The 56,846-nt window shown below is 62.7% G+C and carries 56 protein-coding genes and 1 other RNA gene (2 of these 57 cut by a window edge); 17 read left to right on the plus strand and 40 right to left on the minus strand.

Annotated features, from left to right (window positions below; translation table 11 throughout):
* Positions 1–1,166, plus strand: the end of a protein-coding gene (locus M511_RS00535; RefSeq protein ID WP_085501167.1) for an error-prone DNA polymerase. Its footprint begins 2,071 nt before the window's first position; the window shows 1,166 of its 3,237 coding nt (coding positions 2,072–3,237); the start codon falls outside the window, past its left edge; the stop codon is at positions 1,164–1,166.
* Positions 1,167–1,256: 90 nt separating this feature from the next.
* Here M511_RS00535 and rpmG read toward each other — a convergent pair whose 3' ends face one another.
* The 3 genes from rpmG to M511_RS00550 form a co-directional block, all read right to left on the minus strand.
* A complete protein-coding gene (gene rpmG, locus M511_RS00540; protein ID WP_010392460.1) occupies positions 1,257–1,424 on the minus strand; it encodes a 50S ribosomal protein L33 in 168 nt (55 codons plus the stop codon).
* Between the two features lie 143 nt (positions 1,425–1,567).
* An RNA gene (gene rnpB, locus M511_RS00545) (RNase P RNA component class A) lies at positions 1,568–1,935 on the minus strand.
* A 33-nt stretch (positions 1,936–1,968) separates the two neighbouring features.
* Positions 1,969–2,298: a winged helix-turn-helix transcriptional regulator gene (locus M511_RS00550; RefSeq protein WP_083825807.1), complete on the minus strand. Its 330-nt coding sequence runs from the start codon at positions 2,296–2,298 to the stop codon at positions 1,969–1,971.
* A 117-nt stretch (positions 2,299–2,415) separates the two neighbouring features.
* Here M511_RS00550 and M511_RS00555 point away from each other — a divergent pair, with 117 nt between their 5' ends.
* Positions 2,416–3,258: an SDR family oxidoreductase gene (locus M511_RS00555; protein ID WP_085501091.1), complete on the plus strand. Its 843-nt coding sequence runs from the start codon at positions 2,416–2,418 to the stop codon at positions 3,256–3,258.
* On the opposite strand, the gene M511_RS00560 is transcribed toward M511_RS00555, so the two are convergent.
* From M511_RS00560 to M511_RS00585, 6 genes are all read right to left on the minus strand, one after another.
* Positions 3,255–5,654 carry an ATP-dependent helicase gene (locus M511_RS00560; protein ID WP_085501168.1) on the minus strand — a complete coding sequence of 800 codons (2,400 nt, stop codon included), beginning with the start codon at positions 5,652–5,654 and terminating at the stop codon, positions 3,255–3,257. The genes M511_RS00555 and M511_RS00560 overlap by 4 nt on opposite strands.
* Before the next feature lie 55 nt (positions 5,655–5,709).
* Positions 5,710–5,991 (minus strand): hypothetical protein, encoded by a 282-nt coding sequence (locus M511_RS00565; RefSeq protein ID WP_010392468.1) that lies wholly within the window; start codon positions 5,989–5,991, stop codon positions 5,710–5,712.
* A gap of 20 nt (positions 5,992–6,011) precedes the next feature.
* Entirely contained in the window at positions 6,012–6,977 is a 966-nt protein-coding gene (gene folE2 / locus M511_RS00570) for a GTP cyclohydrolase FolE2 (RefSeq protein ID WP_010392470.1), read from the minus strand.
* Positions 6,978–7,069: 92 nt separating this feature from the next.
* Positions 7,070–8,251, minus strand: coding sequence for an O-succinylhomoserine sulfhydrylase (gene metZ / locus M511_RS00575; RefSeq protein ID WP_085501093.1), 1,182 nt, complete (start codon positions 8,249–8,251; stop codon positions 7,070–7,072).
* Between the two features lie 69 nt (positions 8,252–8,320).
* Positions 8,321–8,926 (minus strand): inner membrane-spanning protein YciB, encoded by a 606-nt coding sequence (locus tag M511_RS00580; protein WP_085501094.1) that lies wholly within the window; start codon positions 8,924–8,926, stop codon positions 8,321–8,323.
* A gap of 67 nt (positions 8,927–8,993) precedes the next feature.
* The gene (locus M511_RS00585) at positions 8,994–10,109 is read right to left on the minus strand and encodes a DUF1223 domain-containing protein (RefSeq protein WP_085501095.1); all 1,116 of its coding nucleotides are present in this window, start codon (positions 10,107–10,109) and stop codon (positions 8,994–8,996) included.
* 258 nt (positions 10,110–10,367) lie between these two features.
* Here M511_RS00585 and acnA point away from each other — a divergent pair, with 258 nt between their 5' ends.
* Positions 10,368–13,124, plus strand: coding sequence for an aconitate hydratase AcnA (gene acnA, locus M511_RS00590; RefSeq protein WP_085501096.1), 2,757 nt, complete (start codon positions 10,368–10,370; stop codon positions 13,122–13,124).
* A gap of 78 nt (positions 13,125–13,202) precedes the next feature.
* Here acnA and M511_RS00595 read toward each other — a convergent pair whose 3' ends face one another.
* A complete protein-coding gene (locus M511_RS00595) occupies positions 13,203–13,817 on the minus strand; it encodes a hypothetical protein (protein WP_085501097.1) in 615 nt (204 codons plus the stop codon).
* 180 nt (positions 13,818–13,997) lie between these two features.
* Positions 13,998–14,618, minus strand: a complete 621-nt coding sequence (gene rpsD / locus M511_RS00600) for a 30S ribosomal protein S4 (RefSeq protein WP_010392481.1) — start codon at positions 14,616–14,618, stop codon at positions 13,998–14,000.
* 212 nt (positions 14,619–14,830) lie between these two features.
* Here rpsD and M511_RS00605 point away from each other — a divergent pair, with 212 nt between their 5' ends.
* The 5 genes from M511_RS00605 to M511_RS00625 all read left to right on the plus strand — a co-directional run bounded on the left by M511_RS00605 (position 14,831) and on the right by M511_RS00625 (position 18,689).
* Positions 14,831–15,202, plus strand: a complete 372-nt coding sequence (locus tag M511_RS00605; RefSeq protein WP_010392483.1) for a HesB/IscA family protein — start codon at positions 14,831–14,833, stop codon at positions 15,200–15,202.
* Between the two features lie 101 nt (positions 15,203–15,303).
* Entirely contained in the window at positions 15,304–16,047 is a 744-nt protein-coding gene (tpiA, locus tag M511_RS00610) for a triose-phosphate isomerase (protein WP_085501098.1), read from the plus strand.
* Positions 16,048–16,179: 132 nt separating this feature from the next.
* A complete protein-coding gene (locus M511_RS00615; protein WP_010392488.1) occupies positions 16,180–17,226 on the plus strand; it encodes a methionine ABC transporter ATP-binding protein in 1,047 nt (348 codons plus the stop codon).
* On the plus strand, positions 17,216–17,890 hold the full coding sequence (locus M511_RS00620) for a methionine ABC transporter permease (protein ID WP_010392490.1): 675 nt from the start codon (positions 17,216–17,218) through the stop codon (positions 17,888–17,890). The genes M511_RS00615 and M511_RS00620 overlap by 11 nt, the downstream gene beginning before the upstream one ends.
* Before the next feature lie 16 nt (positions 17,891–17,906).
* A complete protein-coding gene (locus M511_RS00625) occupies positions 17,907–18,689 on the plus strand; it encodes a MetQ/NlpA family ABC transporter substrate-binding protein (protein WP_010392492.1) in 783 nt (260 codons plus the stop codon).
* A gap of 75 nt (positions 18,690–18,764) precedes the next feature.
* Here the strand turns inward: M511_RS00625 and M511_RS00630 are convergent, their stop codons facing one another.
* Entirely contained in the window at positions 18,765–20,267 is a 1,503-nt protein-coding gene (locus tag M511_RS00630; protein WP_085501169.1) for an acetyl-CoA hydrolase/transferase family protein, read from the minus strand.
* Between the two features lie 126 nt (positions 20,268–20,393).
* Positions 20,394–20,819, minus strand: coding sequence for a DoxX family protein (locus M511_RS00635; RefSeq protein WP_085501099.1), 426 nt, complete (start codon positions 20,817–20,819; stop codon positions 20,394–20,396).
* A 105-nt stretch (positions 20,820–20,924) separates the two neighbouring features.
* Here M511_RS00635 and M511_RS00640 point away from each other — a divergent pair, with 105 nt between their 5' ends.
* Positions 20,925–21,836: a LysR family transcriptional regulator gene (locus M511_RS00640; protein ID WP_085501100.1), complete on the plus strand. Its 912-nt coding sequence runs from the start codon at positions 20,925–20,927 to the stop codon at positions 21,834–21,836.
* Here the strand turns inward: M511_RS00640 and M511_RS00645 are convergent.
* The 10 genes from M511_RS00645 to coxB all read right to left on the minus strand — a co-directional run bounded on the left by M511_RS00645 (position 21,799) and on the right by coxB (position 30,693).
* Positions 21,799–23,199 (minus strand): FAD-binding oxidoreductase, encoded by a 1,401-nt coding sequence (locus tag M511_RS00645; protein ID WP_085501101.1) that lies wholly within the window; start codon positions 23,197–23,199, stop codon positions 21,799–21,801. The genes M511_RS00640 and M511_RS00645 overlap by 38 nt on opposite strands.
* Positions 23,199–23,780, minus strand: coding sequence for a GNAT family N-acetyltransferase (locus M511_RS00650; protein ID WP_010392499.1), 582 nt, complete (start codon positions 23,778–23,780; stop codon positions 23,199–23,201). The genes M511_RS00645 and M511_RS00650 overlap by 1 nt, the downstream gene beginning before the upstream one ends.
* A complete protein-coding gene (locus tag M511_RS00655; protein WP_085501102.1) occupies positions 23,780–25,045 on the minus strand; it encodes a M16 family metallopeptidase in 1,266 nt (421 codons plus the stop codon). Before M511_RS00655 ends, M511_RS00650 begins: the two co-directional genes overlap by 1 nt.
* Entirely contained in the window at positions 25,042–26,430 is a 1,389-nt protein-coding gene (gene thrC, locus M511_RS00660) for a threonine synthase (protein ID WP_085501103.1), read from the minus strand. The genes M511_RS00655 and thrC overlap by 4 nt, the downstream gene beginning before the upstream one ends.
* A gap of 9 nt (positions 26,431–26,439) precedes the next feature.
* The gene (locus M511_RS00665) at positions 26,440–27,111 is read right to left on the minus strand and encodes an SURF1 family protein (RefSeq protein ID WP_010392503.1); all 672 of its coding nucleotides are present in this window, start codon (positions 27,109–27,111) and stop codon (positions 26,440–26,442) included.
* A 64-nt stretch (positions 27,112–27,175) separates the two neighbouring features.
* On the minus strand, positions 27,176–27,976 hold the full coding sequence (locus M511_RS00670) for a cytochrome c oxidase subunit 3 (RefSeq protein WP_010392504.1): 801 nt from the start codon (positions 27,974–27,976) through the stop codon (positions 27,176–27,178).
* Between the two features lie 34 nt (positions 27,977–28,010).
* A complete protein-coding gene (locus M511_RS00675; RefSeq protein WP_085501104.1) occupies positions 28,011–28,598 on the minus strand; it encodes a cytochrome c oxidase assembly protein in 588 nt (195 codons plus the stop codon).
* Complete coding sequence (locus M511_RS00680) at positions 28,595–28,870, minus strand: hypothetical protein (protein WP_010392506.1); 276 nt, start codon at positions 28,868–28,870, stop codon at positions 28,595–28,597. Before M511_RS00680 ends, M511_RS00675 begins: the two co-directional genes overlap by 4 nt.
* On the minus strand, positions 28,870–29,787 hold the full coding sequence (cyoE, locus tag M511_RS00685; protein WP_010392507.1) for a heme o synthase: 918 nt from the start codon (positions 29,785–29,787) through the stop codon (positions 28,870–28,872). Before cyoE ends, M511_RS00680 begins: the two co-directional genes overlap by 1 nt.
* Before the next feature lie 9 nt (positions 29,788–29,796).
* Positions 29,797–30,693, minus strand: a complete 897-nt coding sequence (gene coxB, locus M511_RS00690; RefSeq protein WP_010392508.1) for a cytochrome c oxidase subunit II — start codon at positions 30,691–30,693, stop codon at positions 29,797–29,799.
* A 162-nt stretch (positions 30,694–30,855) separates the two neighbouring features.
* Here coxB and tldD point away from each other — a divergent pair, with 162 nt between their 5' ends.
* The 3 genes from tldD to M511_RS19525 all read left to right on the plus strand — a co-directional run bounded on the left by tldD (position 30,856) and on the right by M511_RS19525 (position 35,860).
* Positions 30,856–32,277 carry a metalloprotease TldD gene (gene tldD, locus M511_RS00695; protein WP_010392509.1) on the plus strand — a complete coding sequence of 474 codons (1,422 nt, stop codon included), beginning with the start codon at positions 30,856–30,858 and terminating at the stop codon, positions 32,275–32,277.
* Between the two features lie 99 nt (positions 32,278–32,376).
* Positions 32,377–33,642: a DNA-processing protein DprA gene (gene dprA, locus M511_RS00700; protein ID WP_029371315.1), complete on the plus strand. Its 1,266-nt coding sequence runs from the start codon at positions 32,377–32,379 to the stop codon at positions 33,640–33,642.
* A 115-nt stretch (positions 33,643–33,757) separates the two neighbouring features.
* Positions 33,758–35,860 carry an OmpA family protein gene (locus M511_RS19525; RefSeq protein ID WP_085501105.1) on the plus strand — a complete coding sequence of 701 codons (2,103 nt, stop codon included), beginning with the start codon at positions 33,758–33,760 and terminating at the stop codon, positions 35,858–35,860.
* Between the two features lie 111 nt (positions 35,861–35,971).
* On the opposite strand, the gene phoB is transcribed toward M511_RS19525, so the two are convergent.
* From phoB to M511_RS00780, 15 genes are all read right to left on the minus strand, one after another.
* On the minus strand, positions 35,972–36,661 hold the full coding sequence (gene phoB, locus M511_RS00710) for a phosphate regulon transcriptional regulator PhoB (RefSeq protein WP_010392512.1): 690 nt from the start codon (positions 36,659–36,661) through the stop codon (positions 35,972–35,974).
* 3 nt (positions 36,662–36,664) lie between these two features.
* Positions 36,665–37,375 (minus strand): phosphate signaling complex protein PhoU, encoded by a 711-nt coding sequence (phoU, locus tag M511_RS00715; RefSeq protein ID WP_010392513.1) that lies wholly within the window; start codon positions 37,373–37,375, stop codon positions 36,665–36,667.
* A 17-nt stretch (positions 37,376–37,392) separates the two neighbouring features.
* A complete protein-coding gene (gene pstB, locus M511_RS00720; RefSeq protein ID WP_010392514.1) occupies positions 37,393–38,190 on the minus strand; it encodes a phosphate ABC transporter ATP-binding protein PstB in 798 nt (265 codons plus the stop codon).
* A gap of 20 nt (positions 38,191–38,210) precedes the next feature.
* Positions 38,211–39,566: a phosphate ABC transporter permease PstA gene (gene pstA, locus M511_RS00725; protein WP_085501106.1), complete on the minus strand. Its 1,356-nt coding sequence runs from the start codon at positions 39,564–39,566 to the stop codon at positions 38,211–38,213.
* Positions 39,563–40,753 carry a phosphate ABC transporter permease subunit PstC gene (pstC, locus tag M511_RS00730; RefSeq protein ID WP_010392517.1) on the minus strand — a complete coding sequence of 397 codons (1,191 nt, stop codon included), beginning with the start codon at positions 40,751–40,753 and terminating at the stop codon, positions 39,563–39,565. Before pstC ends, pstA begins: the two co-directional genes overlap by 4 nt.
* Positions 40,754–40,816: 63 nt before the next feature.
* Positions 40,817–41,845 carry a substrate-binding domain-containing protein gene (locus M511_RS00735; RefSeq protein ID WP_010392518.1) on the minus strand — a complete coding sequence of 343 codons (1,029 nt, stop codon included), beginning with the start codon at positions 41,843–41,845 and terminating at the stop codon, positions 40,817–40,819.
* Positions 41,846–41,984: 139 nt separating this feature from the next.
* Positions 41,985–43,085: a chorismate synthase gene (aroC, locus tag M511_RS00740; RefSeq protein WP_085501107.1), complete on the minus strand. Its 1,101-nt coding sequence runs from the start codon at positions 43,083–43,085 to the stop codon at positions 41,985–41,987.
* A gap of 51 nt (positions 43,086–43,136) precedes the next feature.
* The gene (carB, locus tag M511_RS00745; RefSeq protein WP_010392520.1) at positions 43,137–46,469 is read right to left on the minus strand and encodes a carbamoyl-phosphate synthase large subunit; all 3,333 of its coding nucleotides are present in this window, start codon (positions 46,467–46,469) and stop codon (positions 43,137–43,139) included.
* 154 nt (positions 46,470–46,623) lie between these two features.
* On the minus strand, positions 46,624–47,193 hold the full coding sequence (locus M511_RS00750) for a hypothetical protein (protein WP_085501108.1): 570 nt from the start codon (positions 47,191–47,193) through the stop codon (positions 46,624–46,626).
* Between the two features lie 60 nt (positions 47,194–47,253).
* Positions 47,254–47,973 (minus strand): sulfate/molybdate ABC transporter ATP-binding protein, encoded by a 720-nt coding sequence (locus M511_RS00755; protein WP_010392522.1) that lies wholly within the window; start codon positions 47,971–47,973, stop codon positions 47,254–47,256.
* An 8-nt stretch (positions 47,974–47,981) separates the two neighbouring features.
* A complete protein-coding gene (gene cysW / locus M511_RS00760) occupies positions 47,982–48,878 on the minus strand; it encodes a sulfate ABC transporter permease subunit CysW (RefSeq protein WP_010392523.1) in 897 nt (298 codons plus the stop codon).
* Positions 48,871–49,710, minus strand: coding sequence for a sulfate ABC transporter permease subunit CysT (gene cysT / locus M511_RS00765; RefSeq protein ID WP_085501109.1), 840 nt, complete (start codon positions 49,708–49,710; stop codon positions 48,871–48,873). Before cysT ends, cysW begins: the two co-directional genes overlap by 8 nt.
* A gap of 3 nt (positions 49,711–49,713) precedes the next feature.
* Positions 49,714–50,700, minus strand: coding sequence for a sulfate ABC transporter substrate-binding protein (locus M511_RS00770; protein WP_029371318.1), 987 nt, complete (start codon positions 50,698–50,700; stop codon positions 49,714–49,716).
* Positions 50,701–51,159: 459 nt separating this feature from the next.
* Complete coding sequence (locus M511_RS00775; RefSeq protein ID WP_010392526.1) at positions 51,160–51,522, minus strand: cell division protein ZapA; 363 nt, start codon at positions 51,520–51,522, stop codon at positions 51,160–51,162.
* A 3-nt stretch (positions 51,523–51,525) separates the two neighbouring features.
* Positions 51,526–52,080, minus strand: a complete 555-nt coding sequence (locus M511_RS00780; RefSeq protein WP_085501110.1) for a DNA repair protein RecN — start codon at positions 52,078–52,080, stop codon at positions 51,526–51,528.
* Between the two features lie 179 nt (positions 52,081–52,259).
* Here M511_RS00780 and hisB point away from each other — a divergent pair, with 179 nt between their 5' ends.
* Both hisB and hisH read left to right on the plus strand, forming a co-directional pair.
* On the plus strand, positions 52,260–52,847 hold the full coding sequence (gene hisB, locus M511_RS00785; RefSeq protein WP_010392528.1) for an imidazoleglycerol-phosphate dehydratase HisB: 588 nt from the start codon (positions 52,260–52,262) through the stop codon (positions 52,845–52,847).
* Positions 52,847–53,476, plus strand: a complete 630-nt coding sequence (gene hisH / locus M511_RS00790; protein ID WP_085501111.1) for an imidazole glycerol phosphate synthase subunit HisH — start codon at positions 52,847–52,849, stop codon at positions 53,474–53,476. The genes hisB and hisH overlap by 1 nt, the downstream gene beginning before the upstream one ends.
* 97 nt (positions 53,477–53,573) lie before the next feature.
* Here the strand turns inward: hisH and M511_RS00795 are convergent, their stop codons facing one another.
* Positions 53,574–53,960 (minus strand): DUF2147 domain-containing protein, encoded by a 387-nt coding sequence (locus tag M511_RS00795; protein ID WP_010392531.1) that lies wholly within the window; start codon positions 53,958–53,960, stop codon positions 53,574–53,576.
* A gap of 168 nt (positions 53,961–54,128) precedes the next feature.
* Between M511_RS00795 and hisA the strand changes: the two genes are divergently transcribed.
* From hisA to M511_RS00810, 3 genes are read left to right on the plus strand one after another with little or no spacing between them, the layout of a single operon-like run.
* Positions 54,129–54,845, plus strand: coding sequence for a 1-(5-phosphoribosyl)-5-[(5-phosphoribosylamino)methylideneamino]imidazole-4-carboxamide isomerase (gene hisA / locus M511_RS00800; protein WP_085501112.1), 717 nt, complete (start codon positions 54,129–54,131; stop codon positions 54,843–54,845).
* Between the two features lie 27 nt (positions 54,846–54,872).
* Entirely contained in the window at positions 54,873–55,634 is a 762-nt protein-coding gene (gene hisF / locus M511_RS00805) for an imidazole glycerol phosphate synthase subunit HisF (RefSeq protein WP_085501113.1), read from the plus strand.
* Positions 55,631–55,957, plus strand: a complete 327-nt coding sequence (locus M511_RS00810) for a phosphoribosyl-ATP diphosphatase (protein ID WP_010392536.1) — start codon at positions 55,631–55,633, stop codon at positions 55,955–55,957. Before hisF ends, M511_RS00810 begins: the two co-directional genes overlap by 4 nt.
* 54 nt (positions 55,958–56,011) lie before the next feature.
* Here the strand turns inward: M511_RS00810 and rnd are convergent, their stop codons facing one another.
* A protein-coding gene (rnd, locus tag M511_RS00815) for a ribonuclease D (protein ID WP_029371322.1) crosses the window boundary here: on the minus strand, positions 56,012–56,846 show its 3' portion. The gene runs 344 nt beyond the window's last position; only the last 835 of its 1,179 coding nucleotides appear in the window; its start codon lies off the right edge, out of view; the stop codon is at positions 56,012–56,014.

Raw genomic sequence — 56,846 nt, forward strand, 5'->3', positions numbered from 1 at the left:
CCGAGGTTGATAAGCTGCGCAAGGCCATGGCGACATTCCGTTCGCGCGGGACGATCGGGCAGCTACAGGACCGCATGGTCGAAAAGATGGTCGCGCGCGGCTATGACCGCGAATTCGCCGAACGGTGCTTTAACCAGATCAGGGGATTCGGCGATTACGGCTTTCCGGAAAGCCATGCGGCAGCCTTTGCCCATCTGGCCTATGTCTCGGCCTGGCTGAAATGCCATCACCCGGAGGCCTTTGCTGCCGCACTGCTCAACAGCCAGCCCATGGGGTTTTATGGCCCGGCGCAGATTGTGCGCGACGCACGCGAACATGGTGTGACGGTGCTGCCGGTCGATGTGAATATCAGTGAATGGGACAATACGCTGGAGCCCTGCGATAGTGCCTTTGCCCTGCGCCTTGGCCTGCGCCAGATCGACGGACTGGCCAGAGCCCCGGCCGAGCGTATCGTGCAGGCGCGCCGCGGCGGCCCCTATACTGATCTGGCCGATCTGAAACGCCGCGCCGACCTTGATACCCGGACGATCCGTCAGGTCGCGACCGCCGATGCGCTACGCTCTTTGAACCTCGACCGCAGGGCGGGGCTGTGGCAGGCGCGGGCGTTGCGCGATGCGCCAGAGCTGCCGCTTTTTGGCCGCCGGGACGAAGGGGCCGAACCTGCAATCTCTCTGCCTGCCATGCCGCTGTGTGAACAGGTCACCGCCGATTACCAGACGCTGCGCCTGTCGTTGAAAGCCCATCCCATGGCCTTTCTGCGCCGCAGCCTGACCGATCAGGGTTATACGCCCGCCGCCGCTCTGGCACGGCTGCCGAACCGGGCATGGCTGCGCATGGCCGGAATCGTGCTGGTCCGCCAGCGCCCGGGCAGCGCCAATGGCACCTGTTTCATCACGCTGGAAGATGAAACCGGCGTCGCCAATCTGGTGATCTGGGCAAAGACCTTTGGCCAGTTCCGCAAAGTAGCGATGAGCGCCCGCCTATTGGAAATCCGCGGCCAGCTTCAGCGCGCCGATGGCGTGACCCATGTCATCGCCCATTGGCTGGGGGACCGTTCGGACGCGCTGTTGCGCCTGGCCGGAGAGGCCCCCGCCACGCTGCCCCAGCCCCGGCCCAGCCATCCGCGCAAGGTGCGCATCCTGCCGAAATCGCGCGACTTTCATTAAGCCGCGCCCAAGGGCGGGAAATCACGGCCATAAAAGGAAACCGCGCCCCCGAAGGGACGCGGTTTCAGAAAAGTTCCGTAAAGGAAGATCTTACTTGATCTTGCCTTCTTTGTACTCGACATGCTTGCGCACGACCGGGTCGTATTTGGTGACCGACATCTTTTCGGTCATCGTGCGGGCGTTTTTCTTGGTGACATAGAAATGCCCGGTCCCGGCCGTCGAGTTCAGACGGATCTTGATCGTCGTCGGCTTCGCCATCTGTTTCGCTCCTGCTGCGGGGCAAGACGCATGGCGCGAACCCCGTGGAATTCTCTTGGAGCCCGCCTTTTAGCGGCACAGCAGGCGAAGTCAACCGGGAATCACCTGATTTCAGGCCGATCTGCAAGGCAAAAGGGTCAGATATGCGCGGATGGCCTGTAAGCCGGATTTTGTTCCGGGGTTACCCCCTTTGATGACCATTCATCTGGTCCCGCCATTACTGACGGGATCTAGCTGCCAACCCGGACCTGCTGGGGCGAAGGCAGCCCTGTCTTGCGACGCGCGGTCCCTATTCGGCATTGCTCCCGGTGGGGCTTGCCATGCCAGGACTGTTGCCAGCCCCGCGGTGGGCTCTTACCCCACCGTTTCACCCTTACCCATGCGTGCATGGGCGGTCTCTTCTCTGTGGCGCTTTCCCTGGGGTTGCCCCCGCCGGGCGTTACCCGGCACCGCACCTTCATGGAGTCCGGACTTTCCTCGACGTTGCCGCCGCGGTCATCCGGCCATCCGCGCAAGGTCCAGATAGGCCCGCGCAAAGGCCGGGTCAAGCCTGTGCCCAACCCTGCGCAATCTGGGGCAATGTGTCCTCGATCCAGCCAAGCAGCGTATCGACGCGCGTCGCTGCCTCATGCCCCAAAGGCGTCAGCGCATATTCCACATGTGGCGGCACAGTCTGGAAATCGCGGCGCAGCACCATGCCGTCGGCCTCCAGCCCCTGCAAAGTCTGGGCCAACATCCGCTCGCTGATACCGCCAATCTGCCGCCGCAGGCCGGAAAACCGCTGCGGCCCGTCAGAGAGCACGCGCAGGACCAGCATCCCCCAGCGCCCGGTCAGCCGCCGCAAGACATCGCGCGACGGGCATTCCGCGGCCATCAGATTCCCCCGGCAACCGGTTTCAGAATTTTTCACACTAACATCTCCGTCAGTACTTACTTTTTAATAGTAATGCTTTTACCTCTCGCTGCACAAGCATTTGCGAAAGGAAATGACATGACCATCGCCGTTACCGGAGCCACCGGCCAGCTTGGCCGCCTGATCACCGCCCGTCTGAAAGAACTGCTGCCCGCAAATGAAGTCGTCGCGCTGGCCCGCAACCCCGGAAAGGCCGTCGATCTGGGCGTCGAGACCCGCGCCTTTGATTATGACCGCCCCGAGACGCTGACCACCGCGCTGGCTGGCGTGGATCGACTGGTGTTTATCTCGGCAAGCGAGGTCGGCAAACGCGCTGTCCAGCACCGCGCCGTGATCGAGGCTGCCCAGGCCGCCGGCATCAGCCAGATCGTCTATACCAGCCTGCTGCACGCCGACCGCACGCCCCTGTCCCTTGCCGATGAACATGTCGTGACTGAAAAGCTGCTCTCCGAATCGGGCCTTCCCCATACGATCCTGCGCAATGGCTGGTATGCCGAGAACTACACCGGCGCATTCCCGGCTGCGCTGGAACATGGCGCGTTGATCGGTGCTGCCGGCGAGGGCCGGATCTCGGCCGCCGCGCGCGCAGATTATGCCGAGGCCGCCGCCAAAGTGGTCACGGGTGAAGGCCATCTTGGTAAGGTCTATGAACTTGCCGGTGACAATGGCTGGACGCTGGCGGAACTCGCAGCCGAGCTTTCTGCCCAAACCGGTCGGACCATTCCCTATAAAAACCTGTCGCAGAACGATTATGCCGCCGCGCTAACGGGTGCCGGCCTGCCGGAAGGGTTGGCCGCCGCCATCGCCGACTGGGACGCCAAAGCTGCGGAGGGTGCGCTTTTTGACGACAGCCGCACCCTGACCGGCCTGATAGGCCGACCGACCGCGACACTGGCCGAGGTGGTGCGCGCCGCGCTTTAAAACGGCACGTCGTCCATCGCACCACCCGAACCGGCCTGCGAGGCGGGCTGCACATAGCCCGCCTTGATCGTCTTGAAACCGGTGGCGAATTCGACGGTCAGCGTATCCTCGGCAATGCCCATGATCGTGCCATTGCCGAACTTCTGATGGAACACCCGATCCCCGACCGAAAACCGCGCCGCAGGTTCGGCATCAATCACGACCGGGGTGCGATGAACAGGCTGCGCGCGTTCGGCGCTGCGCTGCTGCATGCGCTTCCAGCCCGGAGAGTTGTAGACATCGCTCTGCGCCGCACGCTCATGGATAGCCGAGGGCGCAAAGGGCTGCGCCGCCGCGCCATAACCACCACCGTAAAGGCCGGGCGGCGTCAGCACCTCAACGTGATCCTCGGGCAGTTCGTCGATAAAGCGCGACGGCAGGCTGGATTGCCATTGCCCATACATGCGACGGTTGCCGGCAAAGCTGATCGTCACCAGCTCACGCCCACGAGTGATCCCGACATAGGCAAGCCGCCGCTCTTCCTCGAGCCCCTTCAGCCCGCTTTCATCCATGCTGCGCTGACTGGGAAACAGGCCGTCCTCCCACCCCGGCAAAAAGACGATGGGATATTCCAGACCCTTGGCCGCATGCAGGGTCATGATACTGACCTCATCGGTCTGCTCGCCAGAGTCGTTGTCCATGACCAGCGCGACATGCTCAAGGAAACCCTGAAGATTTTCAAACTCTTCCAGAGCCTTGACCAGTTCCTTGAGGTTGTCGAGACGACCCGGAGCATCGGGCGACTTGTCGTTCTGCCACATGGCGGTATAGCCGGATTCGTCCAGAATCCGCTCGGCCAGTTCGACATGACTGACGCGACTGTCCAGCGCATCGGCATGCCAGCGGCCCATCGCCTCGGTGAACTGACGCAACGCCGCCGCACCCTTGCCGCCAAGAGCGCCGGTCGCAACCGTCGAAACCGCACCCTCCAGCAGCGACAAATTCCGCTCGCGCGCCTCGCGCTGAATGGTCTGAACGGCTTTCTCGCCCAGACCACGTTTGGGAACGTTCACAATCCGCTCAAACGCCAAATCATCGGCAGGGCTGACCGCGAGCCGGAAGTAGGCCATGGCATCGCGAATCTCGGCCCGCTCATAAAAGCGCGGACCACCGATCACCCGATAGGGCAAACCGATGGTCATGAAACGGTCCTCGAACGCCCGCATCTGATGGCTGGCCCGTACGAGGATGGCAATGTCGTTCAGATTGCGCCGACCGAGTGCCGCACGATGCCCGCCGTGGAAAGCCTCAATCTCTTCCCCGATCCAGCGTGCCTCGGCCTCGCTGTCCCAATGACCGATCAGGCGGACCTTTTCGCCCCCCTCGACCTCGGTCCACAGCGTCTTGCCAAGCCGGCCACGGTTCGCCGCAATCAGCCCCGAAGCCGCGGCAAGAATATGCGGGGTCGAGCGATAGTTCTGCTCAAGCCGGATCACCTGCGCACCGGGAAAATCACTCTCAAAGCGCAGAATGTTACCAACCTCGGCCCCGCGCCAGCCATAGATCGACTGGTCATCATCGCCAACGCAGCAGATATTGCGATGAGCAGACGCCAAAAGCCGCAGCCACATATACTGGGCGACGTTGGTATCCTGATATTCGTCAACGAGGATATAACGGAACCGATCCTGCCAGGATCTCAGCACATCAGGATGGGCCTGGAACAGATGTACGCAATGCATCAGCAGGTCGCCGAAATCGGTGGCGTTCAACTCCAGCAAACGGCGCTGATAGGCCGCGTAAAGCCGGCCACCCCAGCCGTCAAAGGCGCGTTCCTCGCCCTTGGGCAGTTGCGACGGGGACAGGCAGCGGTTTTTCCAGCTGTCGATCAAATGGGCAAGCTGACGCGCTGGCCAGCGTTTTTCATCAATATTCCCGGCCAGAATAAGCTGCCTGAGCAGTCGTATCTGATCGTCGGTATCAAGGATGGTAAAGCTGGGCTTCAGATGCAGCTCACCATCGCCGATCAGCTCGGCATGGCGGCGCAGGATCTTGACGCTGATCGAGTGAAAGGTGCCAAGCCACGGCATGCCCTCGACCGCCTCGCCCAAAAGGCGGGCGACGCGCTCTTTCATCTCGCGCGCGGCCTTGTTGGTAAAGGTCACGGCAAGGATCTGCCCCGGCCGGGCCCGGCCAAGGTTCAGCAGATGCGCGATACGCGTGGTCAGCGCCCGGGTCTTGCCGGTGCCCGCACCGGCAAGCAGCAGGACCGGACCATCCAGCGCCTCGACCGCTGCACGTTGCGCGGGGTTAAGCCCGTCAAGATAGGGCACAAGCCGCGCACCGATTGCCCGCTGGGACAGCGGCACCGGCGCGGCTGCGGCCTCGAAAGCGTCCGAGTCGTCGAAATCACTCATGCCCGCACCATAGCCCCGCATCCGCGCTCGGGAAAGCCTGTCGTTCCCATTTCGTTCACATGCCGCCTACCGCGGCGGCAAGTCCCCAGAAAACCAGAAGAGCCAGAGCGAGAAAAACCGCACCCACCGCGTAAAGCCGGATGCGTTCGCGGCGGTTGCGCGGGTGGTGCCAATCCAGAAACCCCTGGCCGTCGAACAGCGGATTGGCGTGCAGCATCCCGAACGCGAGGGGACCGGACGACCGCCCCTCGGCCAGCCGCCGCAGGCGCCATTCAGGATAGCGATGGCTCAGGCAAAGCCAGATTGCCGCCAGCCGGGCCGCCAGGAGACAGGCCATTCCGCTGGACAACCACAGCATTACGCCCTGAGGCCGGCGAAGATCGCGGGGTCCAGACTGGCATGGGCGAAGGTCTCGCCCTGAGTCAGCACCGAAACCGCATCATGCGAATGCAGCGATTCCTGATGGCTGGCCACGACGCGGAAATCGCCGATACGCGGCTCGGCCATCAGCTCGGCGGCAAAGGCGCGCACCGCATCCTCGACAAAGATCGGGTTGGCGGCGTTCAGCTCGGCAAAGGCCTGTTCGTCCTCGCGCTTGACCATGACCTGGGTCTCGGTCGCGACGGCACGACGGCACAGGGTCACCATATCTTCGAACCACAGGGTATCGCCCTGCATGACGACCGAGACCCGGGCCACCGAACGCTGCGAATGCGGCGTCGCAAGCTGGCCGCGCATACGCCGGGCATGTTCGCTGAGCTCAAGCGAACAGGGGCAGGTCGAGGAATAGACATAGTCGAAATGCATGATCCGCAGCCGCTGGCCAGCCTTTTCGACCAGTTCCAGCGCAATGTCGTAATACTGCCAGCCCGACAGGCCCGAGCGCAGCGACTCGACCCGCATCGGATAGCTGAGCCGCATCATGATACGCGCGTCCAGACTGTCGAGGTCGGATTTGTAATCGTCCAGCGCCGCCTCAAGCACCCCCATTGAGAACTGCTTGTCAGCATGGGCATAGAACGAGCGCATGATGCGGCTCATGTTGATGCCCTTGCGATCAGCCTCAAGGCTGACGGTGCCGGTAACGCTGGTTTCAAGCGTGATCTCGCCGCCCTCGCGGGTCATATAGCGGATCGGCAGACGGAAGTTAGAGATGCCGACGTGCTGGATCGGCGCGCGCGCCCCGACGATCAGGCTGGCCGGTCCGTTCTGCAGGTCCGGCAGGCTGGCCTTATAGGCGTCATCGACCCGGAAATCGGCCGGGTATTCGCGCTTAAGCGCAGGATAGGCGCGTTCGGTGGCGATTGGGCGGGCCTCGGTCATGGTCGTCCTCGCTTAAAGGTCGGCAATAATCTGGGGGCTCGCGACCCGAAAGGAAAGGGGGCGCCCGGCAAGTTCCGGACGCCAGAGCGCCCTCAGGCCAGGGATTGGCGGATGTCCGCGATCAGATCATCCGCGTCCTCAAGCCCGATCGACAGGCGCAAAAGGCCGGGGGTGATGCCCAGCTCGGCCCGCATCTCTTCGGACAGGCGCTGATGCGTCGTCGTCGAGGGATGGGTGACGATCGACTTGGCATCGCCAAGGTTGTTCGAAATCTGGAAAACCTGCATCCGGTTCATCGCCGCAAAGGCAGCTTCTTTGCTGCCCAGGTCGATGGCGACCATGGTGCCGCCCGCCCCCATCTGGCGCATGACCAGATCATATTGCGGATGGTCGGCAAGGCCGGGATAGATCACACGCGACAGACGGCCATCATCCTTAAGCGCAGAGGCAAGGCGCAAGGCGCTGTCGGTCTGGGCACGAACACGCAGGTCCATCGTCGTCAGCCCGTTCAGCATCATCCATGCGTTAAAGGGGCTGATCGCGCCGCCGGTATGTTTAAGATAGGGTTCGGCCACGTCGCGCACGAACTCGCGGGTTCCACAGATCACGCCACCCAGACAGCGACCCGAGCCGTCGATATGTTTGGTCGCCGAATAGACCACGACATCGGCACCGTTCTGCACGGCACGCGAATAAACCGGGGTGGCAAAGACGTTATCGACCACGACCAGCGCGCCGACCGCATGGGCAAGCCCGGCCACGCCGGCAATATCCACCACCTCCAGCGTCGGATTCGAGACCGATTCAAAGAATACCGCCCGCGTCGTCGGCCGGATCGCCGCGCGCCACTGTTCCAGATCGGTGCCATCGACATAGGTCACCTCGACCCCGAAACGCACCAGCACATCAAGCACATAAAGGCATGAACCGAAAAGCGCCCGCGACGAAACGATATGATCGCCGGGCTTGGCAAAACACATCAGTGCCCCGTTCACCGCCGCCATGCCGCTGGCAGTGGCAAAAGCGTCCTCGGTACCTTCAAGGTTGGCGATCCGATCCTCGAACATGCGCGAGGTCGGGTTACCATAGCGGGCATAGATGAATTCATCCGGCGCGGTCTTGATGAAACGGGCCTCGGCCTGTTCGGCGCTGTCGTAGGAAAAGCCCTGGGTCATGAACAGGGCCTCGGCCATCTCGCCGTACTGGCTGCGGCGAATGCCGTGATGGACAGCGCGCGTGCGCGGATGCAGAGGCTTGTTCGACTCCTGGGACATGGCTGGCTCCTGATGGTCAGGATGCCGGGTTACTCCTGCCCGGCCAGCCGTGCAAGGCCCCGGGGCCGGCTATTCGCTGTCGCGAGGCAAGGCATGGCGTTCAAACAGCCGCGAATTGGCCACAAAAAACACCACCATGATCGCCGGCAGGCCAAAGGTCTTGAAGTTCACCCAGGCCGTTTCGGACATCAGCCGCCAGACCGCCTCATTGGCGATGGCAAGCCCCAGAAACAACAGCGTCATACGCAGGGTCAGGATTCGCCAGCCCTCGGCACGCATCGGCAGGGCCTCGGACATGACCAGCTCAAGCCAGTTGCGGCGCAGGATCAGGCTTGCGCCAAGCAGCGCGGCAAAGATCAGGTAGATGATCGTCGGCTTCATCTTGAAGAACCTGGGATCATTCAGCCAGATCGACAGCCCGCCAAAGACGACGACCAGAACCAGCGTGGCGATCTGCATGGGCGACAGCCGCCCCGTCAGGCGCCATAGCGCCAGCGTGCAAATGACAAGGACCGGCACAAAGACCAGCGTGGCAAAGATGAATCCGGAATATTCACGCCCAGCCAAGGTCACGGTCTGATCCCGAAACCGCATGAAGACGACAAAGAACAGGACCAGCGGGCCAAGGTCCAGTGCGGCCTTGAGCCAGGGATTGATCTTGCGCGGTTCGGTCAAGGCGAGGCTCCTGCTCAGCTTTGGGGGCGCGATATTGCGCCGGAAGCGGTCCCGGCGCAAGCGGCGCCTAGTCCAGACGGATGGCTGCCAGAATGGGGCCGCTGGCCATACGTGCGTCGCCGCGACCCAGCTCTTGCGCCAGAATGGCATGGCGGGTGTCGTCGGGAAAGTCGGTGCTGTTCTGACCGTCCTGCCGCACGGTCAGGCGCAGCGGGGCCCGGCCGTCCCACTCGGCAATCCGCTCGGCCGCCAGCACGACGTTGCGATAGTTGACGACCTTGCCGCGATTTTCACCAGCCCTGATGGCCACCCTGCGCTGTGGAGCATAACGCACCAGAATGATCGCCACCCGATCCTTGATCGCGCTGCGCGGTGTCAGCTCGATCCGGTAACCCTCTTTGCCCTGGCTTGAAGAAACCATCACCGGCGTCGGCCATGCCATCTGGGTCTGGACAAGCCCCACCAGTTCTGCCGGGCGCAATGCGATCAGCGTATCTGTCCCGCCAACGACGATCTGGGGCGTATAGATCGCACGCTCGCCGGACTGATGGGCATAGGCCTGCTGGCGCAGGGTGAATTCAGGCCGCGCAAACTCGTCGGCCCAGCCAAGGTAATCCCAGTAATCGACATGCCAAGACAGCGTCAGCACATCCTCGCGCTCGGCCAGATCGGCCAGCAGCTCATCAGCGGGCGGGCAGGATGAACAGCCCTGCGAGGTGAAAAGCTCGACCACCACCGGGGGCTGACCGACCGGACCGATCATGCGCGCACGCGGCTGCACCTCGGCAAAGGTCGAAACGCCGGGCGCGGCAAAGGGGTCCGAAGGCATCACCGGCGACGACTGGTCGGCCGGCACCCCGGGCTCACCCTTCGGGGCCTCGATCAGACCGATAACGCCATCCTCATCGACGATCTCGACAAAGGTGCTTGCCGGGGCAGCCCCCTCGCCCGAGGAGGGCAGTTCCGCACCCGGACCCGACAGGGTGGCCGCGACATCGGCAGCGCCGGTATCGAATATGCAGACCGGAGTCGCGCCTTCTGCCGGGCCTTCGCCCATCTCATGCGCGAATGCCGGGACACCCAGCCCGGTCAGCGCAACCACGGCAGCGCAGGCCAGAACCGGCAGGACCCCTGCCCTGCACGCCTGCCCACGGGCTGATATCTTGATGCGCCTTGCCGCCATATTCTTCCGTATTCCCGGCCCTTCCGATCCGCATCAGGTAATCCGGGTGATGGGGGAACGACAAATCAATGCTTTGTTAGTGCAGCGTGTTCACCCCGCGACCGTGATGCAAAACCCACATCCCGCCCGGGGCGCAGAAATTGGCATACAATTGCATACAAATCTGCCGCACCCCCCTTGATCCCCATGTGGAAAAGGGGCAAATGGCAGGCAGCACCGCCATTCAGCCACCTTTTTGCAAGGATAGGGAGCCGAGTCATGCCCATCGTTACAGGAACAGACACCGCAAAGACGCGCCGCCAGCTTCAGGTGGGCTCTCACAGCTACGCCTATTACTCGATCGAAGCCGCGACACAGGCCGGGCTTGGCGATTTTTCCAGGCTGCCCGCCTCGCTCAAGGTGGTGCTGGAAAACCTGCTGCGTTTTGAGGACGGCGGCCGCACGGTCAGCGTCGAGGACATCAAAGCCTTTGCCGAATGGGCGCAAAAAGGCGGCAGGAACCCGCGTGAGATCGCCTATCGTCCGGCACGCGTCCTGATGCAGGACTTTACCGGCGTTCCGGCCGTGGTGGACCTTGCCGCGATGCGCGATGGCATCAAGGCTCTGGGCGGTGATGCGCAAAAGATCAACCCGCTGAACCCGGTCGATCTGGTCATCGACCACTCGGTGATGATCGACGAGTTCGGCAACCCCCGCGCCTTCCAGCGCAACGTTGACCTGGAATATGAACGCAACCTTGAGCGCTATACCTTCCTGAAATGGGGGCAAAAGGCGTTCAACAACTTCCGCGTTGTGCCGCCCGGCACCGGTATCTGCCACCAGGTGAACCTGGAATATCTGGCCCAGACCGTCTGGACCGACACCGACCAGCAGGGCGCGAACGTCGCCTATCCCGATACTCTGGTCGGCACGGACAGCCACACGACCATGGTCAACGGCCTTGCCGTTCTGGGCTGGGGCGTCGGCGGGATCGAGGCCGAGGCCGCGATGCTGGGCCAGCCCATCTCGATGCTGATCCCCGAAGTCGTCGGCTTCAAGCTGACCGGCAGGATGATGGAAGGCACCACCGCCACCGACCTGGTGCTGAAAGTCGTGGCCATGCTGCGCAAGAAAGGCGTCGTCGGCAAATTCGTCGAATTCTACGGCGACGGCCTTGACCACCTGCCGCTGGCCGACCGTGCCACCATCGCCAACATGGCGCCCGAATATGGCGCGACCTGCGGTTTCTTCCCGATCGACAACGAAACGCTGCGCTACCTGCGCAATACGGGCCGTGACGAAGATCGTATCGCGCTGGTCGAGGCCTATGCCAAACAGAACGGTTTCTGGCGCGGTGCCGATTACGAGCCCATCTATACCGACACCCTGCATCTCGACATGGCCGACATCGTTCCGGCGATCTCGGGCCCGAAACGGCCGCAGGACTACACGCCGCTGAACCTTGCTGCACGCGCTTTCTACAAGACGGTTGCGGAATATCGCGGTGTGGACATGTCCGCCGCCGCCCAAGAGATGGTCGAAGAGGGCGGCGGGGTCATCACCAACGGCACGGATGTGCGCAAAACCGTGGCCGTCGAGGGTCAGGATTACACCATCCGCGACGGTTCGGTTGTAATCGCCGCCATCACCTCCTGCACCAACACCTCGAACCCCTATGTGATGATCGGTGCCGGTCTGGTCGCCCGCAAGGCGCGTGCGCTTGGCCTGACCCGCAAGCCCTGGGTTAAGACCTCGCTCGCACCGGGGTCGCAGGTTGTGGCCGAATATCTTGAAGCCGCCGGCCTGCAGGAGGATCTGGACGCCATCGGCTTCAACCTCGTGGGCTTTGGCTGCACCACCTGTATCGGCAACTCGGGGCCGCTGGGCGATCCGGCGATCTCGAAAGCGATCAACGACAACGATCTGGTCGCCACCGCCGTCCTGTCGGGCAACCGCAACTTTGAGGGCCGGATTTCGCCCGATGTGCGCGCCAACTATCTGGCTTCGCCGCCGCTGGTCGTCGCCTATGCCATCGCGGGTGATGTCAACATCAACCTGACCAAGGACCCGATCGGCCAGACCCCCGAAGGCAAGGATGTCTATCTGAAAGACATCTGGCCGACCACGCAGGAGGTTGCCGAACTGGTCGAGGCGACTGTGACCCGCGAGGCCTTCCAAAAGAAATATGCCGATGTGTTCAAGGGCGACGAGCGCTGGCAGGGCGTCGAGGTCACCGACAGCGAGACCTATGACTGGCCGCCGACCTCGACCTATATCCAGAACCCGCCCTATTTCCGCGGCATGTCGAAAGAGCCGGGCCAGATCACCAATATCGAGGGCGCGCGCGTCCTCGCGATCCTGGGCGATATGATCACGACCGACCACATCTCGCCCGCAGGTTCGTTCAAGCCCACCACCCCGGCCGGGGAATACCTGCTTGAGCGTCAGGTCCAGCCCAAGGATTTCAACAGCTACGGTTCGCGCCGCGGCAACCACGAAGTCATGATGCGCGGTACCTTTGCCAACATCCGCATCCGCAACGAGATGCTGGATGGTGTCGAAGGCGGCTACACCAAAGGCCCTGATGGTCAGCAGACCTCGATCTTTGACGCCGCCATGGCCTATCAGGCCGAGGGTACGCCGCTGGTCGTCTTTGGTGGCGTGGAATACGGCGCCGGGTCGTCGCGCGACTGGGCGGCGAAAGGCACCAACCTGCTGGGCATCAAAGCGGTCATCGCTGAAAGCTTTGAGCGCATCCACCGCTCGAACCTCGTCGGCATGGGCGTCATCCCGCTGGAGTTCACCGAGGGTGAGAACCGCAAGACGCTGAACCTTAAGGGCGACGAGGTCATCACCATCGGCGGCCTAGAAGGCGACTTCAAACCGCTGTCGCTGGTTCCCTGCACCATCCGCTATGCCGATGGCAGCGAAAAGACCATCCAGCTGAAGGCCCGCGTCGATACCGAGGTCGAGATCGAATACCTCGAAAACGGCGGTGTGCTGCACTATGTGCTGCGCAACCTCGCCAAGTCCTGAGATATGGACCCGGACAGATAACGAAAGGCCGCCCCCCCGGGCGGCCTTTCCCTTTGTCCGGCCCGGGTTGCGTGCCCCCTATTCCTCGGCACAATACCACATGGCCCCACCGGCGGCGGCCGTTCCGATGACAAGCGAGCCGACCGCGACCGGGGATGTGGCAAGCCCCGCGGCCGCCGCGCCCGCCGCCTCAAGCGTGCCGACCATCTGCCCCGAGGTCGCGGCAAGAATCGTCGCGCCCGGTCGCTGCGTCACCGCATCATAACCGGCCACGGCCAGCGCATTGGCATTACGGAAAGTGGCCTGACGGGCCGAGTTTACCCGCTCGCACAGGGTCTTGCGGCATAGGGCGTTACCTTTGCGCGGCCCCTTTTGCGCGCCGATGTAGGTGTCATTTTCCTTGTCCCACAGCAGACAATAGCTGCCGTCATCACCCATCTCATTGCGCCGCAGGATCTCGCGCAGCGTGACATAGCCCGGACAGGTGATCCGCCCCCAGCCAGAAAAGTTCTTTTCCAGCCGGCCGACATTTTCATGAAACTCGGCGTCGCGGACATAATTGATCTCGGTTTTTTCGCCCGCGATCGACGTGTCGCAGGTCCACAGCCGCTCTTCCTTGGCCGGTCGCTCTTGCGCCGCGCCCGCCGTCGTCACTCCCATCACCCCGACCATAGCCAGAATAAAAGAACGCATCCCTTGCCTCATGTCCTTTCTGCGCGCCGCTTTTCCCGAAAGCACCGCCGCACTGCAAGCCACTTGCTCAGACACAGGCCGGAATGTGAACGGCTGCGTTCATTTTGTCATCGCAGCAGCCCAAAAGCAAAAGGCCGCCCCAAAAGGAGCGGCCCCCGTAAAACTGCGATCCGGAAAGGATCAGTTTTTCGCGTAGAATTCGACGACCAGATTCGGTTCCATCTGCACCGGATAGGGCACGTCGCCCAGAGCCGGAGTGCGAACGAAGGTCGCGGTCATCTTGTTGTGGTCCACTTCCAGATAGTCCGGAACATCACGCTCGGTCAGGCCAACGGCCTCCAGCACGATGGTCAGCTGACGCGAACGCTCGCGAACCGAGATCACGTCGCCTTCCTTGACGCGGTACGACGGGATGTTCACGCGGCGGCCGTTCACCTCGACATGGCCGTGGTTCACGAACTGACGGGCAGCAAAGACGGTCGGCACGAATTTGGCGCGATAAACGACGGCGTCCAGACGGCGCTCCAGCAGGCCGATCAGGTTTTCACCGGTGTCGCCGCGCACACGCTCGGCTTCGGAATAGATGCGGCGGAACTGCTTTTCGGTCAGGTCGCCGTAATAGCCTTTGAGCTTCTGCTTGGCGCGCAGCTGGGTGCCGAAATCCGACAGTTTGCCCTTGCGGCGCTGGCCGTGCTGGCCCGGGCCGTATTCGCGCTTGTTAAGCGGCGACTTGGCGCGGCCCCAGATGTTTTCGCCCATGCGGCGGTCGATCTTGTACTTGGCAGCGGTGCGTTTGGTCATCGCTGATCTCCTTCGTGTTATCAGTTTCGAAGGGCGTTGTCCTTTGGCCAAGCATCTTGCGATCCAGGGCCCGACAGGGTTCCCCTTGCGGGGTCCACCAACACCAATGAAGCGGCGCTTATAGCCGCACTGTTGCCGGTGTCAAGCGCCCGGGCCCCTTGAGTGGCGGCAAGCTTGTACTTAAATGAATGGCAGCGAACAAGGAATGTGCGATGTTCTCGATCCCCGGCAAATCCCCCGTGACCATCACCCCGGCGGCTGAACGCCAGATTGCCCGGCTTATGGCCCAGAAATCGGCCCGCGGCCTGAGGATCGGGCTGAAAAAGGGCGGCTGCGCAGGCATGGAATACACCATGGAACTGGCCGAGAACGCTTCGCCCGGCGATGAGGTTGTTGAACAGGGCGAAGCGCGGGTCATGATCGCGCCCACCGCACAGATGTTCCTGTTCGGAACCGAGATCGACTATGAAACCAGCCTGCTCGAATCCGGCTTCAAGTTTCGTAACCCGAATGTCACCGACAGTTGCGGCTGTGGCGAATCGGTAAGCTTCGCCCCGCTCGAAGGTTCGCGGGCGAAAGCCTAGACCTTTCGCCGCAGGTTCGTGTTCCGTACCCTCCTGCCGTCTTGATCGCGCGACGCGCGCGGCCTAATCCCCTGTCGGAAGCTGATAAGGGAGAGAGGCTGATGGCCCCGCGCAAACTTGCCGCCGGAAACTGGAAAATGAACGGAACCCTGGCCTCGCTGGCCGAGATCGACCAGCTGCTGGCCGATTACCCCCGGCCGGGCTGCGATGTGCTGATCTGCCCGCCCGCGACACTGGTCCATGCGCTGGCAGGCCGCGTTGAGGGCAAGATCGCGGTCGGCGGTCAGGACTGCCACGCCAAGACCTCGGGCGCCCATACCGGCGACATCGCCGCAGCCCAGCTGAGGGACGCAGGCGCAAGCCATGTCATTCTTGGCCATTCCGAGCGGCGCACCGATCATGGCGAAGCCGACGCTGATGTCGCGGCGAAATCCGTCGCAGCCTATGAGGCCGGGCTTGTCGCGGTGATCTGCGTCGGTGAGACCGAGGCACAGCGTGACGCGGGCGAGACGCTGGATGTAATCTCGACCCAGCTTGCAGGCTCGATCCCCGAGGGTGCGACGGCCGCCAATACTGTTATCGCTTATGAACCGGTCTGGGCCATCGGCACCGGCCGCACCCCGACCAGCGAGCAGATCGCCGAGGTCCACGCCCTGATACGCGACCGCCTTGCCGCCCGCTTTGCCGACGGGACCGATTTTGCGCTGCTCTATGGCGGCTCGGTCAAACCCGGAAACGCGGCCGAGATCTTTGCCATTCCCCATGTGAACGGTGCTCTGGTCGGCGGCGCCAGCCTCAGGGCGGCCGATTTCGGCCCGATCATCTCGGCACTTTCCGCAGCGTAATTCGCCAGACAGGAACGCCATTCCATCCGGCAGCTCCGGTTTGGAATGGCGTTACCCTTTTCGGGGGTCCCTGCCCCTTGCCAACCCGGCCGTGTCGGGCATAGGTCTCGCCTGACATTCAAGGCAGGGGCAATGACAGAGCCGGCAATTTCCTTTCAGGGCGTGACGCGCCGCTATCCGCAAAAGGGCGATAGCGAAGTGGTGGCCCTGCACGACATCTGGCTGGACGTACCGAAAGGCGCAATCACCGGCATCATCGGCCGTTCCGGGGCCGGGAAATCGACGCTGTTGCGCATGGTGAATGGGCTTGAGCGCCCCAGCACCGGCAAGGTGATCGTGAACGACCACGATGTAGGCGCGGCCTCGACCGCCAGCCTGCGCCGCATCCGGCGCGAGGTTGGCATGATCTTTCAGCACTTCAACCTGCTCGCCAGCCGTACTGTGGCCGAGAACATCGCCCTGCCGCTGGAGATCGCGGGCGAGGACAGCGGTAAGATCGCCCCCCGCGTCACCGAGCTGATCGAGCGCGTCGGCCTGACCGAGCAGGCCGACCGTTATCCGGCCGAACTTTCGGGCGGGCAGAAACAGCGGGTCGGGATCGCCCGGGCGCTTGCGACCGGGCCGCGCGTCCTGTTGTCGGACGAGGCGACCTCGGCGCTGGACCCTGACACGACGCGGCAGGTGCTTGAGCTGCTGCACAGCATCAACCGTGAACTGGGTCTGACCATCCTGCTTATCACTCATGAAATGGCGGTGGTGCGCGATATCTGCACTCAGGTCGCGGTGATCGAGGCCGGCCGCATCGTCGAGGCCGGAGATACCTATGAGGTCTTTTCGAAACCTGCCCATCCGACCACGCGCTCGTTCCTGACCGGTGTAACGGGCGTAGCGGTACCGCAGTTTGTCGCCCATCGCATGCAAGAGACCCCGCCCTCTCCGACAGCCGAAGCGGTGGTCCAGATCACCTTTATCGGCAACCATGCCACTGACCCGATGCTGGCGCGGCTGACCTCAGAGCGGGGCGTCAGCGTCAACATCCTTGCCGGAGCCATCGAAGAGATCGGGACCAAACCCTTTGGCAGCCTGATCGTTGCCCTGCCTGCCCCGCGGCTGGAGGAATCGCGCCGCTTTCTGGAAGAACACGGCCTGCTGACCGAGGTGCTTGGCTATGTCGGCTAACCTGATCCCCATTCTGTGGCAGGCAACGCTGCAGACGCTTTACATGGTGACCACGTCCACGCTGATCGGCACGCTGATCGGCCTGCCGCTGGGGGTGTTTCTGGCCACCTCGCGCCGGGGCGAGTTGCTGTCTGCGCCATGGCTGAACTCTCTGCTGGGGCTGATCGTCAACGCCGCACGCTCAACCCCCTTTATCATCCTGGTGGTGGCGATCACTCCGCTGACGCAATTGATCGCCGGCACTTCGATCGGCACCACTGCCTCCATCGTGCCGCTGACCATTGCCGCCGCGCCTTTTATCGCCCGCCTGATCGAGACCGCCATCCGCGAAATCGATGCCGGCCTGATCGAGGCCGCGCGCGCCATGGGCGCAACCCCGGTCCAGATCATTCGCAAGGTCCTGATCCCCGAGGCACTGCCCGGCATCATCCTGGGGCTTACCCTCGCCGTGGTCAGCCTGATTGGCTATTCGGCCATGGTCGGCGCAGTCGGCGGCAAAGGTCTGGGCGATCTGGGCATCCGCTACGGCTATCAGCGTTTCATGCCCGAGGTGATGCTGACCGTCGTGATCATCCTGATCGTGCTGGTGCAACTGGTGCAATCCGTCGGCGAATGGATCGCCTCCCGTTTCGACAAACGTGCCCCCCGCAACCGGGGCCGATAACCTGAAAGGACATCCAATGCGCATTTTCCGCCTTGCCGCCCTGACTTCGGCGCTGGCCCTTTCGGCCGCCATGGCCGTGGCCGAAGAAATCAAGGTCGGCGTTTCCCCCGGCGAACATGGCGAGATCATGGAAGAGGTCGCCAAGATCGCCGAGGCCAAGGGCCTGACCATCGACATCATCGAATTCACCGATTACGTCGTGCCGAACCAGGCGCTGGCCGATGGCGATCTGCAGGCTAACAGCTTCCAGCACCAGCCCTATCTGGACAACCAGATCAAGGACCGCGGCTTTGATCTGGTCGCGATCGGCAAGACCATCACCACCCCGATGGGCGCCTATTCCGAAAAGCTGAAGTCGCTGGACGAGCTGGCCGAAGGCGCGCAGGTCGCGATCCCGAACGACCCGACCAACGGCGGCCGCGCATTGCTGCTTTTGCAGGACAAGGGCGTGATCAAACTGGCCGACGGTACTGGCCTGACCCCCTCGCCTCTGGACGTGACCGAGAACCCCAAGAACCTGAAGTTCATGGAGCTTGACGCCGCCCAACTGCCCCGCGCGCTGGCCGATGTCGAGATCGCCATCATCAACACCAACTATGCGCTGGACGCCGGGCTGAACCCCAATGAGGACGCCATCGCCATGGAAAAGGCAGACAGCCCCTATGCCAACATCATCGTGGTCCGCAAAGGCGATGAAGAAGCGCCCTGGGCCAAGCAACTGGTCGAAGCCTATCACGACCCGGCGGTGAAGAAATTCATCGAAGAGAGATATCAGGGCGCGGTGATCCCGGCCTGGTAAGGTAATCGCCCTCTGCAAACCAGCAGGGACAGGGCCCCGATCAGAAAATGCCCCGCCGTTCTGGCGGGGCATTTTTCATTCGGGCTTCATGCTGCCAGTACGGCGCAAGCGATCGTGCCAGCTGAGTGCCTCTTCGATCACATGGGGGGTATGACCACCGCGCGCCAGCGCCCGGGCGTAATAGTCCTCAAGCCCGTCGCGCCATTCGGGGGCCACGCAGTTTTGCAGGATCACCCGCACCCGTTCACGCGGTGCAAGGCCGCGCAGATCCGCAAGCCCCTGCTCGGTCACCAGAATATCCACATCATGTTCGCTATGATCGACATGCGAGACCATGGGCACCACAGATGAGACATTCCCGCCCCTGGCCGTCGATTTGGTGACAAAGACCGACAGGAAAGCGTTGCGCGCGAAATCGCCCGAGCCACCGATGCCATTCATCATTTGCGTCCCCATTACATGGGTCGAGTTCACGTTGCCATAAATGTCGAACTCAAGTGCGGTATTGATGCAAATCAGGCCAAGGCGGCGGACGACCTCGGGGTGGTTCGAAATCTCTTGCGGGCGCAACACCAGCCGGGGTTTGAATTCATGGAAGCGCCCCATCACGTCACGGTATTTCGGCGCAGACAATGTGATCGACGATCCCGAGGCAAAAACCATCTTGCCCGCATCCATCAGGTCAAAGGTCGAGTCCTGCAAGACCTCGCTATACATCGTCAGATCATGGAACGGGCTGTCGATGAACCCATGCAGGACCGCATTCGCGATTGTCCCAATACCAGCCTGCAACGGATGCAGGTGGCCAGGCAGCCGGGATTGCGCGACCTCGTTTTTCAGAAATTCGGTCAGGTGACCGGCGATGGCGCGCGTCTCGTCATCCGGGTCATGTATGGTCGAAGAGGAGTCAAGCTTGGTCGAAATCACGATGGCCGCGATACGGTCGGACGGCACCGGGATGAAGGGAAATCCGACACGGCTTTCGGGCGTCACGACCGGAATCGGGGTGCGGCTGGGCCGGTAGGTCGGGATATAGATGTCATGCAGCCCCTCCAGCGCCTCGGACTGGCTAAGGTTGATCTCGACGATCACCTTTTCAGCAAGCAAGGCGAAACTGGCCGAGTTCCCGACCGAAGTGGTGGGCACGATGCCACCGCTTTCGGTAATCGCGACGGCCTCGACAATGGCGATATCGACCGGGGGCAACTGACAGGTACGCAGCTGCTCGACCGTTTCCGAGAGGTGCTGATCAACATACATGACCTCACCGGTATTGATCGCGCGGCGCAGACCCGGGTCGGACATAAAGGGAATGCGGCGGGACAGGACTTTTGCCTCGGCCAGCGTCTTGTCTAGGTCATTGCCAAGCGACGCACCGGTCATCAGCGTCACTTTCAGCGGCTCGGCCTTGGCGCGTTCGGCCAGCGCCATGGGCACAGCCTTAGCCTCGCCCGCGCGGGTAAAGCCCGACATGCCCAGCACCATTCCGTCACGGATCAGGCTTGCCGCCTGTTCGGCACTGACCACGCGGTCCAGCAGCCCCTTGTGACGAATGCGGCCAAGATAGTCCTGGGTCATGACAGCCTCCCTGATCGTGACGGGATGATTAGGGACAAAGCGCGACAGTGACAAATCAATCCAGCCATGCATGCAAGGAAAGGCCGGCCCAAGGGCCGGCCTGTGCAGGATCGTTTCGCCTGTGGATCAGCGGCGACGGCCCAGCGACCACGCCCCATCACCCAGCAGCGACAGCGCGACCATGGTGATGGCCCAAAGCACCGGATATTCCCAGCCACCACCCGGGTTGCTGAACGAGAAACCGGCCGAGCCATGACCGAACCACGCCGCGCCAAGCAGCAGGGCAGCCATCACCAGCGCGATGATGCGGGTGAAGATACCGCCGATCAGCGCCAGACCACCCAGAATCTCGGCCAGCATGGTCAGATAGCCAAGCAGGCCCGGCAGGCCGATCGATTCAAAATAGCCGGCGGTGCCCGCGGGGGTGAAAACGAACAGCTTGGTCAACCCGTGAACCAGAAACCAGACCCCGGTCGAGACCCGCAGGATGAAAGCGGCAATGTCGGCGTTGCGCTCGGCCGTGGCCGCGCCGCCGTGGATAAAATCGGTCATTTTTGCGTTTCCTTGGATACGTTCCTTGCTGCCCAGATAGCATCTGGAAATTGTCGCAAAAACGGCCATATTTATGGAAACATTATCGCCACAGCGGGGACACATATGGACAAGATCGACGGCATCCGTGCCTTTGTCGCGGTGGTCGATGCCGGTTCATTCACCCGGGCGGGGACGCGGCTGGGGATTTCGAACAAGCTGGTCAGCAAATATGTCGCCGCGCTGGAGGGGCAGCAGGGGGTGACGCTGCTTAACCGCACCACGCGATCACTGTCGCTGACCCCGGCCGGAGAGCGCTATCTAGCCGCAGCCCGCCGCGTGCTTGCCGCCGTCGAGGAGCTGGACGGACAGGCCAGCGCCGAGGAAGGGGCGCTGACCGGCCGGCTGCGCGTGACCGCTCCGGTCACCTTTGGCGAGATGTTCGTGACCGTGCTGACCCGCGATTTCACCCACGCCCATCCGGCGTTGAATATCGACCTGCATCTAAGTGATCGTTACGTCGATCTGGCAGCCGAAGGGTTTGATCTGGCGCTGCGTATCGGGCAATTGCCTGACTCCAGCCTGATCTCGCGCCGCGTCGGTCAGGCCGAGGCATGGGTGGTCGCCAGTCCCGCCTATCTGGCCAGCCGCCCGCGCCCAACCCACCCCGAGGCGCTGCGCGATCATGTCTGTATCCGGGACAGCAATGCCCAGAACCCCGGGCGTGCCGCCTTTCTGGTCGAAGGCAAGGTGATCAGTGTCCCCCTGCCCGGTCAGATCACTGTAAACAGCGCGCAGGCAGTGCGCGAGCTGGTGTTGACAGGTGAGGGGATCGCGCTGATCCCCAGCTTTGTCGTGGCGCATGACGTGGCTGAAGGGCGGCTTGAACGGCTGATGGCCGATTATCAGCGCCCCCGGCTGGATATTCAGGCGCTTTACCTGCCACAGCCTTTCATGCCACCACGGCTGTCAGCCTATCTGGAGCATCTGCGGGCAAAACTTACGCCCCTGCTGAAAGCACCGCCCCCGGATTCATGATCCCCAAGGGGTCTAGCGTCGCCTTGATCGCCCGCATCGCGGCAAGCCGCACCGGATCGCCCCAACGTTCCAGATCGCTGACCTTGAGCCGCCCGACGCCATGTTCGGCCGAGAATGAGCCCCCCCGATCCACCACCATCTGATGAACGCGCTGCGACAGGGCCTTGCGCCGGTCGTCGTAATCGGCGCGGCTGCGGCCCGGCGCGGGAAAAAGATTATAATGCAGGTTGCCGTCACCGAGATGGCCAAAACAGTTGATCCGCAGCCCCTCATCCGCAAGGGCCTCGCCAGCATTGCGAATGAAACCGGCGACTTCGGACAGGGGCAGGCTGATGTCGTGGCTGGCGACCGCGCCGATACGGCGGTTCGCCTCGGGGATATGTTCGCGCAGATGCCAAAAGCCCGCCGCCTGAGCGCCAGACTGCGCAATCACCCCATCGGTGACCAAACCGCGCTCCATCGCGTCGACCAGCAAAGCCTCAAGCGCCGCTTCAGGGGCAAGGCCTTCGGGCAGGCCAACCTCGATCAGCACTGACCATTCAGCGCCCGGCAGGGGCTGGCGGATCTCTGGCAGAACCTCGGCCAGAAAGGCCAGCCCCTGCCCGCCGATCAGTTCAAAGGCGGTCACACCCCCGGCCATGCGCCCCTCGGCCAGCGACAAAAGCGTCAGCGCCGCCTCGGGTGACGGGACCTGCAGCATCGCCGTGCCGATCCCCGGCGGCGGCACCACCAGCCTCAGACTGGCTGCGGTAATGATGCCCAGCGTCCCCTCGGCCCCGATCAGAAGGTCGCGGATATCGTAACCGGTGTTATCCTTGCGCAGCCGCTTCAGATCATGGACGATCGAGCCATCGGGCAGCACCGCCTCGATCCCCAGGCACAGCGCGCGCGCCGTGCCGTAGCGCAGCGCAGTAACGCCCCCCGCATTGGTCGCAAGGCAGCCGCCAATCGCCGCCGTGCCCTGGCTGGCAAGCGATAGCGGGAAAAGCCGTCCTGCTGCCTCAGCCGCGTCGCGCACGGCTTGCAGGGTCATGCCTGCTTCGGCCACCAGCACATTTTCTTCGGGAAACACCGCCCGCAGCGCAGTCATCCGCTCAAGCGACAGGATCAGCGGTGGCGGTGCATCGGGCATGACCTGTCCCCCGACAAGGCCGGTGCCGCCACCGCGCGGGACAATGGCAACGCGGGCCTCGGCACAGGCGCGAACAATAGCAGCGACCTCAGCGGTGTTGCGGGGCGCGGCAACCAGCCCGGCCTGGCCTTGCCAGCGGCCGCGCGGCTCTTCCAGATAGGCAGGTGTTACCTCGCGCAGGACGCCTTCGGGCAGGCAGGCGGCCAAAGCTTCATCAGCGGGGTTCAGCATCAGCGCACCTCGGTCTTGCCGCGCCGGTCGTGGCGCAGGTTGGCGTAAAGCACGTGATTGCGCCAACGCCCGTTGATCTGCAGATAGCTTTGCGCAACGCCCTCATACTTAAAGCCCGAACGCTCCAGCACCCCGCGAGAGGGCGAGTTCTCGGGCAGGCAAGCGGCCTCGATACGGCTAAGATCCATCTCGCCAAATGCGTAGCGCACGACCGCGCCAATCGCCTCAAGCATATAGCCCTGCCGGGCAAAGGGCTGGCCGATCCAATAGCCGATGGCCGCTGATTGCGCCGGTCCACGACGGATATTGTCCAGCGTGATCGCACCCAAAAGCGTCCCGTCCCTGCGGATCAGGAAGAGTGGCAGCGCCGAGCCGTTGCGGCTGGCCCGCTGCGCCCAATAGACGCGATTGGTAAAGCTGCGCTTGCTAAGATGATCAGGCGCCCAGACCGGCTCCCACGGGGTGAGAAAGGCACGGCTTTCGACGCGCAGCGCCACCCAAGGTCCGAAATCGGCATGCGCCGGCAGGCGCAGCACCATCCGCTCGGTTTCCAGACGCGGCGGACGGCGGCGCGAGAACATCAGGCGGCAAGCCTTTCTGCCAGCACCTCGCGCGACGGCGCAGCCGAGACGGGGCCGTAAAGCGCAAGCGCCGGGCGAGCATGGGTGATCAGCCGCTCGGCATGGGCGCGGATATCGCCCACCGTCACGGCATCAATCCGCTCGGCCACCTCGGCCGGATCGGGCACCCTGCCCCAGATCGCCAGGGAACGCGCCATCCGCTCGGCCTGACCGGTCGGGCTTTCAAGCCCCATCAGCAACCCGGCTTTCAGCTGGGCGCGCGCCCGCGCAACCTCGGCGGCGGTCATATCCTCGGCCGAACGCTTTAACTCATCGACGGTCAGTTCTGCCAGATCGGCTATCTGCTCGCCCGAGGTGCCGGCATAGATCGTGACCATGCCGGTGTCGTCATGGAAACCGGACTGGGCAAAGATCGAATAGCAAAGCCCACGCTCTTCGCGCAGTTTCTGGAACAGGCGCGAGGACATTCCGCCCCCAAGCACCGAAGTCCAGATTTGCGCAGCATAGAAATCGGCCGCCTGATAGCCCGGTCCCTCAAAGGCCAGCGCGAAATGGGCCTGCTCCAGGTCACGCACACGCCGCGCCTCGGCACCTTGCCAGCGGGCGGGTTCGCGCTGGGTCAGGGCGCGGCTCGGCAGATGGCCAAAAATCGCCTCGACCTGACGTAAGATACGGTCATGATCCACCGCGCCTGCAGCGGCGACGATCATCCGTTCAGGCCCGTAGTGTTCGCCAATAAAGCCCGACAGATCCTCACGGCCAAAATGGCTGACGCGTTCGGCCGGACCAAGGATGGTGCGCCCCATGGGCTGGTCTGGATAGGCCGCCTCTTGCAGCCAGTCAAAGATCACATCATCGGGCGTGTCGAGCGACTGGCCGATCTCTTGCAGGATCACGCCCCGCTCAACCTCGATCTCGCGCTGGTCAAAGACCGGGTTCAGCACGATGTCCGAGATGACATCCAGCGCCAGGTCGACATCCCCTGCCAATACGCGCGCGTAATAAGAGGTAACGTCGCGCGAGGTATAGGCGTTGATATACCCGCCCACGTTTTCGATCGACTCGACGATCTCCAAGGCGCTGCGGCGGGCCGTGCCCTTGAACGCCATATGTTCAAGGAAATGGGCAATGCCGTTCTGTTCGGCCCGCTCATCCCGGCAGCCTGCGTTGACCCAGATACCGATGGCGGCAGAGTGCAGCCCCGGCATATTGCGGCTTACGACACGCAGACCGTTCGGCAGAGTGCTGATGCGGATTTGGTTCACGCTGTTCTCCGTTCAAGAATCAGCGATTTAATCGCCTCGGCGTCGTTTGCAATACGCGTGATGCGTTCGTCGCGTTTAAAGAGGTCGGCCATACGCGACGGCAGGGGCGGCCGGATGCCGGTCGCGGCCTCAACCGCATCGGGGAATTTCGCCGGATGCGCGGTCGAAAGACTGACCATCGGCACACCCGCGCGCAGATGTGCACGCGCCACCTTCACCGCAACCGCAGTATGGGGGCAGATCACCTCGCCGGTTTCCTCGCGGATGGTGGCTATCATCGCCGTCGTCTCGGCCTCGGAAACGCGGCCCGAGATATAGGTTTCACGCAGCGCCTCAAGCGCACCTTGGCTGATGGTGAAACCGCCGGATTTCAGCTCTTCCATCAGGGCCGAAACGGCATTGCCGTCGCGGCCATAGGCCAGCCACAGCGCACGTTCAAAGTTCGAACTGACCTGAATATCCATCGACGGACTGATCGAAGGCTCGACGGTGCCGACACGATATTCCCCACCGGTCAGCGCACGATGCAGAATGTCGTTCTGATTGGTGGCGATCACCAGCTTGCCAATCGGCAGCCCCATAGCCCGGGCGATAGAGCCCGCGAAAATGTCGCCGAAATTCCCGGTCGGTACGGTGAAATCCACCGCCCGTGCCGGTGCGCCAAGGCTGACAGCGGCAGTGAAGTAATAGACGATCTGCGCCAGCACCCGCGCCCAGTTGATCGAGTTCACACCCGCAAGGCCCACCGTGTCGCGGAACTCGTGGTCATTGAACAGATCCTTCAGCCGCGCCTGACAGTCGTCAAACGTGCCCTCTACCGCCAGTGCATGGACATTGGCATCCGCAGGGGTCGACATCTGACGGCGCTGCACCTCGCTGACCCGGCCATGCGGGTACATGATGAACACATCGACATTCGAAAGCCCCCGGAACGCCTCGATCGCGGCCGAGCCGGTATCGCCCGAAGTCGCACCAAGAATGGTGATTCTTTGCCCGGAACGCGCCAGTGCCAGCTGGAAAAGCTGGCCGATCAGCTGCATCGCAAAGTCCTTGAAGGCCAGGGTCGGACCGTGGAACAGCTCCAGCAGGTGATGGCCGGGCGCAAGCTGAACCAGCGGGGCGCGGGCGATATGGTCAAACCCCTGATAGGCGCGGGCGATGGCATCGCGCAGGTCGGCGTCGCTGAAACTGTCACCGACAAAGGGGGTGATGACGCGCCGGGCAACCTCTTCATAGGGCAGGCCTTCGAGGCTGGCGATCTCTTCTGCCGAGAAGGTCGGGATGGTCTCGGGCAGATACAACCCTCCGTCCCGGGCCAGACCGGTCATCATCGCCTGCTCGAAGTCCAAGACCGGAGCCCGCCCCCGGGTCGAAACGTAACGCATCGCGTCCCCCTAGAATTTCCGCTGCCTGATACGCCAGATCAGCGCCACTGTCATCCCTGCCCAGACCGCGGCAATCATGAACCACTGCATCGCATAGCTCAGGTGATTGTTCGGAATGCCCGCGACCGCGACCGGGATCGGCTGAACGCCCTGATCGTCCCCCCGCGTCTCGGACGCCACGACAAGGACCGGTTCGGTCCCAAGCTTGGCAGCCATGGCGGGGACATCGCGGGCAAACCAGATATTTTCGTCAAGGTTTGGTTCGGGCGTGGCACTGCCTTTTTCCTCGGGCCAGTGCAGATTGCCTGCCACCTCCAGCCGCACGGGCGGGCGCGGATCGCGGCGATGGTCCTGATCAACAAAGCCGCGATCCAGCAGGATCCGCCGGCCATCATCGGTGACAAAGCCCGAAATAACCTGATAGCCGCCGCCCAGCTCGCGGGTACCGGACAGAACGTCAATCTCTTCGCCAGTCGTTTCGCCCGAAACCAGCACAGGCAGGTATTTCATCGAGGGATCAATCGCCTCCGGCAACGGCACAGGCGCACCCCCGATGCGGGCCTCGATTTCGCTCAGCAATCCCTGTTTCCACTCAAGGCGATGCAGTTGCCAAACACCCAGCGAGATCAGGATGGCACAGCCGATCACGCCGATGATCAGCGGGAACAGATAGCGGCGCATGGCGGGCCTCCAATGCAAACGGCGCGGGAACTTTTGCCCCGCGCCGTGAAGATGTCTCAGGGAATCAGCGGCCCCAGATGTAGATCACGACAAAGAGGAACAGCCAGACCACGTCGACAAAGTGCCAGTACCAGGCAGCGGCCTCGAACCCGACGTGCTGCTGCTGGGTCATCTGGCCGCGCAGCAGCCGGATCAGGCAGACAAACAGGAAGATCGTGCCGATGATGACGTGAGCACCGTGAAAGCCGGTCGCCATGAAAAAGGCACCAGCATACACGGTGTCGGCCATACCAAAGGCAGCGTGGCTGTATTCATAAGCCTGCAGGCCGGTAAAGCAGACGCCAAGGATCACCGCGACGATCAGACCGTTGATCGTGGTCTTGCGGTCGCCGTCATGGACAAAGGCATGGTGGGCCCAGGTCACTGCAACACCTGACAGCAGCAGGATCAGCGTGTTGATCAGCGGCAGGTGCCAGGGATCAAAGGTGGTGATACCTTCCGGTGGCCAGACGCCATCCTTCAGCGGGCTGTCCGGTCCCATCGGATACAGGGCATTTTTGATAAAGGCCCAGAACCAGGCGACGAAGAACATCACCTCGGACATGATGAAAAGGATAAAGCCGTATTGCAGGCCGATGCGCACGACCGGGGTATGTTCGCCCGACTCGCCCTCGCGCACGACGTCAGACCACCAGCCGAACATGACGTAAAGCACGGCCGCCAGACCGATCAGGAAGAGCCACGGCCCCCCGCTTTTCATCCACATCACGGCGCCGCTCAGCATCACGAAGGCGCCGACAGCACCAAGGAGGGGCCAGATGGATGGCGGCAGGATCTGATAATCGTGGTTCTTTACATGGGCCATGGCTGCGTTCCCGGCTGTTGCTGGTTCGTGTTGCTCAGTTTACGGTCGGTTCCGTCTCGTGGTCCAGCGCCGCTTGCTGCGGTGCCGGAGGATCGGTCCGGTGGAAGGTGTAGGACAGGGTGATGTCGCGGATGCGTCCCGCATCGCGGTCATTGACCAGATCAGCGTCAACAAAGAAGCTGACCGGCATCTCGACCCGCTCACCCGGCTGCAAGGTCTGCTCGGTAAAGCAGAAGCAGTCAATCTTGTTAAAGAAATAGCCCGCGGCATCCGGCGCAACGTTATAGCTCGCCGTCCCGGTAATGGGCTCGTCGGTGTTGTTGACCGCCTCGTAGAAGGCCAGAGCATTCTCGCCTATGCGCAGCTCCATTTCGCGCTGCATCGGGCGGAACGTCCAGCCAAGGTTCGGGTCCACGTTGGCATCAAAGCGCACGCGGATCTTTTCCTCAAGCACAGTATCCGAAGCGGCCTCGGCAACGTTGGTCGTGCCGGCAAAGCCTGTTACCCGGCAGAACCAGGAATAAAACGGCACCGCCGCCCAGGACAGCGCGCCCATCAGCACCGCAACCCCCAAAAGGATCGCGACCGTGCGCCCGTTTGACCGTTTTTCCTGCCCGCTCATGGCTGACCTCCTGCGGCTGCGTCCGGCCCGCCGGCTGCGGCCGGAGTTCCGGGCGCGGCCACCGGGCCTGCGTTCGGCGCTGGCGGGTTCGGGTCCCGGGGCAGCATCGAAGCGCGCGGACGGTGATCGTAGCCTTGCATCATATCGCCCTGGGTAATTTTGACCACCGACAGGCCAAAAACCAGTACGACAAAGGCCAGAAGCACCACCAGCAGACCGATGTTGCGGCTGCGACGGCGCCTGTGCAATTCGTGTTCAACCCGCTGCAGCATCACCATCCCCCGACCCAATGTTGCAAAAGAAGCGCGAGGAAATGCAGGAAAGTGTAATAGAGTGAAAGCCGGAAATAGCGCTTTTCGACACGATAGCCGTCGGCCTGCGCCTGCTCTTCGTCACGGCACAGGATACGCCATCCACCAAGGATAAAGAGCGCGTTCAGCACCACCGACACCGCCAGATAAAGCGGCCCGCCGACCGAGGTGAACCCCAGCCAGATCGCGAACGGCGCCAGCACCAGCGTATAGGCAAAGATGTGGCGGCGCGTGACCTTGCGGCCATGGGTCACCGTCAGCATCGGCACGCCGGCCTTGGAATAGTCGTCGTTCATAAAGAGCGCCAGCGCCCAGAAATGCGGCGGCGTCCAAAAGAAGATCAGTGCAAACATCAGCAGCGATTCGATGCTGATGCCCCCGGTTGCGCAGGCCCAGCCGATCATCGGAGGGAAAGCCCCCGCTGCGCCACCAATGACGATGTTCTGCGGGGTCGAGCGTTTCAGCCAGATCGTATAGATCACCGCATAGAAAAAGATGGTGAAGGCCAGAAAGCCCGCTGCAAACCAGTTCGCGGCCAGACCCAGCATCATCACCGAAAGGCCCGACAGCGCGATGCCAAGACCCAGCGCCTCTTGCGGGGTGACCCGGCCTGCGGGCACAGGACGGCCCGCAGTCCGGCGCATCACGGCGTCGATATCGGCGTCATACCACATATTGAGGGCGCCCGAGGCCCCGCCCCCCAGCGCGATGAACAGCACCGCGCAGAAAGCGACGAACGGGTTGACCGGCTGCGGTGCGATCCACAGCCCGACAAAGGCCGTGAACACCACCAGCGACATGACACGCGGTTTCAGCAGCGCAACATAATCGCCAAAGCCCGCGTCGGCCGGCCCCTCATATGCGTTGATATTGGCCACGGCCCGACCTTATTCGGCCGAAGCCAGCTGAATCGGGCTGGCCGGCAGGTAATCCGAAGCGTCGGCGGCGAATTCTTCTTTCGCGCCAGCAAGCCAGGCGTCGTATTTCTCCTGGCTGACTGCCTTCACGACGATGGGCATATAGGCATGGTTGATGCCGCAAAGTTCTGAGCACTGGCCGAAATAGACGCCTTCTTTGTCGACTTCGAACCACAGCTGCGCGATACGGCCCGGAACGGCGTCCTGCTTTACGGCAAAGGCCGGAATGGTCCAGCTGTGAATCACGTCGGTTGCGGTGACCTGCACCAGAACCTTCTTGCCGACCGGCACAACCACCGGGTTGTCGGTAGCCAGAAGATATTCGTCTTCAGAGTAGCCAGCGTCGGCCAGCGCGTCTTTTTCCAGCAGAAGCGCATCAAAAGCTACGCCGTCATTCGGATATTCATAAGACCAGTACCACTGGTGCCCGATCGCCTTGATCACCAGATCGGGGTCATTCGGCATCTCTTGGCTGCGGAACAGGATCGGCAGCGAATAAGCGCCAATCGCAACCAGGATCAGCACCGGAACCAGCGTCCAGATCACCTCGACCGGAGTGTTATGCGTAAAGCGCGCAGGTACCGGATTCATCCGACGGTTGAAGCGAACGATGCAGTACAGCAGCAAAAGGCAGACAAACACCGTCACGGCCGCGATGATGTAAAGCACAAAATGATCCAGCCACTGCTGGTCATGCGCCAGCGGGCTCGAAGCCGGCTGGAAGCCCATCGCGCCGTTCACCGGCTTGCCGATTACGGGCAGTTCGCCCAGCACTTCTTGCGCCATGGCCGGAACGGCCGTCATCGTCGCAACTCCAAGGCCCGTCACCGCCGCCCGCGCGCGGCACATCGTCGCAATTGCCATCATCCCATCCCGTTGCCTATCATGCCGCCGGCAGGCCATGGGTCTCATAGCCGCCGACATATCGGTGCTGCACCACAACCATATCTTCCCTCGGCGGGCAAGCCATACCTATCGACTTCCGACCAAAAAACCCCTAGGCCGGGCTTCCAGGCAAGGACAGGTTTCATGGCAGACGCTTCGTTTTCCCCCTTTCAGACGCATCTGGATCAGGATCGCGCCCTGCGTGTACTGCGCGATGCCTTGGCCGGTGCCGATGATGGCGAGCTTTTCCTTGAGCGGTCACGTTCCGAGGCACTGGTCTATGATGATGGCCGGCTGCGCACCGCAAGCTATGACGCCGAACAGGGCTTTGGCCTGCGCGCCGTGCGCGGTGATGTAACCGGCTATGCCCATTCGACGGAAATCAATGAAATCGCACTGAAAAAAGCGGCCGAGACGGTGCGCCTGGCGGTCGGCTCTGGCGGGGGCTCTCTTGCCCTGCCGCCCGGGGGTGAGATCCGGCCGCTTTATGCTGCCATCGACCCGGCCGAGGACGTGCCCTTTGCTTCCCGCGTCGCCCTTTTGCGCGAAATTGATGCCTTTGCACGTGGGCTGGACCCGCGCGTGGTGCAGGTTTCGGCCAGCATTGCGACCTCGGTGCAAGAGGTGGCCATCCTGCGCCCCGAAGGTGGGCTTGCCACCGATACCCGACCGATGGCTCGGCTGAATGTCTCGGTCATCGTCGAATCGAACGCGCGGCGCGAGTCGGGAACGGCGGGGGGCGGGGGGCGTATCGGACTTGCCGGCCTTGTCGCGCCCGAACACTGGCAAGGGCTGGTGCGCGAGGCGCTGCGGATCGCACTGGTCAACCTACGTTCGATCCCCGCGCCCGCGGGCGTAATGGATGTGGTGCTTGGCCCCGGCTGGCCGGGCATCCTGCTGCACGAGGCCGTAGGGCACGGACTTGAAGGTGATTTCAACCGCAAGGGGCATTCGGCCTTTGCAGGGCTGATGGGTCAGCGCATCGCTGCGCCAGGGGTTACGGTTGTTGATGACGGCACTATTCCTGACCGCCGCGGCTCGATCTCTGTCGATGACGAGGGCACGCCCCCCGGCCGCAACGTTCTGATCGAGGACGGGATTCTGGTCGGCTATATGCAGGACCGCCAGAACGCCCGTCTGATGGGCGTCTCGCCGACCGGCAACGGCCGCCGCCAGAGCTATGCCCATGCGCCGATGCCGCGCATGACCAATACTTTCATGCTGGCAGGAAGCGAGGATCCGGCCTCGATTCTTGCGGGGCTTGAGGACGGGATCTACGCTGTCGGCTTCGGTGGCGGTCAGGTTGACATCACCAACGGAAAGTTCGTCTTTTCCTGTACCGAGGCCTATCGGGTAAAGAATGGTCAGGTCGGGGATCCGATCCGTGGGGCCACCCTGATCGGGGACGGCGCAACCGCGCTGCAGCAGATCCGCGCAATCGGAAACGACCTGTCGCTGGACCCCGGAATCGGCAACTGCGGCAAGCAGGGGCAATGGGTTCCGGTCGGTGTCGGCCTGCCCACGCTGCGCCTCGGCGGGCTGACCATCGGCGGTTCGGCAGCCTGAGCCATTTTCGCAGGCCGTGAAAAACTTTTTGCCGGCTAACGCATTCTTAACGATTGCCATGCCATGACCTGTCCTGCGGATTAGGCAGAGGCATGGGACATGTTGGCAAGATCGCATTCTTTCGACCACCACCGAACCCCGTTGATACAGCGGGGGGGAGCACTTGCAGCGCTGCGCCTGATCCGTTCGCGCAGGGTCGGGCCTGCTACCTTTCACCGATTGCTTGCCGAACATGGTAGTGCCGAGGCAGCACTTGCCGCTCTGCCGGGCATCGCCCGCGCGGCAGGAATGCAGGACTATGCCCCCTGCCCCGCCTCGGTCGCTGAGGCCGAGATTGCGGCAGGCCAGCGACTTGGCGCCCGATTGCTGACCTGGGATGACCCGGAATATCCCGCGCTGCTGCGCGAGATCGCCGAGGCACCGCCTGTACTGTGGTTACGCGGCGATATGTCCGTGCTGGATCGACTGCCCGTAGCAGTGATCGGGGCCCGCAACGCCTCATCGCTTGGGCTGCGCATGGCGCGCGGCCTCGCGTCAGGGCTGTCTCAGGCTGGGGCGGCGGTCATTGCGGGGCTCGCTCGCGGAATCGATACCATCGCGCATGAGGCAGCTTTGCATCGCGGCACCATCGCGGTCATGGCGGGGGGAATCGACAAGATCTATCCTGGCGAAAACACCGCCCTGGCCGAGGCAATCTGCGAAACCGGGTTGCTGATCACCGAACAGCCACCGGGGATAGAGCCGGTCGCGCGGCACTTCCCGGCTCGCAACCGCATCATCTCGGGCCTCGCGCGCGCCGTGGTGGTGATCGAGGCTGCGCATCGTTCGGGCAGCCTGATTACAGCACGCTGCGCGCTGGATCAGGGGCGCGAGGTTATGGCAGTGCCGGGCCATCCGATGGATGCGCGCGCCGCAGGCTGTAACACCCTGATCCGTGATGGCGCCCTGCTGGTGCGTAATTCGGCCGATGTGCTGGCCGGTTTGCAGACCAATGACCGCCGTGCCCCGGCGCAAAATCCGGCAGAACCTGCCGAGCACAGCTTCACCCCAGCTACGCCGGCACCCGCCCCGGTCATGACACGCGCACGCGCCCTGCAACCTGCCGCAGTCGCAGAACGCCTTGCCAGCCTCGGACATCGGCCCCACAACAAGCCAGCGCCATACCGTCTGCGCGACGCAGGTGGCCCGGTGGATCTGGAGGCCCGCATTCTCGCCCGCCTTGGACCCAGCCCGACCGAGGAAAATATGCTTATCCGCGATCTCGGCATGCCAGCCGCAGCCCTGGCCCCCGCGATTCTCGCGCTAGAGCTTTCTGGCCGCGTCCAGCGCATGCCTGGCGGCAGGCTAGCCCGATGTGACGCCTGACGTGTACGACCGGCGGACTTGTTCCGATCACAAGGCGGTCACGGGCTTGTTCAGGAACCCCGCTTAGCAAGCGGTGGTTGACTGGTGATCACGCGACCATCGGAAGAGGACCGACATGCGCCGCATTTACAAAACGACAACCGCCCTTGCGACCTGCCTGTCCCTGATCGCCCCGCAGTTGGCAGTAGCGCAGGACGATCAGGATACGACGGCCGATGAGCAAGCCGTCCTTTCCAACGACCAGCCCGCGGAGCCGCAAGAGGCTGCGGAGGAAGTCCAGGAGGCCACCCCGACAGAGAGCACAGCCGTGCCAGAGGATACGACCAAAGCAGCCAGCGAACAGCCCCAGGGCGAGGCTGCTGCTGCGGACCAGCCCGAGGATGCGCAGGCCTTGCCGGAGCAAGCAGCGCCGGTAGCGCCGCCGGCAAAGCCCGAGGTGACGCAGGCCAAAGAACCCGCCCCCAAGCCGCCTGTGGTACAGGCGCAAGAGCCCGTCACCCGGCCTGAGACTGCTCCCGCGACAGCAGAGGGTATTACGGGCGCTCAACCCGAACCAAAGCCGGATAATTCTGAAGCGGTTACTGCTGCTGACCCCGCCCCGAATGCAAAGCCGTCCATAAAGGCTGAGCGGGCGATGCAGGAAACAAGCGCCGAAACCACTGAAGGCGACAGCGCCAGCAAGACCTCCGCAGAGCAGTCTGAACAAGGCGATGAACCGCAACTGGAACCTGCGCCGGTGCAACAGACCGCGCCCGCTGGTTCTTCGTCGAACGAGAGTAACGCGGAGGCTGCCGGCCAGTCAGCGCCTGACCCAAATCAATCCGCAGAGCCACGGCCGACCCCTAAACGGACCGCCGACAGCCCCTCCCCTGACACCCCGGACGCACCAGAGCTTGAGCACCACCTGCAACAGCAGGTGCCCGATACGAATAGCAGCAGCACCGGTCCCAAAGAAGCAGCGGCTGAGGATGAAGAACAGCCAAATGCAAAAGAGCTCGAGGAGCGTCTGAAAGAACAGGCCCAAACCACCAAAGAGGCAGAGCCCTCCAGTCAGGCCAGCAAAGATCAGCCGGCATCGGAGCAGACAACCGAGGTCGAAGCCCCCGAAGCAAGGGTCGAGCCGAATGCGCTGGCACAGCGTGCGGCCGAAAAAATCACCCCGCCCACGGCTACCGCGCTCTCTGCCGGAGATGAGGAAGAGGCGGGCAAAGGTGAGGCGCAGGAAGTACAGATCACCAAGGATAACGCGCGCAGCTCGGCCGAAGATTTTGCCACCTCGGTCGCCGAAGGTCTGCAGGCTCAACCAGCTGATCCACAGCCCAAGGAAGCCCGTGACGATGATAACGACAATGACATCGCCAAACTGTTGCTGGCGGGTGCGGCCGGTTTTGCTGTCGGCAAGATGCTGTCGAACGACCGGCAGGTGGCCCTGAACACCGGGGACCGGGTGGTGGTCACACTACCTGACGGCAGCCAGCAGGTGATCAAGGATGACAACGCCCTGCTCTATCAGCCCGGTTCGAACGTGCGCACCGAGACTTTCGATGACGGGTCTACCCGGACCACGGTCCTGCGCGCCGATGGCAGCCGTGTCGTCACCATTCGGGACGCGGATATGAATATCCTGCGCCGCACGCTGTTGGCCACCGACGGGACAGAGACCCGGCTGATCGACGATACCGAGGCACAACCGGTTCAGATCTCGACCCTGCCTGCCCCGCCACCAGTGCGCATCAACCATGACCGTCTGGATGAGGCAGCCTTGCGCGACGCGCTATATCGCGAGGCATCAGTGGATCGCCGGTTCAGCCTTAGCCAGGTCCGCGACATCCCCGAGGTCCGGGCCCTGGTCGCACCGGTGAACCTGCCCCAGATCACCTTTGACACCGGGTCGGCGGCGATCACGCCCGATCAGGCACAAGAGCTGGCAGCCTTGGGCAAGGTGATTCGTGACAGTATCGGTCAGAACCCGCGCGAGATTTATCTGATCGAGGGCTATACCGACGCAATCGGTTCGGATGCGGCTAACCTTGCGTTGTCGGACCGGCGGGCAGAATCAGTGGCGCTGGCGCTGACTGAATATTTTGAAGTCCCGCCTGAAAACATGGTCGTGCAGGGCTATGGTGAACAGTTCCTGTTGATCCCGACCACCGAGGCTGAGCGTCAGAACCGCCGCGTCGCCGTACGACGGATCACCGACCTGCTTGCACAACGTTAACGCAAGGCTGGAGCCCCCCACCTGCATCGACCGAAGCGGGTGGAAGCAAAAAAAGGCCGCGGTGAAACGCCGCGGCCTGCATCCCCCCCCCGGCAAGCCCGGACTGACAGATCAGCCCAGCGAATAGCCGGTGCCGCGCACCGTACGTACGGGATTGTCGCCGCCGTTGGCCATCAGCGCCTTGCGCAGGCGGCCAACATGGACATCAATGGTGCGGGTGTCGACATAGATATCGCGCCCCCAAACCCGGTCAAGAAGCTGTTCTCGCGACCAGACCCGACCCGGCTTTTCCATCAGCGTGGACAACAGGCGGAATTCGGTCGGTCCCAGATGCAGGGGCTGGCCGGCGCGGAACACGCGATGTTCCCCCGCATCAAGGATGATGTCGCCAAAAGTCAGCCTTTCGCCCATCGAGGCCGGGCGGGTGCGACGCAGCTGGGTGCGCAGCCGCGCCATAAGTTCGACCACCGAATATGGCTTGACCACATAGTCGTCGGCGCCGGTCTCAAGCCCGCGCACACGATCCACCTCTTCGGAACGGGCGGACAGCATGATGATCGGGATCTGACGCGTCACGGGGTCGGCCTTGACCCGGCGGCAAACCTCGATGCCGCTGACATTGGGCAACATCCAGTCCAGAACGATCAGGTCGGGCTGTTCCTCGGCGATAAGCAGCATCGCCTCATCCCCGTTTTCGGCCAGCACGACGCCGAAACCTTCGGCTTCAAGGTTGTATTTCAGCACTTCGCGCTGCGCGCCTTCGTCCTCAACAACCAGGACACAGGGTTGCGTCTGTGCCATGTATCAAGCCCCCCCAATTCGCGGAACGCTTTCGCCCTTGGGACGCGGATCATCGGGCAGCTCACCAGTGGCAAGATAGATCACCTGCTCGGCAATGCCGGTGGCGTGGTCGCCCATGCGTTCGATGTTCTTGGCGATGAAATGCAGATGCATGCAGGCGGTGATGTTACGCGGATCCTCCATCATATGGGTCAGGAACTCGCGAAACAGCGCGTTATACATCTGATCCACCTCCAGATCGCGCTTGCGCACGTCGGCGGCCAGCGCAACGTCGCGCTGGATATAGCTGTCCAGAGCGTCCTTCATCATCGCCTCGACCGTGGCGGACATGCGACGCAGCGCCATGCCGGCCCCCTCGATCTCCGGCATCTCGGCCAGAACATCGCTGCGTTTTGCGATGTTTTTGGCGTAATCGCCAACGCGTTCAAGAATGGCCGAGATCTTGATCACCGACAGCACCGTGCGCAGATCAGTAGCCCGCGGCGCGCGCAGCGCGATCAGACGAGCCGCCTCTTCGTTGATCTGCAACTCAAGCTCATCGATGGCCTTGTCGCGGCGGCGGATGTCGTCGGCCAGTTCGCCGTCACGGGCCTCCAGCGCGATGGCCGAATCATGGATGGCGCTTTCGACCATGCCGCCCATCTTGACCACCAAAGCCTGGACGGTTTCCAGATCGCGGTCAAAGGCGGACAGGATATGGCGTTCGTTATTCATGTCAGTTCCCTTCCGGCTCAGCCGATGCGGCCTGAAATGTAGCTTTCCGTCCGCGGGTCGCGGGGATTGGTAAAAATGTCGTCGGTGTTGCCGTATTCCACCAGATTGCCGAGATGGAAGAAGGCCGTCTTTTGACTGACGCGCGCGGCCTGCTGCATCGAATGGGTGACGATCACCACCGAAAATTCGGCCCGCAGCTGGTCGATCAGCTCCTCGACCTGGCTGGTGGCGATGGGGTCCAGTGCCGAACAGGGCTCATCCATCAGCAGGACCTCTGGCTGGGTCGCAACCGCCCGCGCAATGCAAAGCCGCTGTTGCTGGCCACCCGACAGACCGGTGCCCGGTTCGCCCAGACGGTCCTTGACCTCATTCCACAGCGCCGCGCCGCGCAGCGATTTTTCGACAATTTCGTCCAGTTCGGCGCGGTTGCGAGCAAGCCCGTGGATACGCGGTCCATAAGCGACATTGTCATAGATAGATTTCGGAAAGGGGTTCGGTTTTTGAAACACCATTCCGACGCGTGCGCGCAACTGCACCGGATCGACGCGGCGGTCGTAGATATCCTCGCCATCAAGCGCAATCCGTCCGCCGACACGACAGCTTTCGATCGTGTCGTTCATACGATTCAGACAGCGCAGGAAGGTTGATTTTCCGCAACCCGAAGGACCGATAAAGGCGGTCACGGTCTTATCCAGCAGGTCGACGTTAACATCCTTGATCGCATGCTTTTCGCCGTACCAGACCTGCACGTCCTGCGCCGAAATCTTGATTTCTGTCTGCTCCACGCTGCGCTCCAGAAGTGTCATGTCGTTCATATCGGGGCTCCTTCCCGAGTTTACCACCGGCGCTCGAATCTGCGGCGCAAGAGAATGGCCAGCACGTTCATGCAAAGCAGGAACACCAGCAGCACGATGATTGCCCCCGAGGCCCGCTCGATAAAGGCGGGGTCGGCGCGCTGGGTCCAGTTATAGACCTGCACCGGCAGGGCCGAGGCGGGTTCGAACAGCCCTTCGGGCGGGGCCGAGGGGAAGTTCTTGACGAAAGCCACCATGCCAATCAGCAGCAGCGGCGCGGTCTCGCCCAAAGCCTGCGCCATGCCGATGATGGTGCCGGTCAGGATACCCGGCATGGCAAGCGGCAGGACATGGTGAAAAACGGACTGCATCCGCGAAGCCCCGACCCCCAGCGCCGCATCGCGGATCGAAGGCGGCACTGCCTTAAGGGCGGCGCGGGTAGCGATGATTATGGTCGGCAAGGTCATCAGTGTCAGCACCAGGCCGCCGACGATGGGTGCCGATTGCGGCAGGCCCCCAAAATTGATGAAGGCGGCAAGGCCAAGGATACCAAAGACGATCGACGGCACCGCTGCAAGGTTCGAGATATTCACCTCGATAATGTCGGTCCAGCGGTTCTTGGGCGCGAATTCCTCAAGATAGATCGAGGCAGCGACGCCAATCGGCACCGCAAGCACCAGCACCACCAGCATCATGTAAAGCGACCCGAGAATGGCGATACCGACACCCGCAGCCTCGGGCCGTTGGTCCGAGGCGTCCGGGCTGGTCAGGAACGACCAGTTCCATTTGGTCGCCAGCATCCCCTGTGCCTTCAGCGCATCGGCAAGTTGCAGCTGCGCGGGCGAGGTATTGGCGTCGCGCAGCGCGCTGTCCATCGTGACACGGCCCTTGTAATAGCCGTCGATCCGCCCGTTCACCAGCACGCGGGCAGTGATGGTCTGGCCGATCAGATCGGGGTTCGCCAGCACCTGATCGCGCAGCCGCGCCGGGGCCTCTTTCGAGATCAGGCCCGACAGATCCTTGGCCGACAGATCGGCAATTGCGATGCCCTTATCGGCAACCACCTTTTCCAGCGATTGCTGCAAAAGCTTGCCATAGGTCAGGGTCAGGACCTTGCGCAGATCCGCAGGGTCACGGTTGCCGTTCTTGTCAAGCTGGGCGTCCTCCAGCGTGACCGGGATCTCCAGATAGGTCTGGCGAAATGCCCCGATACCGCCGGTCAGGATGGTGAACAGCAGCACCACCAGCATGACCATCGAGATCACAATGGCGCCCAGACCATAGGCGCGGAAGCGGGCCTCGGCTGCGTGGCGCCGGCGCGTGTGCGGATCAGCAACCAAAAGCGAGGACTTGGGCTGGGTCGCGCGGGGCGTCCCTTCAATGGTAGCGTCGCTCATTCGTATTGCTCCCGGTATTTGCGCACGACGTAAAGGGCGACAATGTTCAGAACCAGCGTGGTGACAAACAGCGTCAGACCCAGTGCAAAGGCGACAAGCGTTTCGGGCGCAGCAAAGTCGTTGTCGCCGGTCAGCTGGCTGACAATCTTGACCGTGATGGTGGTCATGGCCTCGAACGGGTTCAGGTCCATGCGCGCCGCAGCCCCTGCCCCAAGAACGACGATCATCGTCTCGCCAATAGCGCGCGAGGCGGCCAGCAGGACCGCGCCCACGATACCGGGCAGCGCAGCAGGCAGAACCACCTTGCGCACCGTTTCGGACTGGGTCGAGCCCAGACCAAGCGCGCCGTCACGCAGGCTTTGCGGTACGGCATTGATGATGTCATCGGAAAGCGAGCTGACAAAGGGGATCAGCATGATCCCCATGACAAGGCCCGCCGTCATCACCGATGAGGCGGAACTGCCCAACCCCATCGGCTGGGCGAACCAGTCACGCAGCGCCGGGCCAACCGTGATCAGGGCAAAGAGACCGTAAACAATGGTCGGAATACCGGCGAGCACCTCGATTGCCGGCTTGGCGACGCTGCGCAGCCGTACAGAGGCGTATTCCGACATATAGATCGCCGCAAAAAGCCCAATCGGGACCGAGACGGCCAGTGCGATCAGCGAAATGTAGATCGTCCCCCACAACAGCGGCAGGATGCCCAGCTGTGAGCCTCCGCCGAATTTGGGCGACCAGGTGGTGCCAAAGAAAAAGTCCTGCCAGGAATATTTCTGGAAGAAATGCCCTGTCTCGAACAGCATCGAAAATACGATGCCTGCGGTGGTCAGAATGGCGATGATCGAACACAGGATCAGCAGCCCTTTGACCATGCTTTCGACTGCGTTACGGGCGCGAAAACCGGGTGCGGTACGGATAAGCGCAAAGGCCAGCCCGGCCGCAGCAAGCAGCAGCGCCAGCGGTGTCAGTGGCGTCACCTCTGCCGAGGGCTGCACAAACCGCCAGATGGCGATCAGAAACAGCGCCGGCAGCGCCGTCAACAGCGCCGCATGCCAGCCGTGATAACTGGGTCGGGAATGAAGGCGCCGCACATCGCCACCAGCCTGCGCGATGGCACGGGCACGGGTAACGACATAGCCGACGGCCGCCAGGGCAAGGACAATCAGCAAAGTCCATGAGACAGGCATCTATAGCCCTCAAGACAGGAAAGCGGAAAGGCGCGGGCCGTCTGCCCGCGCCCGGAGGTCGCGTTACTGCGCGATGGTCACTTCATCAGCCACCGCCTTTTGGGTGGCGGCAAGTTCGGGATCAGCGACCAGCCCATAGCTGGCAAGCGGCCCCCCGGCACCGGCGAGATCGTCCGAGACGAAGAATTCCGCGAACTCCTTCAGCCCCGGGACCGTGCCGATGTGCTGTTTCTTGAGATAGAAGTACAGCGGACGCGACACCGGATATTCACCCGAAGCGATGCTTTCGGTCGAGGGCTGGATGCCGCCGATGGTCGCGACTTTCAGCTTGTCGGTGTTGTTTTCATAAAACGACAGGCCAAAGACGCCGATGCCATTCTTGGCCGACTGGATACGGGCCAGCGTCTCGGTATAGTCGCCGTCGATATCGACCGATTTGCCATCGGTGCGCAGGCTCAGACAGGCTTGTTCGCCGGCCTCTTCGCCAAGCTCGGTGTTAAAGACCTCGGCCGCACCCGATTCCTTGCAGCCCGCGGCGATGACCTTTTCCTCGAACACTTCGCGGGTGCCGTGCTTGGTGCCCGGGATAAAGGCAAGGATTTCCTGATCGGGCAGATCGGCGCGGATCTCGCTCCATTTGGTGTAGGGGTTGGCGACGACCTTGCCGTCCTTGACCACCTGAGCCGACAGCGCGTTGAACCAATCTGCAGAGGTAAAGGCGAAGTCGTTACCCGAGATGTCGCTGGCAAAGACGATCCCGTCGTAACCGATGCGCACTTCCATGATCTCGGTCACGCCGGCGGCCTTGCAGGCCTCTTTTTCGCTGTCCTTGATCGGACGCGATGCATTGGCGATGTCGATCGTGTTCTCGCCCACGCCCTCGCAGAATTTCTTGAGCCCCGCCGAAGAACCACCCGATTCGACCACCGGGGTCGGAAAGTCGGTGTTCTCGCCAAAGGCTTCGGCAACGATGGTCGCATAGGGCAGCACCGTGGACGAGCCCGAGATCTGGATCTGGTCGCGGGCGGCCGCAGCCGTGGCCGAGGCGGCGATCACGGCCAGCGCCGACACAGTGAGTTTCGCGGATTTCATCGGATCACTCCTGACATTTCATCTGGCCGGATTCGGCCTGCGCGTTCTCTAGAACGGCGGTGCGACGGTTATGCGAAAGAAATGTAACAGTTCAGCGACAATCGCGGCGAAGATGATTTTCGCACCCAGGCAGATCCGCTTAGCCAATACGGCCGCGCTGTCCCCCCGTCTGCGCCCGGTCGAGCAGCAGGTGATCCAGAATCACGCAGGCAGCCATCGCCTCTGCAATCGGCACAGCACGGATGCCGACGCAGGGATCATGACGGCCTTTGGTAATCAGCTCGATTTCTTCGCCGCGCTGATTGATGGTGCGACGCGGGGTCAGGATCGAACTGGTCGGTTTGACCGCGAATCGCACGACAATGTCCTGCCCGGTCGAGATTCCGCCCAGAATCCCCCCGGCATGATTCGACAAAAAGCGCGGACCATCGTTACCCATACGGATTTCATCGGCATTAGCAGTGCCGGTCAGCGCGGCGGCCGCCATGCCCTCGCCGATCTCGACCCCTTTGACCGCGTTGATCGACATCATCGCAGCGGCAAGGTCAGTGTCCAGCTTGGCATAGACGGGGGCGCCAAGACCGGGCGGACAGCCCTGAATCAGCACCTCGACCGCCGCGCCCACGCTGTTCTGCGCCTTGCGAATCGCGTTCAGATAATCCTCCCACGCCGGAACGGCGCTGGCATCGGGCAAAAAGAACGGGTTCCGGCCGATCTCATCCGCGTCGAACTGTGACCGGTCAAGGTGCAGATCACCCATCTGCACCATATAGCCGATGATGCGCAGGTCCGGGACCAGATCGCGCAATACCGCCTGTGCCACGCCCCCCGCCGCGACCCGCGCCGCGGTCTCTCGCGCGCTAGAGCGCCCGCCACCACGATAATCACGGATGCCGTATTTCAGGTGATAAGCAATATCAGCATGGCCGGGACGGAAGGCCTGGGCGATGTCACCGTAATCCTTGCTGCGCTGATCGGTATTCTCGATCATCAGCTGGATCGGCGTGCCGGTGGTCTTACCCTCGAACACGCCCGACAGGATGCGCACCTGATCCGGCTCTTGCCGCTGGGTAGTGAACTTCGAGCTGCCGGGCCGGCGGCGGTCAAGGAACTGCTGAATCCAGCCTTCGTCCAGAGCCACGCCAGGGGGGCAGCCGTCCACGGTCGCGCCAAGCGCGGGACCGTGGCTTTCGCCCCAGGTGGTAAAGGTGAACACGCGGCCGAAGGTGTTAAAGCTCATGGTTCCCGTATCCCCATTCTACCAGCGTTGACCGCCCCCGGCGGCAATAGCCTAGGCCTGAAGGCTTCTGACCCCGACCTCTCCCTCGCCGCGCGACTTGATCGCGGCGACCGCGGCAATGCTGCCCGCCGCTGTGGTGAAATAGGGAATCCGGTCGTTCAGCGCCACGGCCCGGATTTCGCGCGAATCGGCGATGGCCTGCGCGCCCTCGGTCGTGTTCAGAACCATCGCGATTTCACCGTTTTTCAGCCGGTCAACGATGTTCGGACGGCCCTCATAGACCTTGTTCACCAGTTCGGTCTCAACACCCGAACCGCGCAGGAATTCAGCCGTGCCGCGGGTCGCGACCAGCTTGAAGCCCATGGCAGTCAACTCGCCCGCCGCGCGGGCCAGCTCAGCCGTCTTGTCGGCGTCACGGACCGAAATAAAGACCAGCCCGCCGTTCGGCAGATGCGTCCCTGCCCCCATCTGCGCCTTAAGGAAGGCGCGGGGGAAGCTGCGATCCCAACCCATCACTTCGCCGGTCGAACGCATCTCGGGGCCAAGCAAGGTATCGACACCGGGGAAACGGGCAAAGGGCAGCACCGCCTCTTTGACCGAGAACCAGGGGGTGTTCGGATCGGCAAGCGTCAGCGGATCGGCAAAGGGCAGATCATCTTCGGGGCCGACCCCTTCGGGATAGGGCGCGCGGACGGGGAAGTTCGACATAGGCTCACCCGCCATCAGCCGCGCAGCGATCGAGGCAATGGCACTGTCGGTCGCCTTGGCGACAAAGGGCACGGTACGCGAGGCGCGCGGGTTGACCTCCAGCACATAGATCTCGCCGTCCTTCAGCGCGAATTGCACATTCATCAGGCCGACGACGTTCAGCGCCCTGGCCATCGCCTCGGTCTGGACCTTCAGCCTGGCGATCGTCTCGCTATCCAGCGTATGGGGAGGCAGCGAACAGGCCGAGTCGCCCGAGTGAACGCCCGCCTCTTCGATATGCTCCATGATACCGGCGACATGGACGGTTTTCCCGTCCGACAGCGCGTCAACGTCAACCTCGATTGCACCGGAAAGATAGCTGTCAAGCAGCACGGGGCTGTCGCCCGAAACCTGCACCGCCTCACGGATGTAGCGGTTGAGCTGATCCATGTCGCGCACGATTTCCATCGCCCGGCCGCCCAGCACGTAAGAGGGACGGATGACCAGCGGGAAACCGATGCGCTGCGCGATCTCGATGGCCTCGGCGTCCGAATGGGCGATGCCGTTCACCGGCTGCTTCAGGTCCAGATCGTTCAGCAGCCTCTGGAACCGCTCGCGGTCCTCGGCAAGGTCGATGGCATCGGGCGAGGTGCCAAGGATCGGAATCCCCTCTGCCTCAAGCGCATTGGCAAGTTTCAGCGGGGTCTGGCCACCGAACTGGACGATCACGCCGTGCAAAGTGCCGTTTTCCTGCTCAACCCGCAGGATCTCGAGCACATGTTCCATCGTCAGCGGTTCAAAATACAGCCGGTCCGAGGTGTCGTAGTCGGTCGAGACGGTCTCGGGGTTGCAGTTGATCATGATCGTTTCGTAGCCGGCCTTGGTCAGCGCGAAACAGGCATGGCAGCAGCAGTAATCGAACTCGATCCCCTGACCGATCCGGTTCGGGCCGCCCCCAAGGATCACCACCTTCCTGCGGTCCGAGGGACGGGCTTCGTTTTCGACCTCGCCCATCGCCGGGGCCTCATAGGTCGAATACATATAGGGGGTCTGGGCCTCAAACTCGGCCGCGCAGGTGTCGATGCGCTTAAAGACCGGGTGCAGGTCATGGGTGCGGCGGGCCTGACGGATCTCGGCCTCGGACTTACTGGTAAGCCTGGCCAGACGCGCGTCGGTAAAGCCCATCATCTTGAGCTTGCGCAGCCCCTCGGCATCCGCAGGCAGACCCGAGGCGCGAACTCCGGCCTCGGCCTCGACGATCTCGCGGATGCGGGCCAGGAACCAGGGATCAAAGGCGGTAGCGTGCTGGATCTCGTCGTCGCCAAGCCCGTGGCGCATGGCCTGAGCAATCAGGCGCAGACGGTCGGGGGTCTGCTGGCTGATCGCCTTGATGATCGCCGCCTTGTCGGGCGCGCCGGGGATTTCGATATCGTCAAGGCCGGTCAGCCCGTTTTCCATCGAGGCCAGCGCCTTTTGCAGCGATTCATGGAAGCTGCGGCCGATGGCCATGACCTCGCCCACCGACTTCATCGCAGTGGTCAGCTCGGGCTTTGAGCCGGGGAATTTCTCGAAGGCAAAGCGCGGGATCTTGGTCACGACATAGTCGATCGAGGGCTCAAAGCTGGCCGGGGTGACCTTGGTGATGTCGTTGTCCAGTTCGTCCAGCGTATAGCCGACCGCCAGCTTGGCCGCGATCTTGGCGATGGGAAAGCCCGTCGCTTTCGAGGCCAGCGCCGAGGACCGCGACACCCGCGGGTTCATCTCGATCACCACCATACGGCCATCCTTGGGGTTGATCGCCCATTGGACGTTGGAACCGCCGGTTTCGACCCCGATTTCGCGCAACACGGCGATCGAGCCGTTGCGCATACGCTGATATTCGCGGTCGGTCAGGGTCAGCGCAGGTGCGACGGTGATCGAATCGCCAGTATGAACGCCCATCGGGTCGACGTTCTCGATCGAGCAGACGATGATGGCGTTGTCGGCGCGGTCACGCACCACCTCCATCTCGTATTCCTTCCAGCCAAGCAGGCTTTCGTCGACCAGCACCTGCGCAACCGGGGATGCCTCAAGGCCTGAGCGGACGATACGTTCGTAATCGTCACGGTTATAGGCGACGCCGCCCCCGGTACCACCAAGGGTAAAGGCGGGACGGATGATCGCGGGCAGGCCGATATCCTCAAGCGCCTCCATCGCAATGGCGATGCCGGCGGCGATATCATAGGTGCCATTGGGGTGTTTGGGCGCCGAAACGATGGTGGCGCGGGGGTTTTCCAGCCCGATCCGCTCCATCGCTTCGCGGAACAGCTTGCGGTCTTCGGCCATTTCGATGGCGGCACGCTGCGCCCCGATCAGCTCGACACCGTAACGGTTCAGCACCCCAGCATCGGCCAGCGCCAGTGCGGTGTTCAGCCCGGTCTGCCCGCCCATGGTCGGCAAAAGCGCGTCCGGCCGTTCCTTGGCGATGATCTTTTCAACCACCTCGGGGGTGATCGGCTCGATATAGGTTGCATCCGCCATTTCTGGATCGGTCATGATCGTGGCGGGGTTCGAGTTCACCAGGATGACCCGGTAACCCTCTTCGCGCAGCGCCTTGCAGGCCTGAGCGCCGGAATAGTCGAACTCGCATGCCTGACCGATGACGATGGGACCGGCACCGATGATCAGGATGGATTTGATATCGGTTCTTTTCGGCATGGCGGTCCCTCGGGCTGGCGGCTGATAAATCGTCCGGGGTTATAGCCAAGGCCGTCAAAGTCGCAAGGGTCCGCGCCGTGCCAGAGCCAAAAAACCGCGCCCCGCCCTTTCGCTTTCGCCAGGCAACTGGCTGGCGGCTGAACCGCCACCCCGCTTAGTTCAGGCTATCATAGCGACGAATGATCCATGACAGATCATAAACAAGCCAGACGATACCCAGAATCAGCAGGCTGCGGGGACGTCCGGTCCGCATCGCCAAAAGGGCAATCGAAACCCCGACCAGCAGGCGCAACGGATATTCCGAACCCAGAGCCTGCCAATGCGCCCGCCCCTTCATCGCCGTATCAATCAGATCAAATAGGAACGAGACCGCGAAGATCCCAAAGAACCAGTGCCGCCGGGTGATAAAGAAGCGCTCGCTTTCCGCATGTTCGGAATGGGCGTCGGGATACAGCAACGTCGCCATCAGGAAATGCAGCGAGGCATAGGCCAGCACAAAGACATAGATGCCAAAGTGCCAGGTGGCGATGTCGCGCAATGCGAATTCCCACCACCAGAAATGCACCGCCGACAGCAGCAGCACCATTGACCAGACAATATGGACGAACATCCCCTCGGTCCGGGCAGGAAACTGCAACCGGCGCGACAGACCCGACAGAACACGGGTAATGGCAAGGCCCAGGATCAGGCTGACCAGTACCTTGAGATGGGCATAGGCATCCATGGCTCCCCCCTTATTTTGCCCGCAAGGCTAGCGCGCCATGCGGGCAAGGGGAAAGCGGGATCAGGCCTCGATGAATTCGCGCACGAAAGGCGTCGCGGGCCGGGCACGGATGTCTTGCGGACGGCCGACCTGCTCGATCCGGCCCATGGACATCACCACCACCAGATCGGCCAGCTCCATCGCCTCATCCTGGTCATGGGTGACAAAGACCGTGGTCAGGCCGGTCGTGTCATGGATCTCGCGCAGGCCCTGACGCAGTTCCTTGCGGACGCGGGCGTCCAGCGCGCCAAACGGCTCATCAAGCAGCAGCATCCGCGGCTCGATCGCAAGCGCCCGGGCCAGCGCGACCCGCTGGCGCTGGCCACCCGAAAGCTGGCTTGGGTAGCGATCAGCGATCTGGGGCAGCTGGATCAGTTCAAGCAGTTTGGTGACCCGCCGCTCAATTTCAGCATGCGGCGGGCGTGAACGGCGCGGACGTGCACGCAGACCATAGGCGATGTTTTCAAATACCGTCATATGGCGGAACAGCGCATAGCTTTGGAACACAAAGCCGGCACGACGCTCTTGCACGGTCAGGCCGGTTGCGTCCTGTCCGTCAAACAGCACCCGGCCCGAGGTCGGGAATTCAAGCCCGCCGAGAATGCGCAAAAGCGTGGTCTTGCCCGACCCCGAAGGGCCCAGAAGCGCCACCAGCGCCCCAGAAGGAATGGCGAGGCTGACCGGCTGCAGTGCGGTCGTAGAGCCGAAGGTCTTGGCGATCTCGTCAATCTCGATATGCATGGGTCACCTCAATGGCGGCGGGTTGCGGCAAGCTGATCGGCATGGCGCCATTCCAGCAAGGTCTTAAGCGCAAGGGTCAGCAGGCCAAGCAGAGCCAGGACCGTCGCCAGGCTGAAGGCCGCCACCGAGAAATACTCGTTATACATCATCTCGATGGTGATCGGCATGGTGGCGGTCTGGCCGCGGATCTTGCCCGAGACCACGGCGACAGCACCAAATTCGCCCATGGCGCGGGCGTTACACAAAAGCACGCCGTATAGCAGCGCCCATTTGATATTCGGCAGGGTCACGGTCAGAAACACCCGCCAGCCCGAAGCACCGAGCGTCAGCGCCGCCTCTTCCTCAGCGCGGCCCTGTTCGATCATCACCGGGATCAGTTCGCGCGCGACAAAGGGAAAAGTGACGAAGATCGAGGCGAGCACGATCCCCGGCAGGGCAAAGATGATCGGAAAGTTCTGTGCGACCAACCAGCCACCAATCAGGCTGTTGGTGCCAAAGAGCAGCACCAGCGCCAGGCCAGCCACCACCGGCGAGATCGAAAACGGCAAGTCGATCAGCGTGATCAGAAAGGCTTTGCCGCGAAAATCGAACTTGGTGATCGTCCATGCTGCGGCAATGCCAAAGATCGCGTTCAGCGGCACGGTAATCGCCGCGACGATCAGGGTCAGGCGGATCGCCGACAGCGCCTCGGGCTTGGCCAGCGATCGCAGGGCCTCGCCCGCACCCTTGGCCAATGCCTCGGCAAAGACCACGATCAGCGGGGCGACTACCAGAATGGCCAACCCGCCCAGTGCCACGGCGATCAGCACCGCGCGCACCAGCGGGCTTTCCTGCGTCACCGGACGCCAGGCCGAGGTCCGGGCAGCGGGAACGGGGATATGATCCTCGGGCGAGCCGTCAAACATGACCGATCCTCCGTCGGCTCCAGATCTGGATGAGGTTGATCACCAGGAGCATCGAGAATGAGATGACAAGCATGGCGATACCGATGGCGGCGGCACCGCCATAATCGAACTCTTCCAGCTTGATGACGATCAGCAGGGGTGCAATTTCGGTCTTCATCGGCAGGTTGCCGGCAATGAAGATGACCGAGCCATATTCGCCGACCGCACGCGCAAGCGACAGCGCAAAACCGGTCAGCGCCGCGGGCAACAGCATTGGCAGGATCACCCGGCGCATCGTGTAAAAGCGCCCTGCCCCAAGCGTGGCCGAGGCCTCTTCGACCTCTTGCTCGATCTCGGCGATCACCGGCTGAACCGTGCGGGTGACAAAGGGCAGGCCGACAAAGATCAACGCGATCAGGATGCCCCACTGCGTATAGGCGATCTTGCCATCAAGGCTTTTGGCAATGCTGCCAAAAGTGCCGTTCGGCGCGTACAGCGCAGTCAGCGCGATGCCCGCCACCGCTGTCGGCAGGGCAAAGGGCAGATCCACGAACGCGTCGATCAGCCTGCGGCCGGGAAAGTCATAGCGTGCAAGCACCCATGCCAGCAGAGAGCCAAAGACGAGGTTGAACAGCGCCGCCAGAAACGCCAGCCGGAACGACAGATAAAGCGCCGCCCAGACCCGTGGCGTATTGATCGTCGCCCAGACGGCCTCGGGGCCGTAGCTGACACCACGCGCCAGCAGCGCGACGACCGGCAGGATAACGACCAGCGACAACATCGCCAGCGTAATACCCATGCCGAGCCCAAAGCCCGGCATGGGAGATTTCTGCAAACGTAGCGCAAGCGCCATGGGTTACTTCCCCGAATAGATCTGGTCGAAGGTGCCGCCGTCGCCAAAGTGCTCGGGCTGGGCCTGTTTCCAGCCGCCGAAGTCGGCGATGGTCACAAGGTCGAGCTTGGGGAAACGGGCCACGTCGGCCGGATCCGCTGCGCTCTCATCCCAGGCACGGTAGTAGTGCTTGAAGGCCAGCGCCTGCCCCTCGGGCGAGTAGAGGAAGTTCAGATAGGCGTCCGCCAGCTGCTTTTGCTCGTCGTCGACGATGTTCTTGTCCACGATCGCGACCGGCGGTTCGGCCAGGATCGAGACCGAGGGCACGACGATGTCGAAACGGTCTTCACCCAGTTCGTTCAGCGCCAGATAAGCCTCGTTTTCCCAGGCAAGCAGCACGTCGCCAATCTCGCGCTGGGTAAAGGTCGTGGTCGAACCACGCGCGCCACTGTCCAGAACCGGAACGTGCTTGAACAGCTCGGTCACGAATTCCTTGGGGTCCTGACCGTTCTTTTGCGCCCAGGCCCAAGCGGCAAGGTAGTTCCAGCGCGCACCACCCGAAGTCTTGGGGTTCGGCGTGATGACCTCGACCCCTTCCTTGACCAGATCACCCCAGTCCTGGATCCCCTTGGGGTTCCCCTCACGGACAAGGAAAACGATGGTCGAGGTATAGGGCGAGCTGTTGTGCGGCAGGCGCGACTGCCAGTCCTCGGGCAAAAGGCCCTTGGCCGCGATCTGGTCGATGTCCGAGGCCAGCGCCAGCGTCACGACCTGCGCCTTGAGCCCGTCGATCACCGAACGTGCCTGTGCACCCGAACCGCCGTGTGATGTCTCGATGCTGGGGGCCGGGTGGCCATCGGCCTCCCATTTCGCGGCAAAGGCGGCATTTACTGCGCGGTAAAGTTCACGCGTCGGGTCATAGCTGACGTTCAGCAACGAGTTATCGGCAGAGGCCTGACCGGCCAGACCGATACCCACGATGGTCGCCGCGATCGCCACGACACGCCGCATCGAAAAGCCCAGGCAGCGATCCAGGAAACCGGGGTTCAGCGGGTAGCCGGTCATGCGCTTGGTGCCATCCTCGACCGTCAGGCGGCCGTCGAGATGGCGCCGGATCACACGGCCATGGGCCAGTTGGCTGTCGGTCACGCGAATGCTGCGGATCATGATGCCTTGTCCTCTTAATCTGCCTATGAGGCTCTCCTCATGACCTTAATTACGACAGACTTTATCGTTTATTTCAACAGAAAAGACGTTCCCTCTTGTCGTTTTTATTATTTAATATTTTCAGTATGTTAATTTGAGTTTTCGGAAAATGCTCAGACATATCCCGCTGCATCGCCCACCGAATCTGAGCAGCTCTCATCAGGGTTTACGTATCAGACCGGCGCCGTGCGACGGGGTAGAATCGCCCAAATGGGAAGGCCGCCCCGGTGGGAGCGGCCTTGCATTCCTTGCGGGGCGGAAAGGTCAATCCGCCAGTTGATCCTCGGCCTTTTGGGCCAGTGCCTCGGCGCGCGCGGCCAGTTCGGCCATCGCTTCGACAAGCGATTCGGGCACCACCGGCACTTCGACCCGCTGCGGATTGGTCTTGTGCCGCGCCAGCTCACGCTCCAGCGAGGCGACACGATCCTCAAGCGCCGAGGTCCGGTCTGCGAGCATCAGCCCGGCAAGCAAAAGCAGCCGCGGCTCGGGCATGCGGCCTGCCTGCGCCAGAATCGCCTGCGCCTCGTTATCCAGCAGTGAGGCAGCGCGTTTCAGCAGCCGCTCCTCCCCCTCCTGACAGGCCAGAGTGTAGGATTTGTGTCCGATCGAGAAATCGACTTCGGCCATGGCTCAGCCCCTTTCCTCGTCCAGATTGGAACCTTCCTGCGGGCCATCCTGCCCCTTGGACGCAGCAGGCAGCGGCGCGGTGCCGATCATGCGATCAAGCGTCCCGATGATATCGTCCATCTGCGCGCGTTCGGCATCACGCGCGGCGCGAAGCGATTCGATTTCGGCCTCAAGCGCGCAACGGATATCATCCTGCGACTCGTCAGAGGAGCGGTCCTCGATCAGGGCGCGGTTGGCAGCCGCCAGCACCTCATTTGCACGGGCAAGCCGCGCGATCTCTTGCCCGGCATGAACAAGGCGCTGGTGCGCTTCGGCCAGTCGTGCCTCGCAGGTCGCCAGGGTTTCGGCCTGACGTTCGTGCTGGACCGCAAGTTCCTGTGAAAGACGCTGATTTTCGGCGCTGATTTCCTGCAGCCGCGCCTCGGCCTCGCCCTCTGGCGCGGCGTAGGGTGCATCCGAGGAAGTGGCGCCGGTTTGCGCCACACGGTCGATAAATTGGTCAATGCGGTCCAAGGCCGCGATCAACCGCCGTTCGCTGCCGTTCAGGTCATCTCTCATCGGCCAGGATCCTTTTCGGGTCGCTCGTCCTTTGCGGGTCGCCCGTCACTTTTCGCATTGCGTCGGCCATATGACAAGAACAGGCGGAAATTGCCGTCGGATCCTTGCTTGCGCATCGGCTTTTCAGGCGGCGGCTGCGGCCCTATAAGACAGCAAGCCTGCATGAGGAGAGACGCCAGATGCGCCGCGCAAAGATCACCCGCAAGACGGCAGAGACCGAAATCGAGGTCGAGATCAATCTTGACGGCAGCGGTCGCTATGACAACCAGACCGGCGTTGGCTTTTTTGACCATATGCTGGACCAGCTGGCCCGGCACTCTCTCATCGACATGAGGGTGCGGGCCAAGGGCGATCTGCACATCGACGATCACCACACCGTCGAGGATACCGGCATCGCCCTTGGTCAGGCGCTGACCAAAGCCCTGGGCGACAAGGCTGGCATCCGGCGCTATGGCTCGTTCCATCTGGCGATGGACGACGCGCTGGTGCGGGCGGCGCTGGATCTGTCAGCGCGGCCGTGGCTGGGCTGGAACGTCGACTTTCCGGCGCAAAAAATCGGCAGTTTCGACACCGAACTGGTGCGCGAATTCTTTCAGGCGCTTTCGACCCATGGCGGCATCACGCTGCATGTCGATCGCCTGCATGGCGTCAACGCCCACCACATTGCCGAGGCGACCTTCAAAGCGATAGCACGGGCGCTGCGCGAAGCGGTCGAGCCCGACCCGCGCATGGCAGGTGTGCTGCCTTCGACCAAGGGCGCTCTCTGATGCGGGTCGCGCTGGTCGATTACGACAGCGGCAACCTGCACTCGGCCGAAAAGGCTTTCGCGCTCATGGGACGCGAGACAGGTGCTGAGGTGGTCGTGACATCGGACCCTGAGGTGGTTGCCCGCGCGGACCGGCTGGTGTTGCCCGGCGACGGCGCCTTTCCGGCCTGCCGTGCGGCGCTGGAGGCCGTGCCCGGCATGGTCGAAGCATTGCGCGAGGCAGTACTTGCCCGCGCCGTTCCCTTCATGGGTATTTGCGTCGGCATGCAGATGCTTGCCGAGATCGGGCATGAATACCGTGATACCGCGGGCCTTGGCTGGATCGGGGGAGAAATCGACCCCATCCGCGCGCCGGGGCTAAAGGTCCCGCATATGGGCTGGAATGATCTGACCGTGCTGCAGGCGCACCCGCTGCTTGATGGCATCTCGACCGGGGACCATGCCTATTTCGTCCATAGCTGGCAGTTTCGCGTGAACGATCTCGCGCATCTTTTGGCGACCGCCGATTACGGCGGGCCGGTAACGGCTGTGGTCGGGCGCGACAATATCGCCGGCACCCAGTTCCACCCCGAGAAATCTCAGGCCGTGGGTTTGCGTATCATTGGCAACTTTCTGCGCTGGAACCCGTGAGCGAGGGTGAGGGGGCTCTGCCCCCACGCCCCTGAGGCCCCTCAACGGGGCCTCAGGGGCGTTCCCCCGGGATATTTGGGCACGAAAGAAGCCGGGGCTATTTGACCCGTACCCAGCGCTGTGTCTTGCAAAAGACCGCGACACAGCCCGAGACGTTCAGCGTTTTGCCGTCGAACTGCATCTTGGACTTGTAGGTTTTGTCCGCGCCCGGATCCCAGATCGTACCACCCGAGAATTTGCCGCCTCCGTCATCGTTCATCCCGGCGACGATGTTCTTGCCGGTATGAGGCGAAGAGATTTCCTTACCCGCCTTGTCAAAGCTTTTGATCAGACGGCCGCAATATTTGCCGCCGCAGTCATAGAACTCGACCATGCCGACATTGCCGTCGTCATTCGCCTGGGTCTGAAAGATGCCGCTGATGCCGTCGGCCTGGGCAATGGTGCCGACAAGGCAAAGCATGGCTGCGAAAGCCGGTATCTTCATTCTGATTCCCCTCCCTGGGATGTGGTTATGTCGGCAGGATGAGGGTGCGGGATATCGCCGATCAAGCCTGACGTGGGGTCGCTTTAGCGGCGCGTGTTGCAGGGCCACGGGTCTTTCGGATCGGCTCTGGCTGTGGCAAAGGTGCGCCACGCTATCAGGAGAGATGCGATGATCCTTTATCCCGCGATCGACCTCAAGGACGGCAACTGCGTGCGCCTGTTGCGTGGTGATATGGAGGCGGCGACCGTCTTTGGTACAGACCCGGCCGCGCAGGCGCGCGCCTTTCAGGACGCCGGGGCGGAATGGTTGCATCTGGTCGATCTGAATGGCGCCTTTGCTGGCAAGCCGGTCAACGCGGCCGCTGTCGAAGCGATCCTTGCCGCCGTCGATGTACCGGCCCAACTGGGTGGCGGTATCCGCGACATGGCGACCATCGAGAGCTGGCTTGAACGCGGGTTGGCGCGGGTCATTCTGGGCACAGTCGCAGTGGAGAACCCGGCGCTGGTCCATGAAGCATCAATGGCTTTCCCGGGCAAGATCGCAGTTGGTATCGACGCACGCGGCGGCCGGGTTGCAACGCGCGGCTGGGCCGAGGAAACCGATGTGATGGCAGCAGACCTCGCCCGCCGTTTTGAGGACGCAGGGGTCGCCGCGATCATCTATACCGACATCGACCGCGACGGGGCCATGGGTGGTCCGAACATTGCGGCAACCGAAGCGCTGGCGCGGGCAGTGAATATACCGGTTATTGCTTCGGGCGGCGTCAGCTCGATGCAGGATCTGCTGGCACTGCGCGACACAGGCGTCATCGCCGGGGCAATCTCAGGGCGGGCGCTCTATGACGGCGCGATCGACCTGCACGCCGCGCTGAACGCGCTGGCCTGAACGCGCAGGACAAGGTAGCAAGGCGTCATGCTGAAAACCCGTGTGATCCCCTGTCTGGACGTTGCCGATGGCCGAGTGGTCAAGGGCGTGAATTTCGTCGATCTCGTCGATGCGGGCGATCCGGTCGAGGCAGCGCGCGCCTATGACGCGGCTGGCGCGGATGAGATCTGCTTTCTCGACATCCATGCCACCCATGAAAACCGTGGCACCATGTTCGATCTGGTGACACGTACCGCCGAGGCCTGTTTTGTGCCGCTGACGGTTGGAGGTGGCGTGCGCAGCCATAAGGACGTGCGGGATCTGCTGCTGGCGGGCGCAGACAAGGTCAGCTTTAACTCGGCTGCCGTCGCAAACCCCGACGTCATCGCCGAGGCGGCCGACCGTTTTGGCAGCCAATGCATCGTCTGCGCCATTGACGCCAAGACCGTGGCCCCGGGGAAATGGGAGATATTTACCCATGGCGGGCGCCGACCGACCGGCATTGATGCGGTTGAGTTTGCCCGCACCGTCACCGCCAAGGGCGCGGGCGAGATCCTGCTGACCAGCATGGATCGCGACGGCACCAAATCCGGCTTTAACATCCCGCTGACCCGGGCCGTCGCCGATGCCGTCTCGATCCCGGTCATCGCCTCGGGCGGGGTCGGCGCGCTGGAACATCTGGCCGAGGGCGTGCTGGAAGGCCATGCTTCGGCCGTGCTCGCAGCCTCGATCTTTCACTTTGGCACTTTCACCATCCGCGAGGCCAAGGAGCATCTGGCCGCCGCGGGCATCCCGGTACGACTGACATGAGCGACCTGCCCCAGACCGGCCTTTACCGCCTGGCCGAAACCATCGCAGCGCGCCGTGGCGCCGATCCCGAAACCAGCTGGACCGCCCGGCTGCTGTCGCGGGGACCCGAAAAATGCGCCGAGAAGTTCGGTGAAGAAGCAATCGAGGCAATCATCGAGGCAGTTAAAGGCGACCGCGAGCGGCTGATCAGCGAGGCGGCGGATACGCTATATCACCTGCTTGTCATGCTGGCCGCGCGCGATGTGACGCTGATCGAGGTCGAGCATGAGCTTGACCGTCGCGAGGGCCGTTCGGGCATCGAGGAGAAGGCCGCGCGCAAGTAACGCATGACCTGCCCGATCCGCCCACTGGATCTGGGCGGACCGGCCCGTATCCGATCAGGATGCGATCGGCACCGGCACGACGCGGACCGAACCATTCTGGGCCGAAAGCGCAATTTCGCCAGCCGCCAGCCGTAGCGCATCATTGCCAAAGACCTCGGCCCGCCAACCAGCCAGCGCGGGCAGATCGCGTGCGCCCGACGCGATGGCATCCAGATCCGACGCCGAAGCGATCAGACGAGGCGCGACCCCTGCGGCATCAGCTTTGGCCTTTAGCAGCACGCGCAAAAGCTCGGCCAGCGCAGCGTTACCGGGGCGGCCCGGCTCTTCTGGTGCGGGTTTGGGAAGATCCTGCGTCTCAACCCCCACCTTGACGGCGGCGAGGATGCCATTCGCGATCTCGCCCCGGCGCGCATCGCGCAAAAGCAGCCGCGACTTGGCAAGATCGCCTTCGGTCAGCGGGCGGGTCGAGGCCAGCTCGATCAGCGCGTCATCTTTGAACACGCGGGCGCGCGGGATGTCGCGCTCTTGCGCATAGGTCTCGCGGAAACGTGCCAGTTCGCGCACCACCGCAAGGAAACGGGGTGAGCCCGAGCGAGTGCGCACCCGCTCCCACGCGTCCTCGGGGCGGGTAATATAGGTCTCGGGGTTAAGCAGAACCGCCACTTCTTCGGCCAACCACGGCGCGCGGCCGGTCTTTTCTAGCTGCGCCGAGAGGAATTCATAGATCGCGCGCAGATGTGTCACATCAGCCAGCGCGTAGGATGCCTGCGCATCGGACAAAGGGCGGTGCGACCAGTCGGTAAAGCGCGAAGATTTGTCCAGCGGCTGGCGGGCAATCTTACGCACCAGCGTTTCATATCCGACCTGTTCGCCAAAGCCGCACACCATG

The organism is Paracoccus sp. J56, assembly GCF_019633685.1.
GTDB lineage: Bacteria > Pseudomonadota > Alphaproteobacteria > Rhodobacterales > Rhodobacteraceae > Paracoccus > Paracoccus kondratievae.

Coding starts and splice junctions, on each gene's coding strand:
- rpmG (WP_010392460.1), bottom strand. CDS start 1,424: ATGGCGAAGCCGACGACGATCAAGATCCGTCTGAACTCGACGGCCGGG.
- M511_RS00550 (WP_083825807.1), bottom strand. CDS start 2,298: ATGGCCGCGGAATGCCCGTCGCGCGATGTCTTGCGGCGGCTGACCGGG.
- M511_RS00555 (WP_085501091.1), top strand. CDS start 2,416: ATGACCATCGCCGTTACCGGAGCCACCGGCCAGCTTGGCCGCCTGATC.
- M511_RS00560 (WP_085501168.1), bottom strand. CDS start 5,654: ATGAGTGATTTCGACGACTCGGACGCTTTCGAGGCCGCAGCCGCGCCG.
- M511_RS00565 (WP_010392468.1), bottom strand. CDS start 5,991: ATGGCCTGTCTCCTGGCGGCCCGGCTGGCGGCAATCTGGCTTTGCCTG.
- folE2 (WP_010392470.1), bottom strand. CDS start 6,977: ATGACCGAGGCCCGCCCAATCGCCACCGAACGCGCCTATCCTGCGCTT.
- metZ (WP_085501093.1), bottom strand. CDS start 8,251: ATGTCCCAGGAGTCGAACAAGCCTCTGCATCCGCGCACGCGCGCTGTC.
- M511_RS00585 (WP_085501095.1), bottom strand. CDS start 10,109: ATGGCGGCAAGGCGCATCAAGATATCAGCCCGTGGGCAGGCGTGCAGG.
- acnA (WP_085501096.1), top strand. CDS start 10,368: ATGCCCATCGTTACAGGAACAGACACCGCAAAGACGCGCCGCCAGCTT.
- M511_RS00595 (WP_085501097.1), bottom strand. CDS start 13,817: ATGCGTTCTTTTATTCTGGCTATGGTCGGGGTGATGGGAGTGACGACG.
- rpsD (WP_010392481.1), bottom strand. CDS start 14,618: ATGACCAAACGCACCGCTGCCAAGTACAAGATCGACCGCCGCATGGGC.
- M511_RS00605 (WP_010392483.1), top strand. CDS start 14,831: ATGTTCTCGATCCCCGGCAAATCCCCCGTGACCATCACCCCGGCGGCT.
- tpiA (WP_085501098.1), top strand. CDS start 15,304: ATGGCCCCGCGCAAACTTGCCGCCGGAAACTGGAAAATGAACGGAACC.
- M511_RS00615 (WP_010392488.1), top strand. CDS start 16,180: ATGACAGAGCCGGCAATTTCCTTTCAGGGCGTGACGCGCCGCTATCCG.
- M511_RS00620 (WP_010392490.1), top strand. CDS start 17,216: ATGTCGGCTAACCTGATCCCCATTCTGTGGCAGGCAACGCTGCAGACG.
- M511_RS00625 (WP_010392492.1), top strand. CDS start 17,907: ATGCGCATTTTCCGCCTTGCCGCCCTGACTTCGGCGCTGGCCCTTTCG.
- M511_RS00630 (WP_085501169.1), bottom strand. CDS start 20,267: ATGACCCAGGACTATCTTGGCCGCATTCGTCACAAGGGGCTGCTGGAC.
- M511_RS00635 (WP_085501099.1), bottom strand. CDS start 20,819: ATGACCGATTTTATCCACGGCGGCGCGGCCACGGCCGAGCGCAACGCC.
- M511_RS00640 (WP_085501100.1), top strand. CDS start 20,925: ATGGACAAGATCGACGGCATCCGTGCCTTTGTCGCGGTGGTCGATGCC.
- M511_RS00645 (WP_085501101.1), bottom strand. CDS start 23,199: ATGCTGAACCCCGCTGATGAAGCTTTGGCCGCCTGCCTGCCCGAAGGC.
- M511_RS00650 (WP_010392499.1), bottom strand. CDS start 23,780: ATGTTCTCGCGCCGCCGTCCGCCGCGTCTGGAAACCGAGCGGATGGTG.
- thrC (WP_085501103.1), bottom strand. CDS start 26,430: ATGCGTTACGTTTCGACCCGGGGGCGGGCTCCGGTCTTGGACTTCGAG.
- M511_RS00665 (WP_010392503.1), bottom strand. CDS start 27,111: ATGCGCCGCTATCTGTTCCCGCTGATCATCGGCGTGATCGGCTGTGCC.
- M511_RS00670 (WP_010392504.1), bottom strand. CDS start 27,976: ATGGCCCATGTAAAGAACCACGATTATCAGATCCTGCCGCCATCCATC.
- M511_RS00675 (WP_085501104.1), bottom strand. CDS start 28,598: ATGAGCGGGCAGGAAAAACGGTCAAACGGGCGCACGGTCGCGATCCTT.
- M511_RS00680 (WP_010392506.1), bottom strand. CDS start 28,870: ATGCTGCAGCGGGTTGAACACGAATTGCACAGGCGCCGTCGCAGCCGC.
- coxB (WP_010392508.1), bottom strand. CDS start 30,693: ATGATGGCAATTGCGACGATGTGCCGCGCGCGGGCGGCGGTGACGGGC.
- tldD (WP_010392509.1), top strand. CDS start 30,856: ATGGCAGACGCTTCGTTTTCCCCCTTTCAGACGCATCTGGATCAGGAT.
- dprA (WP_029371315.1), top strand. CDS start 32,377: ATGTTGGCAAGATCGCATTCTTTCGACCACCACCGAACCCCGTTGATA.
- M511_RS19525 (WP_085501105.1), top strand. CDS start 33,758: ATGCGCCGCATTTACAAAACGACAACCGCCCTTGCGACCTGCCTGTCC.
- phoB (WP_010392512.1), bottom strand. CDS start 36,661: ATGGCACAGACGCAACCCTGTGTCCTGGTTGTTGAGGACGAAGGCGCG.
- phoU (WP_010392513.1), bottom strand. CDS start 37,375: ATGAATAACGAACGCCATATCCTGTCCGCCTTTGACCGCGATCTGGAA.
- pstB (WP_010392514.1), bottom strand. CDS start 38,190: ATGAACGACATGACACTTCTGGAGCGCAGCGTGGAGCAGACAGAAATC.
- pstA (WP_085501106.1), bottom strand. CDS start 39,566: ATGAGCGACGCTACCATTGAAGGGACGCCCCGCGCGACCCAGCCCAAG.
- pstC (WP_010392517.1), bottom strand. CDS start 40,753: ATGCCTGTCTCATGGACTTTGCTGATTGTCCTTGCCCTGGCGGCCGTC.
- M511_RS00735 (WP_010392518.1), bottom strand. CDS start 41,845: ATGAAATCCGCGAAACTCACTGTGTCGGCGCTGGCCGTGATCGCCGCC.
- aroC (WP_085501107.1), bottom strand. CDS start 43,085: ATGAGCTTTAACACCTTCGGCCGCGTGTTCACCTTTACCACCTGGGGC.
- carB (WP_010392520.1), bottom strand. CDS start 46,469: ATGCCGAAAAGAACCGATATCAAATCCATCCTGATCATCGGTGCCGGT.
- M511_RS00750 (WP_085501108.1), bottom strand. CDS start 47,193: ATGGATGCCTATGCCCATCTCAAGGTACTGGTCAGCCTGATCCTGGGC.
- M511_RS00755 (WP_010392522.1), bottom strand. CDS start 47,973: ATGCATATCGAGATTGACGAGATCGCCAAGACCTTCGGCTCTACGACC.
- cysW (WP_010392523.1), bottom strand. CDS start 48,878: ATGTTTGACGGCTCGCCCGAGGATCATATCCCCGTTCCCGCTGCCCGG.
- cysT (WP_085501109.1), bottom strand. CDS start 49,710: ATGGCGCTTGCGCTACGTTTGCAGAAATCTCCCATGCCGGGCTTTGGG.
- M511_RS00770 (WP_029371318.1), bottom strand. CDS start 50,700: ATGCGGCGTGTCGTGGCGATCGCGGCGACCATCGTGGGTATCGGTCTG.
- M511_RS00775 (WP_010392526.1), bottom strand. CDS start 51,522: ATGGCCGAAGTCGATTTCTCGATCGGACACAAATCCTACACTCTGGCC.
- M511_RS00780 (WP_085501110.1), bottom strand. CDS start 52,080: ATGAGAGATGACCTGAACGGCAGCGAACGGCGGTTGATCGCGGCCTTG.
- hisB (WP_010392528.1), top strand. CDS start 52,260: ATGCGCCGCGCAAAGATCACCCGCAAGACGGCAGAGACCGAAATCGAG.
- hisH (WP_085501111.1), top strand. CDS start 52,847: ATGCGGGTCGCGCTGGTCGATTACGACAGCGGCAACCTGCACTCGGCC.
- M511_RS00795 (WP_010392531.1), bottom strand. CDS start 53,960: ATGAAGATACCGGCTTTCGCAGCCATGCTTTGCCTTGTCGGCACCATT.
- hisA (WP_085501112.1), top strand. CDS start 54,129: ATGATCCTTTATCCCGCGATCGACCTCAAGGACGGCAACTGCGTGCGC.
- hisF (WP_085501113.1), top strand. CDS start 54,873: ATGCTGAAAACCCGTGTGATCCCCTGTCTGGACGTTGCCGATGGCCGA.
- M511_RS00810 (WP_010392536.1), top strand. CDS start 55,631: ATGAGCGACCTGCCCCAGACCGGCCTTTACCGCCTGGCCGAAACCATC.